This window comes from Streptococcus sp. F0442 (genome assembly GCF_000314795.2).
In the GTDB taxonomy this organism is placed as follows: Bacteria; Bacillota; Bacilli; order Lactobacillales; family Streptococcaceae; genus Streptococcus.
Map to the genome: position 1 here is coordinate 1 of NZ_KB373315.1, position 57,452 is coordinate 57,452.

Below are 57,452 nucleotides of genomic sequence, written 5' to 3' on the forward strand. Positions count from 1 at the left end.
AGCACCCTTAGCTCAACTGGATAGAGTACCTGACTACGAATCAGGCGGTTAGAGGTTCGACTCCTCTAGGGTGCATAAAGCGTAAGCTTTAGTTCGGGAAGTAGCTCAGCTTGGTAGAGTACTTGGTTTGGGACCAAGGTGTCGCAGGTTCGAATCCTGTCTTCCCGATATTATGGCGGTGTAGCTCAGCTGGCTAGAGCGTCCGGTTCATACCCGGGAGGTCGGGGGTTCGATCCCCTTCGCCGCTATATTGTTGATCTTGTTGGACCTTTAGCTCAGCTGGTTAGAGCTCTCGGCTCATAACCGAGTGGTCGTAGGTTCAAGTCCTACAAGGTCCATTATTATATTGGAGGATTACCCAAGTCCGGCTGAAGGGAACGGTCTTGAAAACCGTCAGGCGTGTAAAAGCGTGCGTGGGTTCGAATCCCACATCCTCCTTAATATTATCGCGGGATGGAGCAGCTCGGTAGCTCGTCGGGCTCATAACCCGAAGGTCGTAGGTTCAAATCCTGCTCCCGCAATTTGGCTCGGTAGCTCAGTTGGTAGAGCAATGGATTGAAGCTCCATGTGTCGGCGGTTCGATTCCGTCTCGCGCCATTTTCTTTTATCATAAGCGGGTGTAGTTTAGTGGTAAAACTACAGCCTTCCAAGCTGTTGTCGCGAGTTCGATTCTCGTCACCCGCTTTGAACATTTGTTCATTACCAAGTTTTTAACTTGGGCGCGTAGCTCAGGTGGTTAGAGCGCACGCCTGATAAGCGTGAGGTCGGTGGTTCGAGTCCACTCGTGCCCATTTTGGAGAATTACTCAAGAGGCTGAAGAGGACGGTTTGCTAAATCGTTAGGTCGGGTAACCGGCGCGGGGGTTCGAATCCCCCATTCTCCGTATATGTTTGAAGTTTGAGATGAAATCTCAAACTATTTTTTATATTTTTGAAGGTTAAATCTATGTTCTTGAGGCGTTTTTTAAAAATTTTTAGTTTTTGTTTTGTTGTATTAGTTTCAGGGATATTATTTCTTTTTCCATCTGTTCGAAATGTGATTGTGTTAAAATCTTCTGATATTCTAACAAGTATTGACAGAGTTGTCTCACTTCCATTTGTTTTTTTAGAATCAAAGTCAAATGATTTTAAGGATTTATCCAGACTGAACGATGAAAATAATTCTTTAAAATTTCTGCTTTATCAGCATGATGTAGATCGATCAAAATTCAAGCGTCTTGAAAAAGAAAATAAAGAGTTAAAGGATTTGTTAGATATTAAAGATTCTGTATCAGGATCTAAACAAGTAGTTGCTGAAATTGTTGATAGAAGTTATCGTTCATGGGATCAAGAATTTATTATTGATAAAGGAATTTCAGATGGAGTTTCAGATTCCATGTTTGTGCTTTCTTCTGGTGGGGTAATTGGCTTTGTGGAAAGTGTTGAAAAGAATTCCAGTAAAGTTAAATTATTGTTTGAAGATCACGTCTCTTCACAACATTTAACACTTAAAATTGAGGGACAAGGGCAATCTATTTTTGCCTTACTTAATGGTTATGATGAGAAATCTGGTGAGTTACGTTTACTCCAAATTGGGGATCCGATTGAAATAAAAACTGGTTCCCTTGTTTCAACAAGTGGGTTAGGAAAATACAAATCAGGTGATTTACCTGTTGGTACTGTCACTTCTGTACAAAAAGCATCCGATCAATTAGGGCAAGAAATTCGAGTGAAACCGAAGGCTAATTTGGATGTGAATCGCTTTGTAGTATTGATTGGAGACTAGTTTGAAAGTAATACGTAAGTACTATTTTTTCCCTTTAATCCTGTTCTTATCTTTATTCATTGATGGGCAAATCTCTTTTATTATTTCTCATTTGATACCAAATTTGTTACACCCTACTTCGTTTCTATTTCTATATGGGTTTGTGTTATTGAGTCTCTATTTCTCTGAGATAGCAAGTATATGGTTGGGGATTTTTTTTGGTTTTTGTTTTGATGTGTATTTCTTAAATACTATTGGAATTGCCTTTCTACTGTTGCCTTTATTACAGGTGATTATTTTTCGTTGCAATCAAATCGTTCTGGCCAATCGTTTTACTCGATTTTTTACTTTTTTACTAACAATTCTATTCTTTCAATTTTTTACAAGTCTTCTGTTGCTTCTTTTCAATGGTATGAATTTTGATATGCTAGCAGTGATTGTCTACCAAATTGCACCAAGTCTTATTTTGAATTTACTTCTATTAATAGTGTTGCAACCTTTACTTGAAAAGATTTATTTATAAAGACGAAATAAAAATGTAACAATAGCGTAACATAAAATTTGAAAAATTTTGTTATACTAGTTAGTGTCTTATTAGAAAGGGAAAAAATATCTAATGAAGAAAAAATTATTTGCCACAATCTTATTAAGTACAGTTGCTTTATCACAAGGAGCTATTGTAGCTGTAGTATCAGCTGATTCTACAGACGATAAGATTGCTGCTCAAGATAGCAAAATCAATAGTATTAATCAACAACAACAAAGTGCACAAGCTCAAGTTGATCAAATCCAAGGTCAAGTATCTGAAATTAAAAAACAACAGGAAGACCTTCAAGCTGAAAATGATCGTTTGAATGAAGAATCTGAAAGATTATCAGCTGAGATCGATGACTTGTCGAAAAATATTGTTGCTCGTCAAGAATCACTTGCAAATCAAGCACGTAGTGCTCAAACAACTGGAACTGCTACAAGCTATATTAATGCGATCGTAAGCTCTGGTTCTTTAACAGAAGCTATTTCACGTATTTCTGCTATGAATGAAATCGCAGATGCTAACAACAAAATGTTGCAAGAGCAAAAACGCGATAAAGAAGAAATTGCGCAGAAACAAAAAGAAAACAATGATGCAATCAATACTGTAATTGCGAATAAACAGCAATTAGAAGATGATGCACAAGCTTTATCTACAAAAGAAGCTGAGTTAAAAGTTGCACAATTAAACTTGGCAGCTGAAAAATCTTCTGCTGAGAACGAAAAGAATGCTTTGTTGCAACAAAAAGCTGAAGCTGAAAAAGCAGCAGCAGAAGCGGCAGCAGCTGAGGCAGCTTACCGTGCAAAACAAAAAGAACAGCAAGAAGCAGTGAAAGCTTCTGCCAATACGACTCTTCAAGCTCAGGTTCAAGCAGCAACTCAAACACCTGCTACAACTCAAGCGGCAGCAACAGCTCAAGCACCTGCTACAAGTCAACCAACAGCTCAACCAGCTGTTCAAACTCAGGCAGCAGCAGCTCCAGCAGCAACTACTTCTCGTCCTACTTATAGTTCATCTGCATCTTCTTATCCAGTTGGTGAATGTACTTGGGGTGCCAAGACATTGGCACCATGGGCTGGAGATTACTGGGGAAATGGTGGACAATGGGCAGCAAGCGCTGCAGCAGCAGGATTCCGTACAGGTTCTCAACCTCAAGTTGGAGCAATTGCATGTTGGAATGATGGTGGATATGGACACGTAGCGGTTGTTACAGCAGTTCAATCTACAACAAGCATCCAAGTATCTGAATCTAACTATTTAGGTGTTCGTAGCATTGGTAACTACCGTGGTTGGTTTAACCCTACAACAGCTCAAGGTACTGTTACTTATATCTATCCTAACTAAACTAAGAAATTTTTGAAGCGGGACAATGGTTCTGCTTCTTTTTTGTGAGAGTGGAGGTGGGATTCTTTTTCTATTTTCCATAAATTAATATTTGAATATTTGATTAAAAAGCGATAAAATGATGGTAGGAGAATTTTGTACTGAGTGTACAATATGGTTTTAGATTTTACTGGAGGAAATCATGTCATTTTCTGATTTAATGCTCTTTGCCTTGTCGTCAAATCAAGAATTGGCTCAACGTGTATCTCGTGAAATGGGATTGCCGCTTGGAAAGTCAACTGTTCGTCAATTTTCTGACGGAGAAATTCAGGTCAATATTGAAGAATCAATCCGTGGGAAAGATGTTTATATTTTACAATCTACTAGTTCACCCGTTAACGATAATCTTATGGAAATTTTGATTATGGTGGATGCGTTGAAGCGTGCAAGTGCACAATCGATTAATGTTGTGATGCCGTATTACGGTTATGCCCGTCAGGACCGGAAGGCTCGGGCCCGTGAGCCAATTACTTCTAAGTTAGTAGCTAATATGCTTGAAGTTGCAGGTGTTGATCGGTTGTTGACCATTGATTTGCATGCTGCTCAAATTCAAGGTTTCTTTGATATTCCTGTAGACCATTTGATGGGTGCTCCATTGATTGCTGATTATTTTGAACGTCGTGGAATGATTGGAAAAGACTATGTGGTTGTCAGTCCTGACCATGGTGGTGTGACTCGTGCTCGGAAGTTAGCTGAGTTTTTAAAGACTCCGATTGCAATTATTGATAAACGTCGTAGTGTTGATAAGATGAATACGAGTGAAGTCATGAACATCATTGGAAATGTTGAAGGCAAAACGTGTATCTTGATTGATGATATGATTGATACAGCTGGTACAATCTGTCATGCGGCGGATGCTCTTGCAGAAGCAGGCGCAGTTGAAGTCTATGCGAGCTGTACCCACCCTGTTCTATCTGGGCCAGCCTTAAATAATATCCAAAAATCAGCGATTAAGAAATTAGTCGTCTTGGATACGATTTACCTACCAGAAGAACGATTAATTGACAAGATTGAGCAAATTTCAATTGCTAAACTGCTTGCTGAAGCAATTGTGCGTATTCATGAAAATCGTCCTCTTTCCCCTCTATTTGAAACCGGAAATGCCAAAAAATGTTAACAATAAGGAGGCTGGGAAACTGGCCTCTTTTGTATAGGAGGAAGTACAAATGGGAATCAGACAATGGTGGCAAGAGCTAAAAAAAGAAAAGAAGCGAAAAGAATTGGTCAAGTCAGCTCACGAATTAGAAGCCAAGGTAGATCCTAATTTGCCTAAGAAAAAGTTGCCAGAAAATAAGGCAGTGAAATAGGGAATACGAAGTATTCTTGCTATTACTAACTAGACTATATAAGATGTGAGAAAAGAGATAGTCGTTCTAAATTGTGATTTTTTTCTAAGAAATCTCTGTTTATGAAAAAATAAAATGAGTATAATATATTTATAAATCGTAATTTTGGGTATCAAATATGAAGAAATTTTAAACTTTTTTTAAAAAAATCAAAAAAATGTCTTGACATAGGCAGAATATCCTAGTATACTAATCATAGTTACGAAGTAACGAATATTTTTAAACTATAAAAGGAGATAAAACAATGAAAAAAGTTTTATTATCATCAGTAGCAGCTCTTGCAGTATTTGCATCAGCAGCTCCAGCATTCGCAGATAAAGATGTAGTTAAAGTTGATAAATCTGAAACACCAGCTTTGAATTTTAACGATCTTGCTAAAACTGGTCAAGAAGCTCCAAAAGCACCTGCATCAGCAGCTACAGAAAAACACCCAGGTGCTACTCAAGTTGACCCAGCTATCGGCAAAGGTACTCCAGTTGATAAAAAAGGTGATGTTTCTACTGCAAACTACGATGGAAACAAATTTGCTGATACATCTAAAGAATTGACTGCTGTTCCAGCTCCAGAATACTTCACACAAGGTCTTGATCTTTGGAATGGTAGCCAACATGGTACTTTCCGTACTGAAGCTGGTATCCAAACAATCGAAGTTACAAACCCACATGATGGAACTAAATGGTTGGTAGACGTTAAGGTTGAAGCTGGAGCTAATACTCCTAGCGGATTCTACGCAACAGCAGTAAGTGGTTCATTGCGTCCTGCATCTGCAGATGCTAAAGCAGCAGCTAAAGCAGCTGAAGAAAAAGCAGAAGCAGCTAAAGCTGGTAAAGATGGTAAAGCTTCATCTGCTAAAGCTGGTGAAAAATCACTTCCAAAAACTAGCGCAGTTAAATAATTTCTAATTAATTAGCTCATAAAAATATCACTGAGTCCTTGGGCTCAGTGATATTTTTTAGAAAAAATCATTTTGAGGAGATCAATTGAATGAAAAGAGCTGGAGAAAAAACATCAAATAAATTTGCTCTTCTATTTGCTGCTATAGTAGCAATAGTTGTTATTGTAGCTGGATTTTTATTCTTTAATCCATTTGGTGGAAAAACATCTAACGTAACTAAGAAAGCAGCTTCTTCTGGTAGCAGTTCTTCTACCCAAGCTGTGAAATATGAACCTAGTCAAGAAGAAAAAGATTATCTAAAGAATCGCTTTGACCAACTAACGGCTGTTAACCCTGAAGCGATTGCTTATGTTTATGCTCCAGGTACAGAGTTGGATGAACCTGTCGTTCAAACAGGAGATAATGCAACATACTTGGATAAGACTTTTGATGGTGGGAATCAACCCTATTTGGGTACAGTCTTCATGGACACGGATAATAAGAAAGATTTTAGTGATCGTTTGACTTGGTTATTTGGTCATGCTCGTGGTAGTAAGGTTGGTGATCATCGTATGTTTAACGATGTCAACTACTATGACAAGCAAGAATACTTTGATCAACATCCGTATGTTGTCATTGAGACGCCTGAGCGCAAGTATTATTATGAAGCTATGTGCTTGGTGATTGTACCTGAAACAACTGCTTTCTATCGTACTAGCTTTGAAGACGACAAAGACTTTACGACTCAGTTGAAGAAGGTTTATGAAGATGGGCAAACTAAGAATCCAAATATCAAGATCAAGGCATCTGATAAATATTTAGTATTGTCAACTTGTCGTGAAGAGGATGAAACCATTCGTGCGAACCTCTATCTTCGTCAAATTCCTGATTCAGAAATGAAGGATTTTGTGGCGAAACATGCAGATCAATTGACATATGTGGCAACACGTGGTCAACAATAAGGATCTGAAAGACTTAGCATTGCTAAGTCTTTTTTTATTTATCAGGATGATTGAAATATGGTTGGCCAGTGTTCACTGTTTGAAAAATGGAGGGATCTGATTGTTTTTTTGCGATGGGGTTCTATTTATAGTATAATGAATATAACTGTTTTTGGAGGTGTTCTATGGATTTAACGAAACGTTTTAATAAAAATCTGAGTCGAATTGAAGTTTCTTTGATTCGTCAGTTTGACCAATCGATTTCTTCAATACCTGGAGTCTTGCGTTTGACGTTGGGGGAACCGGATTTTACAACTCCTGAACATGTGAAAGAAGCTGGAAAGGCTGCAATTGATGCAAATTTTAGTCATTACACGGGAATGAGTGGCTTGCTAGCTCTGCGCGAGGCTGCTAGTCAGTTTGTAGCTGATAAGTATCGAATTCACTACCGTCCTGAGGATGAGATTTTGGTCACGATTGGTGCGACTGAAGCCTTGTCTGCTACCTTGACAGCAATCTTGGAGCCTGGTGATGTAGTGCTATTACCTGCTCCGGCTTATCCTGGTTATGAACCGATTATAAATTTGGTGGGAGCAGATGTTGTCGAAATTGATACGACAGCAGATCGTTTTGTCTTGACGCCTGAAAAGTTGGAAAAAGCTATTGTGGAGCAAGGAGACAAGCTAAAGGCAGTTGTTCTCAATTATCCAGCTAATCCAACGGGTGTCACTTATTCGCGCGAACAGATGGCAGAATTGTCTGCTGTCCTAAAAAAATATGAAGTCTTTGTGATTTGTGATGAAGTCTATTCAGAGCTAACTTATACTGGAGAAGCGCATGTTTCTATGGCATCTTTCATTCCTGAGCAGACCATTGTCATTAATGGTTTGTCTAAATCTCATGCCATGACAGGCTGGCGACTCGGTTTTATCTTTGCCCCAGCTGCATTGACGGCCCAGCTCATCAAGAGTCATCAGTATTTGGTAACGGCTGCTGGCACCATGAACCAGTATGCTGCGATCGAAGCCTTGACAGAAGGTCGGGATGATGCAGAGCCAATGAAGCAGGAATATGTGAAACGTCGGGATTATATTATTGAAAAGATGTCCGCGCTTGGGTTTGAGATGATTAAGCCAGATGGGGCTTTCTATATTTTTGCTAAAATCCCAGCTGGTTATAATCAGGATTCCTTTGCTTTCTTGCAAGATTTTGCACGTGAAAAAGCAGTTGCGTTTATTCCTGGGGCTGCTTTTGGCCAATATGGCGAAGGCTATGTGCGCTTGTCATATGCAGCCAGCATGGAGGTTATTGAGGAAGCTATGAAACGCTTGAAGGAGTATATGGAAGAACATGCTGGAGTCAATTGAGACCCGGGGAATTGTACTGTATAATCGGGAATTTCGTGAGGAGGATAAGTTGGTCAAGATCTTCACGGAGAAGTCGGGCAAGCGGATGTTTTTTGTAAAACATGCTGGGAAATCCCGATTGAATCCCATGTTACAACCTTTGGTAACGGCAGATATGTTTCTGAAAATCAATGATGATGGGTTGAGTTATATTGATGATTTCCAAGATGTACAGGTCTATAAGAAAATCAATGCAGATCTTTTTGCTCTTTCTTATGCGACCTATGTTCTGGCACTTGCGGATGCATGTATCCAGGATAATCAAGTAGATCCGGCCTTGTTTGTGTTTTTAGAGAAGACCTTGTCTTTGATGGAAGATGGCTTGGATTACGAGGTGATAACCAATATTTTTGAGATTCAGATTCTTTCGAGGTTTGGGGTTGTCTTGAACCTGCATGAATGTTGTTTCTGTCATCGGGTTGGTCTTCCTTTTGACTATTCCTTTCGGTATAGTGGGGTCCTTTGTCCGGATCATTATGATCGGGATGAAAGGCGAGCTCACTGGCATCCGAATGTTGTTTATTTATTGGATCAGTTCCAAGCTGTTCGATTCAGTGAGTTAGAGACAATTTCCCTACAAGAGGAGATGAAACTAGCTCTGCGTCAGGCAATCGATCAGTTGTATGAGGAGTATGTAGGGATCCATTTAAAAGCTAAAAAGTTTATCGATTCTTTGAGTGATTGGGGAGCGATTATGAAAGATTCATCTGGAGGTGAAACATGAAAAAAATTGCAGTAGATGCAATGGGGGGCGATAATGCACCTCAAGCCTTGGTAGAAGGCGTGAATCAAGCCATTCGTGATTTTGATGATATTGAGGTTGTCTTGTATGGTGATGAGGCAAAAATCAAAAACTATTTAACAGCAACAGAGCGTGTATCGATTGTTCATACGGAAGAAAAAATCGATTCAGATGATGAGCCGACGCGTGCTATTCGTCGGAAGAAGCAAGCTTCTATGGTCTTGGCTGCCAAGGATGTGAAGGCTGGAGATGTAGATGCTATGTTGTCTGCGGGGAACACGGGCGCCTTGTTGGCGGCAGGTTTCTTTATTGTCGGTCGTATCAAAGGAGTGGAACGTCCAGGTTTGATGTCTACACTTCCAACGGTTGATGGGCGTGGTTATGATATGCTGGACTTAGGTGCCAATGCGGAAAATACACCGGAGCACTTGCATCAGTATGCTGTGATGGGATCTTACTATGCTGAAAATGTTCGTGGGATTCAAAAACCACGCGTGGGTCTATTGAACAATGGGACAGAAGCTAGTAAAGGGGATTCTTTACGAAAGGAAACCTATCAATTATTGTCTGAGGATGAGTCGATTCATTTTGTTGGAAACGTGGAAGCGCGTGATTTGATGGATGGCGTTGCAGATGTTGTTGTGGCAGATGGTTTCACGGGAAACGCTGTCTTGAAAACCATGGAAGGAACGGCTTTCGGAATCTTGAAGCAGTTGAAACAAGCGATTACGACTGGAAACTGGAAGGCGAAATTAGGAGCTTTTCTGCTTAAGGACAGTTTGAAATCATTGAAGCAGACCTTAGATTTCTCAGATGTTGGAGGTGCTGTCTTGTTTGGTCTTCAGGCACCTGTTGTTAAAACGCATGGTTCGAGTGATGCAAAGGCAGTCTATAGCACGATTCGCCAAGTTCGGACTATGTTAGAGACAGATGTTGTTGGAAAATCAGTGAAGGAATTATCGAAAGAAGGGTAATGTATGAGTAAACAAAATGAAATTTTAGCGACAATTGAGGAATTTCTCAAAGACCGCAAGGGGCCAGATTTTCAAGTCTCTTTAGAATTAGACTTGAAAAAGGATTTACAGGCAGATTCAGTTGAGTTGATGGAATTTATTATCAATCTTGAGGATGAATACCAAATTGAGATTCCAGACAAGGCTATTGATGAATTTAATACAATAGGGGATGTTGTCGACTACATCGACAAACGAATTGCTGCTCATTAATGAAAAAGGGATCGTTCAGATATTATTCTGAGTGATCTTTTTTTCTGTTCATTTCATTCGGATTTTGACTATATTGTACGGAAATTTATTGAAAATATAATTTTTATGTGATAGAATGTAGGTGATAAAATGCGAAAGGCGAACAAAATCATGACCAATCAACTGATTTATACTGGGAAAGCTAAGGATATCTATACTACAGAAGACGAACATGTGATTAAGTCGGTCTATAAGGACCAGGCCACTATGCTGAATGGGGCTCGTAAAGAAACCATTGAGGGGAAAGGTGTGCTGAATAATCAGATTTCGTCTCTTATTTTTGAAAAATTGAATGCAGCGGGGGTAGCGACGCACTTTATCGAACGTATTTCTGATACTGAACAATTGAATAAGAAGGTTAAAATTATTCCGTTGGAGGTTGTTCTTCGTAATGTGACTGCAGGTTCTTTTTCTAAACGTTTTGGCGTTGAAGAAGGTTTGGACTTGAAAACTCCAATCGTTGAATTTTACTACAAGAACGATGAGTTGGACGACCCATTCATCAATGACGAGCATGTAAAGTTTTTGGATATTGCTAACGACGAACAAATTGCCTATATCAAGGAAGAAACACGTCGCATCAATGGATTGCTGAAAGATTGGTTTGAGCAAATTGGTCTTCGGTTGATTGATTTCAAATTGGAATTTGGTTTTGATAAGGATGGCAAGATCATCTTGGCAGACGAATTCTCACCAGATAACTGCCGCCTTTGGGATGCGGAAGGGCACCATATGGACAAGGATGTTTTCCGTAGGGACTTGGGAAGTTTGACAGATGTGTACAAGGTTGTGTTGGAGAAATTGCAGGGCTTGAAGTAACCTGTTTGAAAGGGAAAAACTTCGTCTTTCAAGAGCATATTTGAATAGAAATAAATAAAGGAACTAAAATGGATAAACGTATTTTCGTTGAGAAAAAAGCTGATTTTCGTGTGAAATCTGACTCTTTAGTAAAAGAATTACAGCATAATCTTCAGTTGAAAACTTTGAAGGAACTTCGGATTGTTCAGGTCTACGATGTCTTTGGTTTGGCAGAGGATTTGTTTGCGCGTGCGGAAAAATATATCTTTTCTGAGCAAGTGACCGATACTGTTTTGGATGAAGCTACAATCAAGGCAGATCTTGAGAAACATGCTTTCTTTGCCATTGAAAGCTTGCCTGGTCAATTTGACCAACGTGCAGTATCTTCGCAAGAAGCTTTGCTGTTGCTTGGTAGCTCAAATGATGTAACAGTGAATACAGCACAACTTTACTTGGTCAATAAGGATATTGATGCGAATGAGTTGGAAGCTGTTAAAAACTATCTCTTGAACCCAGTGGATTCTCGTTTCAAAGATATCACTGTTAGCATTGCGAAACAGGATTTCTCTGAGTCTGACAAGACCATTCCAAGTTTGGATTTCTTTGAAACTTATACGGCAGAAGATTTTGCACAGTATAAGGCAGAGCAAGGATTGGCAATGGAAGTGGATGACCTTCTATTCATTCAAGATTACTTCAAGTCTAATGGTCGTGTGCCAACTGAGACTGAGCTTAAGGTGTTGGATACTTACTGGTCTGACCACTGCCGTCACACAACTTTCGAGACTGAGTTGAAGAATATCGACTTCTCAGCTTCTAAATTCCAAAAACAATTGCAAGCGACTTATGACAAGTATATTGCCATGCGTGATGAGTTGGGACGTACAGAAAAACCTCAAACCTTGATGGATATGGCGACTATTTTTGGTCGTTATGAGCGTGCCAATGGTCGTTTGGACGACATGGAAGTGTCTGATGAAATCAATGCCTGCTCAGTTGAAATTGAGGTGGATGTCAATGGTGTCAAAGAACCATGGCTTCTCATGTTCAAAAACGAAACTCATAACCACCCAACGGAGATTGAACCATTTGGTGGAGCGGCTACTTGTATCGGTGGTGCCATTCGTGACCCATTATCAGGGCGTTCATATGTTTACCAAGCTATGCGTATCTCAGGTGCTGGCGATATTACAGCTCCAATTTCAGAAACTCGCGCTGGTAAATTGCCACAACAAGTGATTTCTAAAACAGCGGCTCATGGTTATTCTTCATACGGTAACCAAATTGGTCTTGCAACAACCTATGTTCGTGAATACTTCCACCCAGGTTTCGTTGCTAAGCGTATGGAGCTAGGTGCCGTGGTCGGTGCGGCTCCTAAGGAAAATGTGGTCCGTGAAAAACCTGAAGCTGGTGATGTGATTATCTTGCTCGGTGGGAAGACTGGACGTGATGGTGTCGGTGGTGCGACAGGTTCTTCTAAAGTTCAAACGGTTGAATCTGTCGAAACAGCTGGTGCTGAGGTTCAAAAAGGGAACGCTATCGAAGAACGGAAGATTCAACGTCTTTTCCGTAATGGGGAAGTGACACGTCTGATCAAGAAATCAAATGACTTTGGTGCTGGCGGTGTCTGTGTAGCTATCGGTGAATTGGCAGATGGTCTTGAAATTGATCTAGACAAAGTGCCATTGAAATACCAAGGCTTGAACGGTACAGAAATTGCTATCTCAGAATCTCAAGAACGGATGGCTGTAGTGGTTCGTCCAGAAGATGTAGATGCCTTCGTTGCAGCATGTAACAAAGAAAACATTGATGCTGTTGTCGTTGCGACAGTGACGGAGAAACCAAATCTTGTCATGCACTGGAATGGTGAAACAATCGTTGATTTGGAACGTCGTTTCCTTGATACAAACGGTGTACGTGTGGTAGTAGATGCTAAGGTGGTTGACAAGGATGTCAAGCTTCCAGAAGAACGCCAAACATCTGCCGAAACTCTCGAAGTGGATACTCTTGAAGTCTTGGCTGACCTGAACCATGCTAGCCAAAAAGGGTTACAAACGATCTTTGATAGCTCAGTTGGTCGTTCAACAGTCAATCACCCACTTGGTGGTCGCTACCAAATTACACCAACGGAGGCTTCAATACAGAAATTGCCAGTCCAACATGGTGTGACAACAACTGCTTCTGTTATGGCGCAAGGGTTCAACCCTTATGTAGCAGAATGGTCTCCATATCATGGTGCGGCTTATGCAGTTATCGAAGCAACTGCTCGTTTGGTTGCTGCTGGTGCAAACTGGTCTAAGGCTCGCTTCTCTTACCAAGAATACTTCGAGCGGATGGATAAACAAGCAGAGCGTTTTGGTCAACCAGTAGCAGCTCTTCTTGGATCCATTGAAGCGCAGATTCAACTTGGGTTGCCATCTATCGGTGGGAAAGACTCTATGTCTGGTACCTTTGAAGAATTGACAGTACCACCAACCTTGGTTGCTTTTGGTGTCACAACTGCAGATAGTCGTAAGGTCCTTTCTCCAGAATTTAAAGCTGCTGGTGAAAATATCTATTACATCCCAGGTCAAGCTTTGGCCCAAGAAATTGATTTTGACCTTATCAAGTCTAACTTTGCTCAGTTTGAAGCTATTCAAGCAACCCACAAAGTGACAGCAGCATCAGCTGTCAAATATGGAGGTGTCCTTGAAGCTCTTGCACTTGCAACATTTGGGAACCATATCGGTGCCACTGTTCAATTAGCTGAGCTTGACAGCAGCTTGACAGCCCAATTGGGTGGATTCATCTTCACTTCACCTGAAGAGATTGCAGGTGCAGAGAAGATCGGTCAAACAGTTGGAGACTTTACAGTAGTTGTAAACGGTGTAAGGCTTGATGGACACAAACTTGACAGTGCCTTCCAAGGTAAATTGGAAGAGGTTTACCCAACAGAATTTGCACAGGCAACTGAGTTGGAAGAAGTACCTGCTGTAGCATCAGATGCTGTGATCAAAGCAAAAGAAACATTTGAAAAACCAGTGGTTTACATCCCAGTATTCCCAGGTACCAACTCAGAATATGACTCCGCTAAGGCCTTTGAAAAAGAAGGGGCCAAAGTCAACTTGGTACCATTTGTCACACTCAACGAAGAAGCGATTGTCAAGTCTGTTGACACCATGGTTGACAACATTGGAAAAGCCAACATTATCTTCTTTGCCGGTGGCTTCTCAGCTGCGGATGAACCAGATGGATCTGCTAAATTTATCGTCAATATCTTGCTTAACGAAAAAGTGCGTGCGGCTATTGATAGTTTCATCGAAGGTGGTGGTTTGATCATTGGTATCTGTAACGGATTCCAAGCTCTTGTCAAATCAGGTCTTCTTCCATATGGTAACTTTGAAGATGCAAACAGCACAAGTCCAACCCTCTTCTACAATGATGCCAACCAACACGTGGCTAAGATGGTGGAAACAAGGATTTCCAATACCAACTCACCATGGCTTGCCGGAGTAGAAGTTGGTGACATCCATGCCATCCCAGTATCACACGGTGAAGGGAAGTTTGTCGTGACAGCTGAAGAATTTGAGGAACTCCGTGATAATGGTCAAATCTTTAGCCAATACGTTGACTTCGAAGGCAAACCAAGCATGGATTCGAAATACAATCCTAATGGATCTGTTCATGCGATTGAAGGAATCACTAGCAAGAATGGTCAAATTATTGGGAAGATGGGACACTCAGAACGTTTCGAAGACGGTCTCTTCCAAAATATTCCAGGAAATAAAGACCAGCATCTCTTTGCATCAGCGGTTCAATATTTTACTGGAAAATAAAAGGTATACAACATGACATACGAAGTAAAATCTCTTAATGAAGAGTGTGGAGTCTTTGGGATTTGGGGACATCCAGATGCTGCGAAACTCACTTATTTTGGGCTTCACAGTCTCCAACACCGGGGACAAGAGGGTGCAGGAATCCTGGCTAATGACCAAGGGACCTTGAGACGCCATCGGGATACAGGCCTTCTTTCAGAAGTCTTTCGGAATCCTTTAAATCTAGAAAAATTGACAGGATCTTCTGCTATTGGACATGTTCGCTATGCGACAGCGGGGGAAGCGTCTGTGGATAACATCCAACCCTTCCTCTTCCGCTTTCACGATACGCAGTTTGGTCTGGCCCATAATGGGAATTTGACCAATGCCCAATCGCTCAAATCGGAATTAGAAAAAAATGGAGCCATCTTTAGCTCGACTTCTGACTCAGAAATTCTGGCTCACTTGATTCGTCGGAGCCACAACCCTTCCTTTATGGGGAAAATCAAGGAAGCGCTCAATACGGTCAAAGGTGGGTTTGCTTATCTGATGCTGTTTGAAGATAAGCTGATTGCAGCTCTAGACCCAAATGGCTTCCGTCCTCTTTCCATCGGGAAAATGGCAAATGGAGCCTTGGTTGTTTCTTCGGAAACCTGTGCCTTTGAGGTGATTGGGGCAGAATGGATCCGAGATGTGCATCCTGGTGAGCTCGTGATTTTTGATGAAAACGGTATTACCTATGATCGCTATACGGATGATACTCAACTAGCAATTTGTTCTATGGAGTATATCTATTTTGCTCGTCCTGATTCCAATATCCAAGGGGTCAACGTCCATACAGCTCGTAAGCGGATGGGAGCTCAGTTGGCTAGAGAATTTAAGAACCAGGCAGATATTGTAGTGGGGGTTCCCAACTCCTCTCTTAGTGCGGCCATGGGCTTTGCGGAAGAATCCGGTCTGCCAAATGAAATGGGCTTGATCAAGAATCAGTATGTTCAACGGACCTTTATCCAACCGACTCAGGAATTGCGGGAACAAGGAGTGCGGATGAAGCTCTCTGCCGTATCTGGGGTCGTGAAAGGCAAACGGGTTGTCATGATTGACGATTCCATTGTACGGGGAACGACCTCTCGTCGGATTGTGAAATTGTTGAAAGAAGCAGGGGCTACAGAAGTCCATGTGGCAATTGCCAGCCCAGCTCTGGCTTATCCATGTTTCTATGGAATTGATATTCAGAGTCGCGAAGAGTTGATCGCAGCCAACCATACAGTAGAGGAAACCTGTGAGATTATCGGTGCGGATAGTTTGACTTATTTATCTGTTGATGGCTTGATTGATTCTATTGGCATTGATACCGATGCACCAAACGGTGGTCTTTGTGTAGCCTACTTTGATGGGAAATACCCAACCCCATTGTATGACTACGAAGAACGCTACGTAGAAAGTTTGAAAGAACATACTTCTTTCTATTAAGAACGGTGCAAAAGAAAAGGAATGAATAAAATGACGAATAAAAATGCTTATGCGCCACGTCTCACTACTGACTAAAAGCTAAAGCATTTGTCAGTAGACGCTTTGCCCTATGGGACCAAAGCTAGAGACCTGACTAGTATTTTTAGATAAAAAGATGGTTTATCTAAAAATACGTCGCACTCTTTCTCAAAAAAAGAAAAGGAATAAACAAATGACAAATAAAAATGCTTACGCGCAGTCCGGTGTGGATGTTGAAGCGGGTTATGAAGTTGTTGAACGGATCAAAAAACACGTAGCACGTACAGAGCGTGCAGGTGTTATGGGAGCTCTTGGTGGTTTCGGTGGTATGTTTGAACTTTCAAAAACAGGTGTCAAAGAGCCTGTTTTGATCTCAGGGACGGACGGTGTTGGTACCAAACTCATGCTGGCTATCAAGTACGACAAGCACGATACCATTGGTCAAGACTGTGTAGCTATGTGTGTCAATGATATCATTGCTGCAGGTGCAGAGCCCCTCTACTTCCTAGACTATGTGGCGACTGGGAAAAATGAACCAGCTAAGCTAGAACAAGTGGTTGCTGGTGTTGCAGAAGGGTGTGTGCAAGCAGGCGCAGCCCTCATCGGTGGTGAAACGGCTGAAATGCCTGGTATGTATGGCGAAGACGACTATGACTTGGCTGGTTTCGCAGTCGGTGTGGCTGAAAAATCTCAAATCATCGACGGTTCAAAAGTAGCAGAGGGAGACGTCCTTCTCGGACTTGCTTCAAGCGGTATCCACTCAAATGGCTACTCCCTTGTTCGTCGTGTCTTTGCGGATTATACAGGTGAAGAAGTTCTCCCAGAGTTGGAAGGTAAAAAACTCAAGGAAGTCCTTTTGGAACCAACTCGTATCTACGTCAAAGCTGTTTTGCCTCTTATCAAAGAAGAATTGATCAACGGGATTGCCCACATCACAGGTGGTGGTTTCATCGAAAATGTCCCACGGATGTTCTCAGATGACTTGGCTGCTGAAATTGACGAAAGCAAGGTTCCAGTTCTTCCAATTTTCAAAGCCCTTGAAAAATATGGACAAATCAAACACGAAGAAATGTTTGAAATCTTCAACATGGGTGTAGGGCTTATGCTTGCAGTGAAACCAGAAAATGCGGAACGTGTCGAAGAACTTCTTGACGAACCTGTTTATGAAATCGGTCGTATTGTGAAGAAAGATGGCGCAAGTGTGGTGATTAAATAATGGCTAAAAAGATTGCTGTTTTTGCCTCTGGCAACGGCTCAAACTTTCAGGTGATTGCGGAACAATTTCCAGTAGAATTTGTCTTTTCAGATTACCGGAATGCCTATGTCTTAGAACGTGCCGAAAAGCTTGGTGTTTTAACCTATGCCTTTGAACTCAAGGAATTTGACAATAAAGCAGCTTACGAAGAAGCTATCGTCAAACTTTTGGGTGAGCACCAAATTGACCTAGTATGTTTGGCGGGTTATATGAAAATCGTTGGCCCAACCTTGCTAGCGGCCTATGAAGGCCGTATCATCAATATTCATCCGGCTTATCTTCCAGAATTTCCAGGTGCTCATGGCATTGAGGATGCTTGGAAAGCAGGTGTTGCTGAGAGCGGCGTGACCATTCACTGGGTGGATTCTGGTGTGGATACCGGTAAGGTTATCAAACAAGTCCGTGTGCCGCGCCTTGAGGGGGATACCCTTGAAACTTTCGAAACCCGCATCCACGAAACAGAGTACAAGCTGTATCCAGAAGTGTTGGAACTTTTGGAAGTGGAGAGAAGGTAAGAAGGAAATTAGAGATGATTTATGCCAGGTCTCAAAGCATCGGTTAAGGAGAAGTTTATGGGTTTATTTGATTTTTTTAAGAAGAAATCTTCTGATGAAGAGAAGCCGACTGAAGATGAAGACAAGATTGTTGTGAAATCCGAAGAAACAGATGATAGCGCTCCAGGATGGGATGCGATTGATGCAGAGTTTAATCGTTTATACCCTGATCAGCCCAATCCTCGTCATTATGGGACAGTCATCAAGTATATGTTAGGCGGACCAGATCCGCTAGATGGTATCAGTGTTTATGATGCAGGAGAGTTTTGGCATTTTGTTAGCTATGGCTTGTCAGAATTATATACAAAAGAATGTGAAGATCCTGAATATAGTGGTTATGGGATTGAATTGACTTTTAAGTTAAAGAAATCAATTAATGATGAAGAAGAGATTAAAAATGGCTGTGGTTTGTTGCAGTATGTAGCAAAATATATTTTTCAAACAGGTAAAGTGGTCTTACCCGAAGAATATATTTATACCAAGCAAACAGTAGGAATTGATGCCCAGCAGAAATCGAATCTGACAGGATTTTTGACTGCTGCTGATGATTTAGCTAATACCATAGATACTCCGCATGGGAAAGTGGAATTTTTAACCCTGATAGGTGCAACAGATGCCGAATTACGAAGTGTTTATGAAAGTGATACAAGTAAGCTTGAGGTCAGAAAATTGTTACAAGAACTTGGGGACCAGCTTACGGATTATCATCGTCAGTCTCTAGTTTAGCTGATACGAAAGTACCTCTTGATTCAAGGAAAGGAAGAAAAATGACTAAACGCGCACTAATTAGCGTCTCAGACAAAGCGGGCATTGTTGAATTTGCCCAAGAACTTAAAAGACTTGGTTGGGATATCATCTCAACAGGTGGTACCAAAGTTGCCCTTGACAATGCCGGGGTAGACACCATTGCTATCGATGATGTGACTGGTTTCCCAGAAATGATGGACGGTCGTGTCAAGACCCTCCATCCGAATATCCACGGTGGTCTTCTTGCTCGTCGTGACCTCGATAGTCACCTTGATGCTGCTAAGGACAATCAGATTGAGCTCATCGACCTTGTGGTGGTAAACCTTTACCCATTCAAGGAGACCATCCTTAAACCAGACGTGACTTACGCTGATGCGGTGGAGAATATCGATATCGGTGGCCCATCAATGCTTCGTTCAGCAGCTAAAAACCACGCTAGCGTAACAGTTGTTGTAGACCCTGCTGACTATGCTGTTGTTCTTAACGAATTGTCAGCAAACGGCGAAACGACTTACGAAACTCGCCAACGGTTAGCAGCGAAAGTCTTCCGTCACACAGCAGCGTATGATGCTTTGATCGCAGAATACTTCACTGCTCAAGTGGGTGAAACAAAACCTGAAAAACTCACTTTGACGTATGTTCTCAAGCAAGCCATGCGTTACGGTGAGAACCCTCAACAAGACGCGGATTTCTACCAAAAAGCCTTGCCTACGGATTATTCGATTGCATCCGCTAAACAGCTCAATGGGAAGGAATTGTCCTTTAACAATATTCGCGATGCGGATGCAGCTATCCGGATCATCCGTGATTTCAAAGACCGTCCAACCGTTGTGGCCTTGAAACACATGAATCCATGTGGCATTGGTCAAGCTGACGATATCGAAACTGCTTGGGACTATGCTTATGAGTCTGATCCAGTGTCTATCTTTGGTGGTATTGTCGTTCTCAACCGTGAAGTAGATGCTGCGACGGCTCAAAAAATGCACGGTGTCTTCCTTGAAATCATCATTGCACCGAGCTATACAGATGAAGCGCTTGAAATCTTGACAACCAAGAAGAAAAACTTACGGATTCTTGAATTGCCATTTGACGCTCAAGATGCTAGCGAAGTGGAAGCAGAATACACTGGTGTTGTTGGTGGACTCCTCGTTCAAAACCAAGACGTTGTCAAAGAAAGTCCAGCCGACTGGCAAGTGGTGACGAAACGCCAACCAACTGAGACAGAAGCGACAGCTCTTGAGTTTGCTTGGAAAGCGATCAAGTATGTCAAATCAAATGGTATCATCGTGACCAATGACCACATGACACTTGGTGTTGGCCCTGGTCAAACCAATCGTGTGGCTTCAGTCCGTATCGCTATTGACCAAGCTAAAGACCGTCTTGACGGCGCTGTTCTTGCTTCAGATGCCTTCTTCCCATTTGCGGATAACGTGGAAGAAATCGCCAAAGCAGGGATTAAAGCGATCATCCAACCAGGTGGCTCAGTCCGTGACCAAGAGTCTATCGAAGCGGCTGATAAATACGGCTTGACCATGATCTTCACAGGCGTGAGACATTTCAGACATTAATCAAAAAAGGCACTCATTCAACGATGAGTGTCTTTTCTGCTGATTAAGAAGACCTTAATCTGGGTAGATATAGGTGACGGTTCCCCAGATGGGGTTGGTTGGATCGAACCAACCGCGGAAGTTGTCGATATAGCGATGGCCGTTGTAGTTAGCCTCTTGGATCTGAATTTTTTGGTCATGTTCGACGTCTGTAACCAAGGCGACATGGCCATATCCCCCATTGTCCCAACAGGCGATGGCACCGACCTCTGGGATGTCTCCTGTACGGAATCCCGCAGCGCGTGCACTAGCTGCCCACATACCACCGTTTCCCCACCAATTGTGGGCCCAAGGGGCTAATTCTTTGGCTCCCCAGGTACACTCCCCAATGGGGTAGGTGTTTCCCGGATGTGTCGCTAGTGGAGTGAGCTTTGGCTTTGCCTTTTCCACTTGAAAGGTAGTGGGGAATAGCCCTTTAAGTTGTCCTTGGCTTTTCTGATAGACGTGTAGGTGAAATAGCCCATTTCCCTTGTGTTTTTGAGCCTGAAAGCGGAGTTGGAAATGTCCAGGTGCAATCTTCTTTGCGGGATACCAGACCAGATCATCCTGCCCATTTTCTTCAGACCAGATGGGGAATACAATCTCGTCAACGTCTTCGAACAACTTTAGGTCTACCTCAAATTCTTGTTGGGAGATGGGTGTGATCGTAATCTTTGGCTGGGAGGAAGCCAGGTCTTTTTGCTGGACGCTGGTCGTGAGAGGGTAAAGACCGGTTAGCTGTTCATTTGCCTCCACTCCATAGACATGGACATGATAAAGTCCGGCTTGATCAGAATGGTTGGTCAATGGCACTTGTAGGTCAAATCCCTTGTCACTGCGTTCCACAGGATACCAAATCAGGTCATCCTGGCCATTTTGGTCAGACCAGACGGGAACTTGGATCTTTTGATACTTATCCGGGACGTTTCCAAGATGAATCACCAGCTGCCCTTTTTCGGCATAGATGGCATTGGTTGCTTGATCTGCATGGGTAATAGAGGCTTGCATCCCCCATGTCGCACAAGTCAGTAATACAAATTTTTTGATCGTTTGCATAATACTCCTTTTCGTCAATTAGTAGGTCTCACCTATACTATTCGGAAAAAAATGAGAAATAGGAGAAAATAGCAAAAAATGTTTGGATTCTACTGGAAATAGGAGACTTTTGCTGAAATCATTAGAATAAAACGAACGATTATGATATAATTTAATAAAATAATTCGCAAAAGAGGTTCAAGATGAAACTTTTGGTTGTTGGATCTGGCGGTCGTGAGCATGCGATTGCCAAGAAATTGTTGGAGTCTACAAACGTTGAGCAGGTTTTTGTGGCTCCTGGTAATGATGGGATGCGATTAGACGGTCTTGATTTGATCAATATCGGAATTTCCGAACATTCTAAGCTGATTGATTTCGCAAAAGTCAACGATATTGCTTGGACCTTTATTGGTCCAGATGATGCCCTTGCAGCTGGAATTGTGGATGACTTCAATGCAGCTGGTCTCAAAGCCTTTGGTCCGACCAAGGCTGCGGCTGAGCTGGAGTGGTCCAAGGATTTTGCTAAGGAAATCATGGTCAAATACGACGTTCCGACAGCAGCCTATGGCACATTTTCAGATTTCGAAGAAGCCAAGGCCTACATCGAAGAAAAAGGAGCTCCAATCGTCGTCAAGGCAGACGGCTTGGCCCTAGGGAAAGGTGTCGTCGTTGCGGAGACAGTTGAGCAAGCAGTTGAAGCCGCTCACGAGATGCTTTTAGACAATAAATTCGGTGATTCAGGTGCGCGTGTGGTCATCGAGGAATTCCTTGACGGGGAAGAGTTCTCTCTCTTTGCTTTTGTCAATGGGGATAAGTTCTACATTATGCCGACGGCTCAGGACCACAAACGTGCCTACGATGGCGACAAGGGTCCGAACACTGGTGGGATGGGTGCCTATGCGCCAGTTCCTCACTTGCCACAGAGCGTGGTTGACACAGCAGTTGACACTATTGTCAAGCCAGTTCTTGAAGGCATGATCAAAGAAGGTCGTCCTTACACTGGTGTACTTTACGCGGGACTTATCTTGACAGCTGACGGCCCTAAAGTCATCGAGTTCAACTCTCGTTTTGGAGATCCTGAAACGCAAATCATCTTGCCTCGTTTGACATCTGACTTTGCACAAAACATCTCTGACATTTTGGAAGGCAAAGAGCCAGCCATCACTTGGACGAACAAGGGTGTGACACTGGGCGTGGTTGTAGCATCAAACGGTTACCCACTCGCTTATGAGAAGGGTGTCAAGCTTCCAGCCAAGACAAATGGTGACATCATCACTTACTATGCTGGTGCCAAATTCGCTGAAAATGGCCAAGACCTTCTTTCAAACGGAGGACGCGTCTACATGCTGGTTACCACAGCAGACACCGTCAAAGACGGCCAAAACATTATCTACAACGAACTCAACAAACAAAACACAGAAGGCCTCTTCTACCGAAACGACATTGGAAGCAAGGCAATAAAAGATTAACAGATACTAACTTTGTCATGGCGAGCGAAAGCGAGCCAAACTAAGATAATGGTCGTTTGATTTGCGAGCGTTAGCGAGCTAGTATAGGATAATCGTCGCAGTAGTGGAACACCTAGTAGCAGAAAACTGGAGACTCGGGCTCCAGTTTTAGTAATGGAACGCTACAGGCGGTCGCTTACATCCGCACTACAATAGACGATTATTAAAAAAGGAGAAAAAATGAAACCAGTAATTTCCATCATCATGGGCTCAAAATCTGACTGGGCAACCATGCAAAAAGCTGCTGAAGTCCTCGACAACTTCGGCGTCGCTTACGAAAAGAAGGTTGTTTCCGCCCATCGAACGCCTGACCTCATGTTCAAACATGCCGAAGAAGCACGTAGCCGTGGCATCAAGGTCATCATCGCGGGTGCAGGTGGCGCTGCTCACTTGCCAGGTATGGTTGCTGCTAAAACAACCCTTCCAGTCATTGGGGTACCCGTCAAGTCTCGCGCCCTTAGCGGTGTGGATTCTCTTTATTCTATCGTTCAGATGCCAGGTGGGGTACCTGTCGCAACCATGGCGATCGGTGAAGCAGGTGCGACTAACGCTGCCCTCTTTGCCCTCCGTCTTCTTTCGGTAGAGGACCAGGCTATCGCGACAGCTTTGGCGGATTTCGCTGAAGAACAAGGAAAAATTGCAGAGGAGTCTACAAATGAGCTCAACTAAAACCATTGGGATCATCGGTGGTGGCCAGCTCGGTCAGATGATGGCGATCTCAGCTATCTACATGGGACACAAGGTTATCGCCTTGGATCCAGCAGCTGATTGCCCAGCCTCCCGTGTGGCGGAAATCATCGTGGCCCCTTACGACGACGTGGATGCCCTTCGTCAGTTGGCAGATCGCTGTGATGTTCTCACTTATGAATTTGAAAATGTGGATGCTGATGGTTTGGATGCCGTTATCAAAGAAGGCCAGCTTCCTCAAGGGACCGACCTGCTTCGCATCTCCCAAAACCGGATCTTTGAGAAGGACTTTCTTTCTAACAAGGCCCAAGTCACTGTAGCACCATATAAGGTCGTAACTTCTAGCAAAGACTTGGCAGATATCGACTTGTCTAAAAACTATGTCCTCAAGACGGCGACCGGTGGCTACGATGGCCATGGTCAAAAGGTTATTCGTTCAGAAGCAGACTTGGAAGAAGCATATACTTTAGCGGATTCAGCAGACTGCGTTTTAGAAGAGTTTGTCAACTTTGACCTTGAAATTTCTGTCATCGTATCTGGTAATGGCAAGGACGTGATAGTCTTCCCCGTTCAGGAAAATATCCACCGTAACAACATTCTTTCAAAAACCATTGTGCCTGCTCGCATTTCAGAAAGTCTAGCTGAAAAAGCCAAAGCTATGGCAGTGCGAATCGCTGAACAACTGAACCTCTCTGGAACTCTTTGCGTGGAAATGTTTGCGACAGCTGATGATATCATCGTCAACGAAATCGCACCACGTCCACACAATTCAGGCCATTACTCAATCGAAGCCTGCGACTTCTCCCAGTTTGACACGCACATCTTGGGCGTTCTCGGAGCACCACTCCCAACAATTCACCTTCATGCACCAGCTGTCATGCTCAATGTCCTCGGCCAACACGTCGAGGCTGCTGAAACATATGTGACAAAAAATCCAAGCGCTCACCTCCACTTATATGGTAAACTAGAAGCAAAGAACAACCGCAAAATGGGACATGTGACTTTGTTTAGTGATGTGGCAGACGAGGTTGAAGAGTTTGGGGAGTAAGACAGGACCCCAGCAATAAGGTCCGTCGTCTTACCCCTGCAAGGTTGACTAGGCTTGTCGCAGGCGAAAAATCGACAAGAGAAGCCAGACAACTACTGCTGGAAAGGGATTGATTTTTAAGTGAAAATAGCGATTCTAGGACTTGGAGTCATCGGGACCACTTATGCCTACGCCTTTCAAAAAGCAGGCCATCAAGTGGAACACGTACTGAAATATAGTAAGAAAAGCACTATTCCGAAGGAGTTGTCGGTTGATCTGCTAGATGGTCGCTATCATTCCAAGGGTGAAAACAAGCATGATACCTATGAGGTTCATGTGGCGGAAGCTGATTCGGAATACGATTTTATTTTTCTCAGTGTACGTCATGGGTTTGTCAAAGAAGCTGTGGAAACCTTGCGAAAAAATAATATCAAAGGCACTCTCGTTTTCTTCTGTAATTTTTGGGATACTCGAAAAGATGTCCAAGAGTGGGCAGGAAATTACGACTATATTCTAGCCTTTCCGACAGCGGGTGGTTGCATGCAGGAAGATCATTTGGATGGTGTCTTGTTTGACCATTTAATGCTAGAAGGTGAGCAAAAAGCACACATTTCTAACTATTCTGATTTGACGACTTTGCTGACTTCTGCAGATTTGAAGTGGGAAGTTCCTCATGATATGGTTGAGTGGATTTGGATTCACATGGCGATTAATGCGGGTGTTACTTCGACAGCTGCTCGTTCAGGGAATCTGGAAAATCCAGAAGAATTGGCTTTGAACTTGATGAATAGTTCTTCAGAATTGTCATTGGCCATCAAGGCCATTCGAGAAGCTTTGAAAGTCGTAGAAGCGCGTGGGGTGAATTTGAAGCTTTACAAAGCCGAACTCTTGCCATACAAAATTCCCGCTTGGATAGCCGGCAAAGCCATGAAAGTCATGTTTGCTAAAAATGAGCTGACCCGAAAAATCATGACCTTACACAATGACAAACAGGACATCTTCTATTGTTGTCAAAGTGTTTATCAGACTGGTCAGGAGTTAGGTGTCAAGATGCCTATTCTGGAAGCAAATATGAAGGGCATTTCGATTTAGGAGGTTTTATGATTCAACTCATTGTCAACGCATTTGTTGAAAAAGAAAAGACGGGAGCAGTCGTCGAAGTCTTGTATGCTAGTAGCGATCACGAAAAAGTGAAAGCTAAGTATGAAGAGCTGACTGCTCAATATCCTGAAAACTATTTAGCCATCTATGATCTGCCGCTGGATACGGATTTGAATACACTGGATCATTATCCGTCAGTGTGGATTGGGAAAGAAGAATTTGAATAAAGTGATTGCCAGTTGCTAACTGATGTGAAACATCAAAAGAAAGGAAAATAAAAACATGATCGAACGTTACTCTCGCCCAGAAATGGCGAACATTTGGACTGAAGAAAATAAATACCGTGCCTGGCTTGAGGTGGAAATCTTGGCAGACGAAGCCTGGGCTGAATTGGGAGAAATTCCTAAGGAAGATGTGGCTTTGATTCGTGAAAAAGCGGACTTTGACATCGACCGTATTTTGGAAATCGAGCAGCAAACTCGCCACGATGTGGTGGCCTTCACACGTGCGGTTTCTGAGACGCTTGGTGAAGAACGTAAGTGGGTTCACTATGGTTTGACTTCTACTGACGTGGTGGATACTGCCTATGGTTACCTCTACAAACAAGCCAACGACATCATCCGCAAGGACCTTGAAAACTTCCTTAACATCATCTCTGACAAAGCGAAAGAACACAAGTTCACCATCATGATGGGTCGTACCCACGGTGTGCACGCTGAACCGACAACTTTTGGTTTGAAATTGGCCACTTGGTACAGCGAAATGAAACGGAACATCGAGCGTTTTGAGCATGCAGCTGCTGGCGTGGAAGCTGGTAAGATTTCTGGGGCGGTTGGTAACTTTGCTAACATCCCACCATTTGTTGAAAAATACGTCTGCGATAAATTGGGTATCCGTGCCCAAGAAATCTCTACACAGGTGCTTCCTCGTGACCTTCACGCTGAGTACTTTGCAGTTCTTGCTAGCATCGCAACTTCTATCGAGCGGATGGCGACTGAAATCCGTGGTCTTCAAAAATCTGAACAACGTGAAGTGGAAGAATTCTTTGCCAAAGGTCAAAAAGGATCTTCAGCAATGCCGCACAAACGTAACCCAATCGGTTCTGAAAACATGACAGGTCTTGCGCGTGTGATCCGTGGTCACATGGTCACAGCTTATGAAAATGTGTCACTCTGGCATGAACGTGATATCTCTCACTCATCAGCTGAGCGCATCATCGCACCGGACACAACCATCTTGATTGACTACATGCTCAACCGTTTCGGAAACATCGTTAAGAACTTGACAGTCTTCCCAGAAAACATGATTCGCAACATGAACTCTACATTTGGTTTGATCTTCAGCCAACGTGCCATGTTGACTTTGATTGAAAAAGGGATGACACGTGAGCAAGCTTACGACCTTGTTCAACCAAAGACTGCCCAATCATGGGATAACCAAGTAGACTTTAAACCACTTCTTGAAGCAGATCCAGAAGTAACTTCACGTCTCACTCAAGAAGAAATCGACGAAATCTTCAACCCAACTTACTACACCAAACGGGTGGATGAAATCTTCGAACGCATCGGTTTGGGTGACTAATCGCAACAAAAAGGGAATTTGAAAAATAGACGAAAGAGGCTGGGCAAAAACTGTCCAGCCTTTGATGTTTGATAAGACTAACTGCAAGACGCAGTGGTTGAGTGGGCTCTACTACGCTGATTTCATCAGCTTTTACAGTCCTACTCAACTGTGCGGAGGTGGGACGACGAAATCGAATTCTAACGAATTACCGATTTCTGTCCCACACTCTTTTTAAACTTTTTATAGCTAAACTATCACTAATTATATATATTTTTAAAGAGGTCTTTAGAAATCGTTCTCAACATGCTATACTGGAGCTATAAAAAAGACCGAGATGTCTCAGTCTTTTTGGTTCTTAGTGATCGCGGTCACAGGAGATGAACTTGATCTTGTAGTAGTCACCGCGTTTATAGGTTTCCGTGTATTCAAGGATTTGGCCAGTCGCTTCTAATTTGGTCGTCTTCACTTGTTTAACAGTTGGGAAATTTTCATCGATCTCCAAAACTTTAGCCACCTTGCTCGGTGTAGGAAAGACGATTTCATTGATTTCTTCGAAGTGTTCATCATTCATATGAATGTGGTAATCCTCTTTGAAGCGATCATAGATAGAACTATAGTATTCCAAATTTGGATAGTTTGGATTGATATATTGTTCAGGAATATAGGTTTGGTGGAAGATATACGTATCATCCCCTGTCTGGCGGGTCCGTTCGATCTTATAGTAGAATTGCGTTGGGTTGAGGCCTAGTTTGTCTAGGATGCTCAAGGTGTTTCCACGTTTAATAGAGAGAACTTTGACTTTGGCCTTTTGGATGGGGAAGGTTTCAACATCTGAAAATTCAACTAGTTTGTGTTTTCGAGCACGAGAAACAAAGGTCCCCTTTCCTTGCTGACGGACAATGTAGCCATCGGCAGCGAGGTCGTTCAAAGCACGGACAACGGTGATAGAGCTAACATCATAAATTTTGATGAGTTCAGCTTCAGTATAAAATTTATCTCCATTTTCAAATTTTCCTGAGATAATTTGCTGTTTCAATTCATCTTTGATGTGTTGGTACTTTGGAATTGCCATAGTGCTACCTCTCTTTAGATTTCTCTTATTTAACCCTATTTTAACATATTTTTTTTAAAAGTGTTGACATTTTTTAAAAAATTTATTATATTAATAAATGAAAAGGGTTACATATAAGAAAGGGGGGCGTTTATGGGGGTTTTTGAGATTCGCGATGATTTCTATTTAAAAGGTCAACCCTTCAAGATTTTGTCCGGTGCGATCCATTATTTCCGAATTGACCCAACAGACTGGTACCATTCCTTGTATAATCTTAAGGCTTTGGGTTTTAACACGGTTGAGACCTATGTCCCATGGAATGCGCATGAACCCAAGAAGGGGCAGTTTGACTTTAGTGGTCGATTGGATCTGGAACGTTTTATCCAAACAGCCCAGTCCCTAGGACTTTACATGATTGTAAGGCCATCGCCCTTTATCTGTGCAGAGTGGGAATTTGGTGGATTGCCAGCCTGGCTTTTAGAAGAAGACCTGCGAATCCGCTCATCAGACCCAGCCTTTATCGAAGCGATAGATCGTTATTATGATCGCTTGCTTGGATTGTTGACACCCTACCAAGTGGATCGGGGTGGTCCAATCCTTATGATGCAGGTGGAAAATGAGTACGGCTCTTATGGAGAGGATAAGGATTATCTTCGTGCCATTCGGGATTTGATGAAGGAAAAAGGCGTGACCTGCCCCCTCTTTACATCAGATGGGCCATGGCGAGCAACGTTAAGAACAGGAACCTTGATCGAAGAAGACCTCTTTGTGACGGGAAACTTCGGTTCTAAAGCAGCCTATAACTTTGGTCAAATGAAAGAATTCTTTAACGAATACGGCAAGAAATGGCCTTTGATGTGTATGGAATTCTGGGATGGCTGGTTTACCCGCTGGAAGGAACCCGTGATTCAAAGGGACCCAGAGGAGTTGGCAGAAGCTGTCCATGAGGTCTTGGAGCTCGGCTCCATCAATCTCTACATGTTTCATGGTGGAACCAATTTCGGCTTTATGAATGGTTGCTCAGCTCGGGGGACGCTGGATTTGCCACAGGTGACGTCCTATGACTACGGGGCTTTGCTCAATGAGCAAGGCAATCCGACGGAGAAGTATGATGCTATTCAAAAAATGATGGCGACCTATTATCCGGAATACCCACAGCAAGAACCGCTCATCAAAGAATGTTTGCCGGAACAAAGCTTGCAATTGGCAGCCAAGACCAGTCTCTTCGCTAATCTGGACAACTTGGCTCAGCTTAAGACTAGTCTCTATCCAGAAAAGATGGAAGAGTTGGGGCAAACCACAGGTTATCTCTTGTATGAGACAGACCTTGAATTGGATGCGGAGGAAGAAAAACTGCGCATCATTGATGGTCGGGATCGGGTACAGATTTACCTGGATGATCAACATGTAGCAACGCAATACCAAACAGAGATCGGTGAAGATCTTTTTATCAAAGGAAAAAAGAAAGCGGTTACGAATTTAAAAATCTTGCTTGAAAATATGGGACGTGTCAACTACGGGCACAAGCTCTTAGCGGATAGCCAGCACAAGGGCATTCGCACAGGTGTCTGTGTGGATTTGCATTTCCACCTTCATTGGAAGCAGTACCCGCTGGATTTACAAGATCTCAGCCAGCTCGATTTTTCAAAGGAATGGCAGGCAGGTGCTCCAGCATTTTACCGATATGATTTTCAGCTGGACCACACCCTTGACACCTATCTGGATATGACAGGATTTGGGAAAGGGGTCGTCTTTGTCAACGGCCACAACCTTGGTCGCTTCTGGGAGGTCGGACCCACCACTTCACTTTATGTGCCTCATGGTTTCCTCAAAGAAGGAGCCAATAGCCTGATCGTCTTTGAGACAGAAGGGCGTTACCAAGAGACACTTCAACTTGTTCAACAACCTACATTCAAAGAAGTAAAGGGGGAAAACTTATGACAATTGTAGGATGCCGTATCGATGGACGTTTGATCCACGGGCAGGTAGCCAACCTTTGGACTACCAAACTAAATATTTCACGTATCATGGTGATCGATGATGAAGTCGCTCAAAATGATATCGAAAAAAGCGGCTTGAAACTAGCGACACCACCTGGTGTCAAGCTCAGTATCTTGCCAGTAGCAAAGGCTGCAGAAAATATCTTAGCTGGAAAATATGACAGCCAACGTCTCTTCATCGTAGCTCGCAAACCAGACCGCTTCCTAGGCTTGGTAGAAGCAGGTGTGCCACTTGAAACCTTAAACGTAGGGAACATGTCTCAGTCAGACGAGACTCGCCCCGTTACTCGTTCGATAAACGTAGTGGATGCCGATGTGGAAGCTTTCCACAAGCTAGCTGAAAAAGGAGTTAAGCTAACTGCTCAAATGGTTCCCAATGATCCAGTTGAAGACTTCTTGAAGTTGCTCAAATAGTTTATAAATAAAAAAGAAAAATTTTAGGAGGAAATTGTCATGATACAATGGTGGCAAATTTTACTACTTACTTTGTACTCAGCTTATCAAATCTGTGATGAGTTGACGATTGTTTCATCAGCAGGATCACCAGTCTTTGCTGGTTTCATTACAGGACTTGTCATGGGAGATTTAGGAACAGGTCTTTATATTGGAGCAGCTCTTCAATTGACAGTACTCGGTGTTGGTACTTTTGGTGGAGCTTCTCGTATCGACGCGACTTCTGGTGCCGTTCTTGCAACTGCCTTCTCAGTAGCAGGAGGAATCAAACCAGAAATTGCGATTGCAACGATTGCCGTTCCGGTAGCAGGTCTCTTGACTTATGCAGATATCCTTGGTCGGATGAGTACAACTGCCTTTGCACACCGTATTGATGCGGCGATTGAACGCTTTGACTACAAAGGAATTGAACGCAACTACCTTCTCGGTGCTCTTCCTTGGGCTCTTTCTCGTGCCCTTCCAGTCTTCTTAGCTCTTAGGTTCGGTGGGGCTTATGTTCAATCTATTGTAGACTTTGTTGAACAATATAAATGGATTGCGAATGGTTTGACACTTGCAGGACGTATGCTTCCAGGTCTTGGTTTTGCGATCTTGCTTCACTACTTACCTGTGAAACGTCACCTTCACTATCTTGCTCTTGGTTTTGGCTTGACAGCAATGTTGACAGTACTTTATGGAAATGTCCAAAGTGTTGGTAATGCCGTTTCAGCAATGCTTGGAACAGATGCTTTTGCAAAACTTCCAAAAGAACAAATGGTTGCCTTCACAAACAACTTCAAATCTGTATCTATGATCGGGGTTGCCATCATTGGTATCTTCCTTGCAGTGCAACACTTTAAAAACAGCCAACGTACGGTTGTAGCTGCTCCAGCAAGCAATGTAGAAAGCGGGGAAATTGAAGATGACGAATTCTAAGAACTACAAACTCACTAAAGAGGATTTCAAACAAATCAACAAACGTAGCCTCTTCACCTTCCAATTGGGTTGGAACTACGAACGGATGCAGGCTTCTGGTTACCTTTACATGCTTCTTCCACAATTGCGGAAAATGTATGGAGACGGCACACCTGAATTGAAAGAAATGATGAAATTGCATACGCAATTCTTCAATACTTCACCATTCTTCCACACCATTATCACTGGTTTTGACCTTGCTTTGGAAGAAAAAGATGGTGTGAAATCGAAAGATGCGGTTAACGGGATCAAGACAGGTCTCATGGGACCATTTGCTCCTCTTGGAGACTCTATCTTTGGATCTTTGGTTCCAGCCATTATGGGATCTATTGCAGCAACAATCGCGTCACAAGGTCAACCATGGGGTATTTTCCTTTGGATCGCAGTGGCAGTAGCCTATGATATCTTCCGTTGGAAACAGTTGGAGTTTGCTTATAAAGAAGGTACCAACTTAATCAACAACATGCAAAGCACCTTGACAGCTTTGATCGAAGCAGCTTCTGTTCTGGGTATCTTCATGGTCGGTGCCTTGATCGCGTCTATGATCAATGTAGATGTCTCATGGATGCCACACATCGGGGATAAGGCCATCGATATCCAAGACATGCTTAATTTGATCTTCCCACGCTTGGTACCAGCTATCATTACAGGTGTGATCTACTGGTTGCTTGGACGTAAAGGTATGAACTCAACCAAGGCTATCTTGTTGATTATCGTCGCAGCTATTTCCTTCTCTGCCTTTGGACATTTCTTCTTTGGAATGGAATAATGGAGTAAGGTATGGCAAAACACCTAGTATTGGTCAGTCATGGTCGATTCTGTGAAGAGCTCAAAGCCAGCACAGAAATGATTATGGGACCACAAGACAACATTCATACCGTGGCCCTCTTGCCAGAGGAAGGTCCTGAGGAGTTTACAGCCAAGTTTGAAGCTTGTGTTGCAGACTTTGATGACTACATCGTCTTTGCAGATCTTTTGGGAGGCACTCCTTGTAATACAGTTAGCCGCCTGATTCTTGAAGGACGTGCGATTGACCTCTATGCAGGGATGAACTTGCCAATGGTAATTGAATTTATTAATAACAGCCTGGTCGGAGGAGAAGAAGCTTATCCAGCGCGTGCACAAGAAAGCATCGTGAAGGTTAATGATCTTTTATCCAACTTTGATGACGACGAGGATGAGTAAGATACGATAGCGAAAACCGCTTGAACATTCGGAATGGGGCTGGGACAATTGTCTCGGCCTCTTACCGCTTATAAGGCGGGTAGAAAAGAGGAGAAGCATGCTAGATTATACAAAAGAAGAACTGCTTGAACTGGGGGCTGAAATTACGACACGCGAAATTTACCAGCAACCTGAAGTTTGGAAAGAAACCTATCGTCTCTATCAAGAGAAAGCAAAAGAAATTCAAGAGTTTTTAGAGATCATTGGGAATCGTCATGGATACATCAAAGTGATCCTGACAGGGGCAGGGACCTCAGCCTATGTGGGGGACACCTTGGTTCCGTATTTGCAGGAAGTGCACGATGAACGCCATTGGAATTTCCAATCTATTGCGACGACTGATATCGTGGCGCATCCACAAACCTATCTCAAAAAAGAAGTGCCGACGGTCTTGGTTTCCTTTGCACGAAGTGGCAACTCGCCTGAAAGTGTTGCGACAGTTGAGTTAGCTCAACAATTGGTGGAGGATCTTTATCAAATTACCATTACCTGTGCAGCCGAAGGAAAACTAGCCCAGCAAGCTCACGGGGATGAGCGCAATCTCTTGCTCTTACAACCAAAAGAAACCAATGATGCTGGATTTGCCATGACTTCGAGCTTTACCTCTATGCTCCTGACAGCCCTCTTGGTCTTTGATCCAAGTGAAGAAGAAACCAAGGAAAAACGAGTAAATGAACTGATTCATCTGTCAGAGCAGATCTTGGAGAAAGATGGTGATGTTAAGGAAGTTGTCGATTTAGATTTCGAGCGCGTCATCTATCTGGGAGCAGGACCTTTCTTTGGGCTAGCTCATGAAGCCCAGCTCAAGATTTTAGAGTTAACTGCCGGTAAAATCGCGACCATGTACGAGAGTCCTGTTGGATTCCGTCATGGACCGAAATCCCTCATCAATGATCAGACTCTGGTCTTGGTCTTTGGCTCGATTGACCCTTACACACGCCAGTACGATTTGGATTTGGTTGGAGAGGTGGCTGCAGATCAGATTGCCCGTCAGGTCGTCCTTTTGACCGACCAAGCTGCAGGCATAGAGCATGTGCGAGAAGTTTTGGTAGCATCTTCAGCCGATTCACTAGATATCTACCGTGCCTTCCCGTATATTATCTACGGTCAGTTGATTTCCCTCTTGACTTCGCTCAAGGTTCAAAACCGCCCAGATACGCCATCACCGACTGGTACTGTCAATCGTGTTGTACAAGGGGTGATCATTCATCCATTTGATAAAGAATAGCCACTAATTTTCTATAAAAAGTGGAGTGTTTCTTCTTGTGAAACTGATACAATGGAGAAAAACAGTGAGAGGAGAAGGTTTGTGAAACAGTATCAAGAAAGCGTGTTTGGAGAATGGCAGAATCAAGAGGTTCGGGTTTATCGCCTCGAAAATGACCTGGGCTACCAATTGTCTGTCATGACCTATGGTGCGACGATTTTAGAATATGTGACACCTGATAAAGAAGATCGGTTTGCTAATATTATCCTAGGCTTTGATCGCTTTGAGGACTATGTGGGCAATAGCCCTAAATACGGTGCTAGTATTGGCCCAGTCGCTGGCCGGATTGCAGGGGCCAGCTTTGAGCTCAATGGTCAAAGCTACAATTTGGAAGCTAATAACGGTGCCAACTGCAACCACAGTGGATCGACTGGTTGGGACAGCGCCTTGTTTAGCGTGGAGTCGGTAACGGACCAAGAAATCACTCTGTACACTGAGCGTGCGGATGGCACCGGTGGTTTCCCTGGAAATCTCAAGATCTGGGTGACCTATGGTTTAACGGAAGATGGTGAACTCGAGATTGCTTATCGGGTAGAAACGGATCAAGACACCTTGGTCAACCCGACCAACCACAGCTATTTCAATCTATCAGGTAACTTCGCTCAGCCGATTCATGACCATGTCTTTCAGATCAATCATAAAGGGCTTTACCCTATCCACCCAGATGGCGTTCCTCTTCAGACGGTGGATAGAGAAAGTCCAATCGTTCAGCATCTCTACCAAGCCATGCTGTTAGAGGATCTCTTTAAGGATTCAGATCCGCAAATCCGCCTGGTAGAAGGATTGGACCATCCTTTCGCTCTACCAGATGGACATGAAAATGCAGGCTTCTTCTACCATCAACCATCTGGACGCTTCTTGACCTTCAAGTCAGAGGCACCCGCCTTGGTGGTGTATTCAGCCAATTTTGTAGACGAGACTGTTAATCTGCAAGGCCAACCAATGGTTCAGCACAATGGCTTGGCGCTAGAATTCCAAACAGTGCCAGATGCTATTCACAGTGACCAGGCTGAAAAGGTCATCCTGAGAGCAGGTCAAGTCTTTACCAGTAAGACTAGCTACCATGCCATCGCTAAGAAATAAAGAGGAAAGGGGAGTGGCCAGATAAAGATGTGAAATCTTTGCCTGAGACCTCCTCTTTTTCTCGAAAAAATTTTAGAAAAACTATAAGGAAAGTTTAAGCTTCCTATCGTATACTAATACCATCATCAAAGACCTCCTAACTTTGAATGATAAAACTCCTAAAACTTTTTCATAATAATCTCCCTATAAGAGCTACCAAAACCGGTGGCTTTTTCTACGTACCTTAGCAAACGTTAGTGAGCTTAGATACGTTGACGCAGTTCGAACGGTAGTGAGAACTATGATCTTTATTTTTCACGAACATCAGCGAGCTTAGGTACATTGACGCAGTTCCAACGCTAGTGAGTACTACGTTTCTTACTATTTTGGTCAAGGCAGTCTAGTAGGGACGCAGAGGATCTTTAAAAAACACATTCTATTTATGGTACCGAAGGTATCATTTTTTGCTATAATAGACTGTATGAGTAGAATTTTAGACAATGAAATCATGGGCGATGAAGAGGCCGTTGAACGGACGCTACGCCCGCAATATTTACATGAATATATCGGTCAGGATAAGGTCAAGGACCAGCTGAAAATCTTTATTGAAGCGGCTAAACTTCGGGATGAGGCGCTGGATCATGTCCTTCTTTTTGGCCCTCCGGGGCTTGGGAAAACCACCATGGCCTTTGTCATCGCTAATGAACTGGGCGTCAATCTCAAGCAGACTTCTGGTCCTGTCATTGAAAAGGCCGGTGACTTGGTAGCTATCCTCAATGATCTAGAACCGGGGGATGTCCTCTTTATCGATGAGATCCACCGTCTTCCTATGTCAGTCGAAGAAGTGCTTTACAGCGCCATGGAAGATTTTTACATCGACATTATGATTGGCGCTGGGGAGAGCAGCCGGAGTGTCCATCTGGACCTTCCTCCTTTCACTTTGATTGGGGCCACGACTCGAGCTGGTATGCTGTCCAATCCCTTGCGCGCTCGCTTTGGGATTACCGGACACATGGAATACTATGAGCAAGATGATTTGACAGAGATTGTCGAGCGGACCGCCGAGATCTTTGAGATGGAGATCACCCACGAAGCTGCTGAAGAGCTTTCTCTTCGTAGTCGGGGGACTCCTCGGATTGCCAACCGTTTGCTGAAACGGGTACGCGATTTTGCCCAGATTATGGGCGACGGCTTGATTGACGATACCATTACCGACAAGGCTCTCTCTATGCTAGATGTGGACCGTGAAGGGCTGGACTATGTCGATCAAAAGATCCTGCGCACCATGATTGAGATGTACGGCGGTGGCCCGGTCGGGCTTGGGACTCTATCGGTCAATATTGCTGAAGAGCGAGAGACTGTAGAAGATATGTATGAACCTTACCTGATTCAAAAAGGCTTTATCATGCGGACCCGGACAGGGCGCGTGGCGACTCGCAAGGCTTACGAACACCTCGGTTATCCCTACAATGGAGACTAGAAGAAGATGCTGACGGAAGAAGCAATAGTAGAACAAATTCAAGCGGATCCGGAGATGATGACTGTCTTGGCTATCATTCGAGATCTCAACCTAACAGATGCCTGGTTAGCAGCAGGTGCGGTGCGCAATTTCATCTGGAACCAGCTCTCTGGAAAACCAGGGTTTGATGCGACGACAGATCTGGATCTGGTCTTTTATGACCCTGAGATCAGCTATGAGGAGACTCAGCAGATCGAGCAGGAGTTAAAGAAGACCTATCCCCAGTACGCTTGGGAAGTGAAAAATCAAGTCTATATGCACCAGCATAGTCCGGGGACGGCTCCTTATCGCAGTGCTTGTGATGCGGTTTCTAAATACCCCGAGCAGTGTACGGCACTTGCAGTTCGCTTGAGGAAAGATGGTCAGCTAGAGCTCTTTCTCCCTTATGGGACAAGGGATATCGAAGACTTTATCGTTGAGCCGACTCCACATTTTTTAGCCAGTCCAGAGCGCTTGGCGGTTTATACAGAGCGAATGAAAAAGAAGAATTGGCAGACCAAATGGCCTCAATTGGAGGTTCGTTTTCCAAAATAGAGAAAAAAATCAGATTTGAAAAGGGAATCTGATTTTTCTTTAAAATGATGGAGCCACTTTGTCATCTTTCTGTCACATTTTTGTTATAATAGTAATAGTATGCTGGTTTTCCATAGTGGAAAGCCAAGAGCTCAGCTAGGTTGGGCAGTCCGAACAAGGAGTTAGGTGGAATCATGAAAAAAATTGTCTTTGTCTGCTTAGGAAATATTTGTCGGAGCCCCATGGCGGAGTTTGTCATGAAGGATTTGACCGATCAGTATGAGATTGAAAGTCGGGCTACTTCTAGCTGGGAACATGGAAATCCTATCCATCGGGGAACCCAGAAAATCTTTCAACAACACCAGGTCCCGTATGATCCAGCTAAGACGTCCTTACAGATCAAGGAAGAGGATTTTTACAACTTTGATTTGATCCTAGGGATGGACGAAAACAATGTAGTGGATCTGAAGCGAATGGCTCCTGCAGGGACAGAGCACAAGATTCATCTTTTTGCTGCTGAAAGTGTGCCAGATCCGTGGTATACCGGTGATTTTGAGGAGACCTATTCCAGAGTCCTGACTGGCTGTAAGGCCTGGTTAGATCAGTTAGCAACTTCTTAAGAGTTTGATATGTGAGAGAATACAGAATATGAAAGAATTTTATGAGACCTATAAGGTCTATCTGACGCGAAAAAATTTAGAAATAGCAGCATTAGTAGTGATTGTCTTATCTGCTTTGATGGTTTTCTTTTCGGCCATTCCAGGTAAGGGCGTCTTGACCTTGGACAAGGGGGCGATCCGTTACGACGGAAGTCTAGTCCGTGGCAAGATGAATGGCAAGGGAACCGTCACCTTCAAAAATGGGGATACCTATACAGGTAACCTCGTCAACGGCTCTTTTAGTGGCTATGGCAAGTTCAAGTCTAAGGATGGATGGACCTATGAGGGACAGTTTGTCAATGGTCAGCCGGAGGGCAAAGGCACCTTAACCACAGAAGCCAACGTCGTATACAAAGGAACATTCAAGCAGGGGATTTATCAAAATGCGCATTAAATGGTTTTCACTGGTCCGTGTTACAGGACTCTTATTGGTATTGCTTTACCATTACTTCCAAAAAGCCTTTCCTGGAGGCTTCATTGGGGTAGATATTTTCTTCACCTTCTCAGGATTTTTGATTACAGCGCTCTTGATTGATGAATTTGCGCGTAATCAAGGTATCGACTACCTGGCTTTCTTGAAGCGACGCTTTTACCGGATTGTACCGCCTCTTGTCTTTATGGTCTTGATCGTGATGCCTTTTACCTTTATGGTCCAACGGGACTACGTGGCTGGTATTGGGACTCAGATTGCGGCGGTCTTCGGTTTTGTGACCAATTTCTTTGAGATGGCAACGGGTGGTAGTTACGAAAGTAACTTCATTCCGCATCTCTTCCTTCATACCTGGAGTTTGGCACTAGAAGTGCATTACTATGTGCTGTGGGCACTTTTGGCATGGTTCTTGGCCAAGCGGGCTAAGACGGTTGGAAAATACCGAGGCATGCTCTTCTTAGCATCCAGCGGGCTCTTTCTCTTTACCTTCTTATCCATGTTCATCCGCGCCTTTCTGACAGCTAATTTCTCTACCATCTATTTTTCTAGCTTCACTCACATCTTCCCCTTCTTTGCGGGATCATGCCTAGCAACGGTGACAGGGATTGCTAATGTCAGCCCGAACTTTACAAAGCTGGTGCAGTCTTGGAGTATGAAAAAGACTTTATCGGTCTTGGGTGGAAGCTTTGCCTTCTTGTTTGTGCTCAGTCTTTTCTTGCCATTTGATAGCTTGTGGACCTATCTATTTGGCTTTTTAGCAGCGACAATCGCAGCTTGTGCTATGATTCTGTCGGCCCGCATTCTTCATGAGAAGACGCCAAATAAAAAAGAGCCGGCTATCCTTAATTTTCTTGCGGATACCAGTTATGGCGTTTATCTTTTCCACTGGCCTTTCTTTATTATCTTTTCTCAACACTTGGGAAATATGATGGGAGCCCTTGTGACGACGATCGTTTCCTTGATTCTAACAGCTCTTTCCTTCTATATTTTGGAGCCAACCATTGCAGGCAAGGAACCTCGTGTCTTTGGCATGAAGATGGATCTCAGTTTTTTGACCAAGCCGATCTTTTACCTCATGATTCCACTGGCTTTCTTGATGCTTGGAATCTCCGCCTTTGCACCAACCGTCGGAGCTTTTGATGAGAGTTTGGTAGTGAGTGGGCTCAATCAAGCAGACAGCAAAATGCAGGTCACACGGACGCAGGTGGATAATGCGACTGCAACAGACTATAACGTCTCAAATGGTGTGACCATGATCGGTGACTCCGTTAACTTGCGGGCGCAGGACTATCTAACCAAAGCGATTCCGGGTATCCAGATCGATGCAGTGGTAAGCCGTCAGTTGGAAAATGGAATGAAGGTCTTTGAGACCGATATCTCCAATAAAGTTCTCCTAAAAAATGTGGTCATTGCCCTAGGAACCAATACTGTAAGCAACTACAAAGAATTACTGGATCAGTATGTTGAAAAACTTCCAAAAGGCCGTCGTTTGATCCTTGTGACACCATATGATGGTCGATATGCCAACGATCAGTCCAGTGAATCGGTTCAAACGCGTCTTTATGAATTGGAACTAGCCAAGAAACACGACTTTATCACTATTGCGGACTGGTACCAAGTAGCAATTGAAAATCCAAACATTTGGGTGGGAACAGACTCTGTTCACTTCAATATGGAAACCAATGGCGGGGAACTCTATGCTCAAACAGTTAAAGAAGCCCTAGATAAGGCTGAAAAAGGACCAGTCAAGAAGTAAAAATACTTCTCTGAAACTGAAACAAAACATATCCTAACAAAATAAAACAAAAAGCAACTTTATACTTGTAAAAAGTTGCTTTTTTTAGTAAGATTAAGAAAACGCTTACAAAAATCAATTGAAAACATCACTTTGTGAAGAAAAAGTTTTTTAAATTATTTTTTCACAATTTTGCTAAAGAATTGCTTTTACAGCAATCAAATTGATAAAACTTTCACAAGCTTCAAAAAAATCTTTGTGAAAGTTGCTTGGAAGTGTTTACAAAAATCTCAAAATAGAGTACAATTATATTGTGAAATAATTAACAAATCGAAATTTCTTACACTATTCTTGAAAATTTCCGAAAACATGAAAAAGTTCTAGAAAAGGATAAGGGTTTCAAACATTGGAGGAAAGCATCAAATGGCTGATAAAAAAACTCTCTCACCTGAAGAAAAGAAACTCGCTGCTGAAAAACACGTAGACGAGTTGGTGCAAAAAGCGCTAGTGGCGCTTGAAGAAATGCGCAAATTGAACCAGGAGCAAGTAGACTACATCGTTGCAAAAGCATCTGTAGCTGCTCTTGACGCACACGGTGAGCTCGCTCTTCATGCTTATGAAGAAACTGGTCGTGGAGTCTTTGAAGACAAAGCAACCAAGAACTTGTTCGCTTGTGAACACGTTGTAAACAACATGCGTCACACCAAGACGGTTGGTGTCATTTCAGAAGATGACGTCACTGGTTTGACCCTGATTGCTGAGCCAGTCGGAGTTGTCTGCGGGATCACTCCTACAACCAACCCTACTTCAACAGCAATCTTTAAAGCCTTGATTTCCTTGAAGACACGGAACCCTATCGTCTTTGCCTTCCACCCATCTGCTCAAGAATCATCTGCTCATGCGGCACGAATCGTACGCGATGCAGCAATTGCAGCTGGAGCACCTGAGAACTGTGTGCAATGGATTACCCAACCTTCTATGGAAGCAACCAGTGCCCTTATGAACCATGAAGGAGTTGCGACGATCCTTGCGACCGGTGGTAACGCCATGGTGAAAGCTGCTTATTCTTGTGGAAAACCAGCTCTTGGGGTTGGTGCCGGAAACGTTCCTGCCTATGTTGAAAAATCAGCCAACATCCGCCAAGCAGCACACGATATCGTCATGTCTAAATCATTTGACAACGGTATGGTCTGTGCGTCTGAACAAGCGGTCATCATCGATAAAGAAATCTACGATGAGTTTGTTGAAGAATTCAAATCTTACCACACTTACTTTGTCAACAAAAAAGAAAAAGCCCTTCTTGAAGAGTTCTGCTTCGGTGTGAAAGCCAACAGCAAGAACTGTGCGGGTGCGAAATTGAATGCGGACATCGTTGGGAAACCAGCAGCATGGATCGCAGAACAAGCTGGCTTCTCAGTTCCAGAAGGAACCAATATCCTTGCGGCAGAATGTAAAGAAGTTGGTGAAAAAGAGCCTTTGACTCGTGAAAAATTGTCACCAGTCATCGCTGTCTTGAAATCTGAAAGCCGTGAAGACGGAATTAACAAAGCTCGCCAAATGGTTGAATTCAACGGTCTTGGTCACTCAGCTGCTATCCATACAGCAGACGAAGAATTGACCAAAGAATTTGGTAAAGCAGTTAAAGCCATTCGTGTGATCTGCAACTCTCCTTCGACTTTCGGTGGTATCGGGGATGTTTACAATGCCTTCTTGCCATCATTGACACTTGGATGTGGTTCTTACGGACGCAACTCTGTTGGGGACAACGTTAGTGCCATCAACCTCTTGAATATCAAAAAAGTCGGACGCCGGAGAAATAACATGCAATGGATGAAACTTCCTTCAAAAACATACTTTGAACGTGATTCAATTGAATACCTACAAAAATGTCGTGACGTTGAACGTGTCATGATCGTTACAGACCACGCTATGGTAGAGCTTGGTTTCCTTGATCGTATCATCGAACAGCTTGACCTTCGTCGCAACAAGGTAGTTTACCAAATCTTTGCAGACGTTGAACCAGATCCAGATATCACAACTGTTGAACGTGGTACAGAGATCATGCGTGCCTTCAAACCAGATACTATCGTCGCTCTCGGCGGTGGATCTCCAATGGATGCGGCTAAAGTAATGTGGCTCTTCTATGAACAACCAGAAGTGGACTTCCGTGACCTTGTACAAAAATTCATGGATATCCGTAAACGTGCCTTCAAATTCCCATTGCTTGGTAAGAAAACTAAATTCATCGCGATCCCAACTACATCTGGTACAGGATCTGAAGTAACTCCATTTGCCGTTATCTCTGATAAAGCAAACAACCGTAAATACCCAATCGCTGACTACTCATTGACACCAACTGTGGCAATCGTAGACCCTGCCTTGGTATTGACAGTTCCTGGATTTGTTGCGGCTGATACTGGTATGGACGTCTTGACGCACGCGACTGAAGCTTACGTATCACAAATGGCTAGCGACTACACTGATGGTCTTGCTCTTCAAGCCATCAAACTTGTCTTTGAAAACTTGGAAAGCTCAGTGAAGAATGCAGACTTCCACTCACGTGAGAAAATGCATAACGCTTCAACTATTGCTGGTATGGCCTTCGCCAATGCCTTCCTAGGTATTTCTCACTCAATGGCTCACAAGATTGGTGCGCAATTCCACACCATTCACGGACGGACCAATGCCATCTTGCTTCCATACGTTATCCGCTACAACGGTACACGCCCAGCTAAGACAGCAACATGGCCTAAGTACAACTACTACCGTGCAGATGAAAAATACCAAGATATCGCTCGTATGCTAGGACTTCCATGCTCTACTCCAGAAGAAGCCGTTGAAGCTTACGCAAAAGCTGTATACGAACTCGGTGAACGCTGTGGTATCGAAATGAACTTCAAAGCACAAGGAATCGATGAAAAAGAATGGAAGAAACATTCTCGTGAATTGGCCTTCCTTGCTTATGAAGATCAATGTTCACCAGCTAACCCACGTCTTCCAATGGTAGACCATATGCAAGAAATCATCGAAGATGCTTACTATGGTTACAAGGAACGTCCAGGACGTCGTAAATAAGACGTCAAGGAACAACTGATGTTTATCAGCTACCCCCACTCGAAAGAGCGGGGGATTTTTGCTATTTGGGTCCAAAACTCGTTTTTTCATAAAAAATTAGACTTTTTTTCAGAAATTGTGTTATTTTTATAGCATTCCGAGCTATTTTATGTTACCCTATAGTGTGTGAATCTGCCTGTAGCTGAAGGGTTATGATCCTTTTTCAATTATAGGAAACGAAAAAACAAATCCAAGAAAGGAGGCCGTCTCAAATGGAGTTAGAAGGTGACGTGCAAGGAAGACAAGATCAGGCACAGAAAATTATTGAAATGCCTCAACGAGATCGGGAAACTTCCACTTCAGAAAATCAGCCATCATCTGCTTCGGTGGTCTCCATGTATGGGCAGGAAAGGCCAAGCGTTTCTAGCCTCCATCGGCAACTAGCGAGCGCGTCTGGGACCCAGACCATTCAATTGCGGGAGGAATTGGTGCTGGCAGTAGCGCAGAATGCTTCAGCGCAAGCAACTGTCTTTGAGGCAGAAGTCAAGGATAAGCTTGAAGAGGCTAAGGAGACAGTTTCTCATAAGGTCGCTGAGGTGTCTCAAATGGCCCACAGCATGGCCCAATTTTTAACAGACGCAGAAGTGGAGCAACTATTAGGAGAGTTCTCCATGGATACTTGTTGGGACCAAGCAGTAGAGGCGGAAAACCTCGCCCAAGCAAAGGCCTACTCCACTCGCTTGTCAGATTTGGCAGGTCAGCTGGAGGCTGCATCAGCTCAATTGGTGGACTTGGACAAGGGACAAGCGACGGCCTTTGATTTTTCATAAGTAGGAGAAAAAGATGTTAGAGATCCTGGGAGAGGACAGAGAACGAATTGAGGAGCTCCATCGAGAGATTAAAAAGGAGCAAGAGCGGATTGCGATCAGAAGTTTGATTGCAACGCAGAAAGCCTTGATGATGTTGGAAGGGATGAGTTTGCAGGTGACTTTGAGCGGTCAATCCGAAAAGATGCGCTCTTTTGCCACAACAACTCTAGTTAGTGATTTGAAAGATGGATTTACAGGAGGAGCAGCGGACGCGGCAGAAGCAGCACTGAAATCAGTGAAAAAGCCGATTTTATTGAGTCCGATTAAAGGAGGTATGTGATGTACCATTCAGGAAATAGTGAATTAGAACAACTAGAAGATCGACATTACCGCTTCAACCAGAAACTTAGCGAGTTGGAGTGGGATTATGCGGATATGCGTATGGATGTCCGCCAACATACAGAAAATTTAGTAGACTGGCTGAGTGCTCTGCATTTTCAAGCCCCAAGTGCGGAGGCTCAAAGTGGCTTGGAGCGTTTATTTGCCTTGCAAGAAGAGTTTGAGGCAGAACTCAAGCGCTATGAAGAGCGTTTAGAAGAAGAACGTGAACGAGAGCAGCAAGAGTACTATAAGCAGCGCCAACAATTAGAACAAGGTGATTGAAACATTCCTCTGGTAGAGATAAGAGGAATGTTTTTGTTTGCTCAAAAAACTTTTAAAAATGTGCTCATAAAATCTTGTAAGCGTTTACTTAATATGTTATAATATTCACAAAGAAACGAAAATAAAATGGTTTTGTCAAACCAACAAAGAAAAGGAGTCGCTTATGAAAGCTGCAACTTATGTATCTGCAGGCAATCTGCAACTGCTTGATCAACCAAAACCAGTGATCAAAAATCCAACGGATGCCATTGTGCGTGTCTTGAAGACAACCATCTGTGGGACAGACCTTCACATCCTAGGAGGAGATGTTCCGGCTTGTAAAGAAGGCACGATTTTAGGTCACGAAGGAATCGGGATCGTCGAAGAAGTCGGTGATGCGGTGAATAACTTCAAGGTGGGCGACAAGGTCATTATCTCTTGTGTCACAGCTTGTAACACCTGCTATTACTGTAAACGTAGCCTGCCTTCTCACTGTGAAGATGGTGGTTGGATTTTGGGTCACTTGATCAACGGAACCCAAGCAGAGTATGTGCATATTCCACATGCGGATGGCAGTCTTTATCATGCGCCTGAAACTGTGGATGACGAAGCCTTGGTCATGCTCTCAGACATTCTCCCAACATCTTATGAAATCGGGGTGCTTCCATCTCATGTAAAACCTGGGGACAATGTCTGTATCGTTGGAGCTGGTCCGATTGGCCTTGCGGCTCTTTTGACCGTTCAATTCTTCTCGCCAGCTACGATTATCATGGTAGACTTGTCTGAATCTCGTCTTGAAGCGGCTAAGAAATTTGGAGCTACTCATACCATCTGCTCCAGAGATATCGCTGAAATCAAGGCCTTTATCAATGAAGTGACTGAAGGCCGCGGTGTCGATATCTCCATGGAATGTGTGGGCTATCCTGCTACTTTTGATGTCTGCCAAAACGTCATCTCTGTCGGTGGTCATATTGCCAATGTCGGTGTTCACGGAAAACCAGTTAGCTTTAATTTGGATGAATTGTGGATCAAGAACATTACCCTCAACACCGGTCTTGTCAATGCTAATACCACTGAAATGTTGCTCAATGTCTTGAAATCAGGCAAGATCGATGCAACCAAGCTCATTACTCACCACTTCAAACTCTCAGAAGTTGAAAAAGCCTATGATGTCTTTAAACACGCGGGTGAAAACCATGCACTCAAGGTCATTATCGAAAATGATATCAGTGAATGAAGTGGCAACTAATATTTGTTCATAGTTTTTTTAGACGGACCAGAGATATTCTGGTCCTATTTTCAGTCCCAAATAGCCGATAATTCCTTGCAAAAAAAATTCCTTGTCTTATAATATAAGTGTAGAAAACGAATACATTAAGAGAAAGGTGTAATCTTATGAAACGGTTTTGTTATCATCGTGAATTCTGGATGGACTTCCATTTCTGGATCTTGGTCTTGCTTATAGTAGCTGTGGTTATGACGATGCAGGCTCCGCTTTCGGTAGTTAGCCTAGCTTATCTTGCTTTTGTTGGGATTCTGATTCTTCTGCAGGTCTTTCAACCGTCTGTATTGACACGGCAGTACCCAGAAGGTAGCTACCATTTCAATTGGACCTTCTATCGCGATACTAGACTGTATATCGATCTCTTTTTATTAGCAGGTCTCTTGGCAGGCCCAATTACTTCATCGGATATGGTCTATTGGATCTTGCTTGGAGCCGTCGTAGGCTCTATCGGTTTTGTATTTGTCGTAAAGGAAAAAGCAACTCAAAAGATGGCCTAGGGAATCATCATGTCCTAGATCTCTGAAACTAGTTTCAGAGATCTTTTTATTTTCCCCTAAAATGTGAAACTATAATCCAATTGCACGATTAACGTTGTAAGCGCTTCAAAAATAGATTATAATCATTTTACAAGTACTCGAGTTGCCTTATTATCAAAGGAGAAGGAGTTATGTCAAAGATTACAAAAGATGAACTGATTGAACAAATCAAAGACGGCATCATTGTTTCTTGTCAAGCTCTCCCTCATGAACCGCTCTATACAGAAGCAGGAGGAGTCATTCCTCTCTTGGTCAAAGCGGCTGAACAGGGTGGAGCTGTCGGAATCCGAGCCAATAGTGTCCGGGATATCAAGGAAATCAAGGAAGTGACCAAGTTACCAATTATTGGGATTATCAAACGTGATTACCCACCTGAAGAACCCTTTATCACGGCTACTATGAAAGAAGTCGATGAGCTGGCAGCTTTGGATATCGCAGTCATTGCACTTGATTGTACCAAACGTCCCCGTCATGATGGTCTTTCGATTAGTGATTTTATCCATCAAGTTAAAGAGAAATATCCAGACCAACTCTTGATGGCTGATACCTCTACTCTGGAAGAAGGATTGACAGCAGTCGAAGCGGGAGTAGACTTTGTCGGAACGACCCTTTCGGGCTATACGGACTACAGTCCGAAGGTTGATGGGCCAGATTTTGAACTGATCCATAGCCTCTGTCAAGCAGGAGTGGATGTCATCGCAGAAGGCAAGATCCACTATCCTGATCAGGCCAAGAAAATCCATGATCTTGGGGTTCGTGGGATCGTTGTAGGCGGCGCCATTACCCGACCAAAAGAGATCACCGAGCGCTTTGTCGCAGCCTTAAAATGAGAAAACAAAACAGTAGATTGAAGGAGGAGGAGACCCAATAGAGAGTAGTCGAATCTGAAACATGAACAAGAATAGGCGTCCTCATTGAGGATAACCCCCTGTAAGAGTAATCTTACCGTAAATTGTGAGGAGAAATCACATGAAAATGAAAAAAGTATTGTGCTCGTTGGTAGCTGGTGCAGCTCTTCTAGCACTCGCAGCTTGTGGCTCTGGCGGAGGATCAAAATCAGAATCTTCTGGTGGAAATTCTGGTAAAACAGAAATTACCTGGTGGGCTTTCCCAGTCTTTACTCAAGAAAAAGCAGAAGATGGTGTCGGAACCTACGAAAAATCAATTATTGCAGCTTTTGAAAAAGCGAATCCAGATATCCACGTGAATTTGGAAACGATTGACTTCAAGTCAGGTCCTGAAAAGATCACAACGGCTATTGAAGCAGGAACTGCTCCAGATGTGCTCTTTGATGCACCTGGACGGATCATTCAGTATGGTAAAAATGGAAAATTGGCTGATTTGAACGATCTCTTTACAGAAGATTTTGTCAAAGATGTCAATAATGAAAATATCATCCAAGCCAGCAAGGCAGGTGACACAGCTTACATGTATCCAATTAGTTCAGCACCATTCTACATGGCGATGAATAAGAAGATGCTCAAAGATGCAGGCGTGTTGGATCTTGTCAAAGAAGGCTGGACAACAGACGACTTTGAAAAAGTCTTGAAAGCCTTGAAAGACAAAGGCTACACACCAGGATCACTCTTCAGTAATGGTCAAGGTGGAGACCAAGGAACTCGTGCCTTCATTGCCAACCTTTATGGCGGTTCTGTTACTGATGAAAAAGTAACCAAGTATACAACTGATGATGCGAAATTCGTCAAAGGTTTGGAAAAAGCTTCTAAATGGATCGATGACGGCTTGATGATGAATGGTTCTCAATTCGATGGTGGGGCAGATATCCAAAACTTTGCAAATGGTCAAACTTCTTACACCATCTTGTGGGCGCCTTCACAAAACGGTATCCAAGCTAAATTGTTGGATGCAAGTAAGGTTGAAGTAGTAGAAGTGCCATTCCCATCTGACTCAGGCAAGCCAAAATTGGAATACCTTGTCAATGGATTTGCAGTTTTCAATAATAAAGATGAAAAGAAAATTGCTGCTGCTAAGAAATTTGTACAGTTCATCGCAGACGACAAAGAATGGGGTCCAAAAGATGTTGTGCGTACAGGAGCTTTCCCAGTTCGTAGTTCATTTGGTAAGTTGTACGATGACAAACGGATGGAAACCATCAGCACTTGGACAAAATACTACTCACCATACTACAACACGATCAACGGTTTTGCAGAAATGCGGACCCTATGGTTCCCAATGTTGCAATCTGTTTCAAACGGGGATGAAAAAGCAGAACCAGCTTTGAAGACCTTTACTGAAAAAGCAAACGAAACCATTACGAAAAAATAATCAGTCTATGAAGCAGACCTAAGTCTTTCATAGAAACGAGAATTTGCAGGCCCCTTCGAATCCGTATTTCTCTTTTTGGAATGGAACGAAGGGGTCTTCATTCTTTCTGGATCTTCTTTTCTTAAGTCGTAAGATATGTTTAGAAAAGAAAATAGAAAAAGAACACTAGGAGGTGCCTTACTGTGAAGGTAAACAAAATCCGAATGAGGGAGACACTCGTTTCCTACGCATTCCTAGCACCCATTTTAATCTTCTTTACGGTCTTTGTCCTAGCACCCATGATCATGGGCTTTGTGACAAGTTTCTTCAACTATTCTATGACATCCTTTAAGTTTGTCGGTTTAGAAAATTATTCCCGCATGTTTGCGGATAAGGTCTTTGTGAAGTCCTTGATCAATACTGTCATCATCGTTATCGGATCAGTTCCGATCGTAGTATTGTTCTCCTTGTTTGTGGCTTCTCAGACCTACCATCAAAATGCCATTGCGCGTTCCTTCTATCGTTTCGTCTTCTTCCTTCCAGTTGTTACAGGGAGTGTAGCGGTAACGGTTGTATGGAAATGGATCTATGATCCACTATCAGGGATTTTGAACTTTGTATTGAAATCTGGACATGTCATCAACCAAAACATTTCTTGGTTGGGGGACAAACACTGGGCTTTGATGGCCATCATCATTATTTTGTTGACCACTTCAGTTGGTCAACCGATCATCCTCTACATCGCTGCTATGGGAAATATTGATAATTCCCTCGTAGAAGCCGCGCGTGTGGATGGTGCGACAGAATTTCAAGTTTTCTGGAAGATCAAATGGCCAAGCTTATTGCCAACAACCCTTTATATTGCGATCATTACGACCATTAACTCTTTCCAATGTTTCGCCTTGATCCAATTGTTGACATCCGGTGGTCCGAACTACTCAACGAGTACCCTTATGTACTACCTCTATGAAAAAGCCTTTAAACTCTCTGAATATGGTTATGCCAACACCATGGGTGTCTTCCTTGCGGTGATGATTGCTATCATCAGTTTTGCGCAATTCAAGATCCTCGGAAATGACGTAGAATACTAAAGAAAGGAGCCTCAGATGAAACCAACACAAAAGAAACCCATCACTGCCTTTACAGTGATTTCAACGATCATTTTGCTCCTTTTAACAATTTTGTTCATTTTCCCATTTTATTGGATCTTGACAGGGGCCTTTAAGTCTCAACCAGATACGATTATGATCCCACCTCAATGGTGGCCAAAGACACCAACCATGGAAAACTTCCAACAGTTGATGGTGCAAAACCCAGCCCTACAATGGTTGTGGAATAGTGTCTTCATCTCCCTTGCAACCATGCTTTTGGTATGTATGACCTCGTCCTTAGCTGGCTATGTCTTGGCGAAGAAACGCTTCTATGGGCAACGAATTCTCTTTGCCATCTTCATTGCAGCTATGGCCCTTCCAAAACAGGTTGTCTTGGTTCCATTGGTACGCATTATCAACTTTATGGGAATCCACGACACCTTAGCAGCGGTTATCTTGCCACTGGTCGGATGGCCATTCGGGGTCTTCTTGATGAAACAATTTAGTGAAAACATCCCAACAGAACTCTTAGAATCTGCTAAGATCGATGGTTGTGGAGAGTTGCGGACTTTCTGGAGCGTTGCCTTCCCAATTGTCAAGCCGGGATTTGCAGCCCTTGCCATCTTTACCTTTATCAACACCTGGAACGACTACTTTATGCAATTGGTAATGCTGACCTCTCGGCAAAACTTGACCATTTCTTTAGGGGTAGCAACCATGCAGGCCGAAATGGCCACCAACTATGGCTTGATCATGGCTGGGGCAGCCCTAGCTGCAGTGCCAATCGTTACGGTCTTCCTCGTCTTCCAAAAATCCTTTACACAAGGGATTACCATGGGTGCGGTCAAAGGATAAGTCGTCTGTTTGGACAAACGATAGTTGTGTACAGATCGGTTTTCTAGGCTGAGAAGTATCGAAAGGATGAGAATATGATATTTGATGATTTAAAAAACATCACCTTTTACAAAGGAATCCACCCAAATCTGGATCAGGCCATTGACTTTCTCTATGAGCATCGGAAGGATTCTTTTGAATTGGGGAGATACGATATTGATGGGGATAAGGTCTTTCTCGTCGTTCAAGAAAATACCCTCAACAAAGCAGAAAATGATCGCTTTGAACACCACAAAAGATATGCCGATTTGCATTTATTGGTAGAAGGGCATGAGTTTTCGAGTTATGGATCTCGTGTGACAGGTGAGGCGCTCGCATTTGATGAAGCATCGGACATCGGTTTTGTCCATTGCCAGGAGTCTTATCCGCTTCATCTAGGCTATCATAATTTTGCGATTTTCTTTCCAGGGGAGCCTCACCAGCCCAATGGCTATGCAGGGCAAGAAGATATCGTGAAAAAATATCTATTTAAAATTGCGATCGATTGATCACGTTAGAAAGGAGTGCCTATGTCATCTAAGGGGGCAGGATTGATCAAAACCGTTTTTAACACGGACAATGTAGTGATGCGTATCAGTGAGAAGGTCCTCGACTTGGTAACTGTTAATCTTTTATTTGTGCTAAGTTGTTTACCAGTTCTCACGATTGGAATTGCGAAAATTAGTTTGTATCAGACCTTATTTGCCATTAAGCACCAGCGTCGTGTTCCGGTGATTCGTAGTTATGCGAAGGCTTTTCGGGACAATTGGAAAATAGGCTTACAACTAGGAAGTTTAGAACTGATTGTTGCAGGTATTTGTCTCTTTGATTTATTCTTATTTTGGGGGCAAACTTCCCTAGCTTTCCAAGCTTTGAAAACCATTTGTTTAGGCCTCTTTCTCTTTCTTGTGTTGATCTTATTGGCTGCTTATCCGATTGCGGCCCGCTACCAATTGGATTGGAAAGAGTGTTTGCAAAAAGCCATGATTGTGACAGGCTTGCATTTTCCTTGGTTCTTTGTCATGGGAAGTGCTCTCTTGCTTCTATGTATGGCTCTTGCAAGCTCGGTTTTAGCTTTCCTATTGGGGCTTATGATCTTTTTCTTGTTTGGCTTTTCAAGCTTGGCTTTTGCACAAGTTGGATTAATGGAAAAGATTTTCGCCCAGTACCAAGAATAAAATGAATTCATTAGTGACAAAAGGAGAAAAAATGTCAGATTTAAAAAAATATGAAGGAGTCATCCCCGCTTTTTACGCCTGCTATGATGACCAAGGAGAAATTAGCCCGGAGCGGGTACGTGCGCTGGTAGAATATTTTATCGCGAAAGGTGTGCAGGGCTTGTATGTCAACGGATCCTCCGGCGAATGTATCTACCAGAGCGTAGCCGATAGCAAGTTGGTCTTGGAAGAAGTCATGGCAGTGGCTAAAGGAAAATTGACCATCATCGCTCATGTAGCCTGCAACAATACCAAGGATAGTGTGGAATTGGCACGACATGCAGAAGAGCTGGGAGTGGATGCCATTGCGGCCATTCCGCCAATTTATTTCCGCTTGCCAGAATACAGTGTTGCCCACTACTGGAATGAAATCAGCGCAGCAGCACCTAACACGGACTTTGTCATCTACAATATTCCGCAATTGGCAGGGGTAGCTTTGACACCGAGTCTGTATAAAGAAATGTTGAAAAACCCACGGGTCATTGGAGTGAAAAACTCTTCGATGCCAGTGCAGGATATTCAGATCTTTGCTTCTTTAGGAGGTGATGACCATATCGTCTTTAATGGTCCAGACGAACAATTCTTGGGTGGCCGTCTTATGGGAGCAGGAGCTGGTATTGGAGGCACCTATGGTGCTATGCCAGAGCTCTTCTTGAAACTCAATCAGCTGATTGCTGAGAAAGACTTGGAGACTGCGCGTGACTTGCAGTTTGCCATCAATGACATTATCGGAGTCTTGACGTCTGCTCATGGAAACATGTATGGAGTCATAAAGGAAGTATTGCGCATCAATGAAGGTTTGGACTTGGGATCTGTTCGCTCCCCTTTGACGCCAGTAGTAGAAGCGGATCAAGAAGTGATCCAACGTGCTGCTCAACTCATTAAGGACACAAAAGACAGATTCCTTTGATCAAAGGAGGTCTAGATGAATCCATATGTTGTAATTGATATCGGCGGAACGAGTATCAAATATGGTCTAGCCGATGCAGAAGGGCAACTCATAGAGACCCATGAAATGCCAACAGAGGCCCAAAAAGGAGGACCTCACATTCTTAAGACAACGAAGGAAATTGTAGCCCGTTATTTAAAGAAGCATGCCTTGGCAGGAGTTGCGATTTCCTCAGCTGGGATGGTCGATCCGGATAAGGGAGAAATCTTTTATGCTGGACCACAAATTCCCAACTATGCTGGCACTCAATTCAAAAAGGAAATTGAGGAGGCCTTTCAGCTCCCTTGTGAGATTGAAAATGATGTCAATTGTGCTGGTCTTGCAGAGGTTACCACAGGGCATGCTAAAGGATCGAACAATGCTGTTTGCCTGACAATTGGAACAGGAATTGGCGGTTGCCTCCTGTTGGATGGTCAAGTCTTTCATGGCTTTAGCAATTCAGCTTGTGAAGTTGGCTATCTTCATTTGCCAGATGGCGCCTTTCAAGATTTAGCTTCTACAACTGCCTTGGTCGAGTATGTGGCGGCGTGCCATGGCGATCCTTCAGACCAGTGGAATGGTCGCCGTATTTTCAAGCAGGCGACAGAAGGAGATAAGATCTGTATGGCAGGGATTGATCGGATGGTGGCCTACCTTGGAAAAGGATTAGCGAATATCGCCTACATGGTCAATCCAGAGGTCATCGTTCTTGGAGGGGGGATTATGGCCCAGGAAGCCATCCTCAAGCCAAAAATCTATCAAGCTCTGTGTGCCGAACTTGTACCTAGCCTAGCAGATAAAATCCGTTTGGAATTTGCCCATCATCAAAATGCTGCGGGTATGTTGGGAGCTTACTATCACTTTAGACAAAAACATGCAACATAAAACAAGTCGCACAGGCGACTTGTTTTTGCTTCATCATAAAAACCATGAAGGATGAGAGAAGCCCCAACCTTCATGGTTTTTTAAATAGGGAGACCATATTAAGATTTTCGAGAACGTTGACTAGAGAGTTTTTTGTTTTCCCAGTAGCTATTAAAGACGACTTCTTTTTGTTCTCGGTTTTTATTGAGGAAATGGGCATAGACTAAATCCACTACAATGAGGAGAGGGAAAATGGCAGAGATTCGATCGATGTAGGTGCTACTAGGAAGGGGTGCAGCAGGCAATACCTCTGTATATCCTTGGTGGATAGCCGCAGGGTTAGAAGTTATAAGAATCGTCTTGGCCCCTTTTTCCTTGGCTTTTAGAAGACTGTCTGTAATAGAGCTCGTACTTCCTGATAGTGAGAAACCGATGACCAGACAAGAGGAATCGAGAATGCTCGTCGTCCAAGCAAAGCCATCTTGATCTGTCAGAGCCTCACAAACGACGCCCAGTCGCATCAAGCGCAATTTCATTTCTCGAGCTACTAAACCAGAACTACCGATCCCAAAGAAGTAGACCCGGTCCGCTTGGTCGATCAGTTCAGCCACCCGATCCAATTGTGAATCGTTTACTAGGCTTTCAGTGACGTTACTGATATGGTGGTAGCGTTGCAAAACACTGAGAGTAAGTTCGTCATGATCTTGCACTTGTTTTTGATTCTTGGTTTCTTCATTAAAATGATAAACAAACTCCCGATAGCCGGTGAAACCACATTTTTGAGAGAAACGCGTCAAAGCTGCTTTTGAAACATGAAGCAACTCAGTGACACGAGAAGAAGACAGGGAATGCTGTCGCGCTTCTGACGATAAAAAGTATTGGGCAATGTCACGTTCCATATCTGTCAGCTCTGATTCATGACTGGCAATAATCGAGCGTAAATCTTGATCTTGTTTCACAGCAATCCTCCTTCCTCGCAAAATGAAATAACAGGATTCTCCTATAATATATTACACATTATAACATGGCTAACCGCTTTATTCAAGTAAAAGAAATCAAGAAATACTGAAACTAGGAACAGGATATACAAATAAAGAGAACGTTACCAATGTTGAAAAGACGGCCTTAGTGCGTATCCATAATTTTCTGAACATTCTAGATTTAGCCTGAACAAACGATATGAATTGTGGTATAATTTAAGATAATTGTACTGTTGTTGGAAGAACAATGGTTGAATAAGGAGGTGTGACGATGTCGAATGCAACACTCGAGATGATGCAAGAGATCGAACAGGCTGCTCAAGGAGTGATTGTAGGCTATGAAGCTCAAGTCGAACAAATCCGAACGGATTCACGCGATCGCCTTGCAACAGTGGCGCAGCATTACGATGAGGAAACGGAGCAATTGGTCGCAGAGGCAGAAAATAACGCCCAGGAAAAACTTGTCCGTTTAACGAAAGATCTGGCAGAAACGGTTGCGCGTAATGATGCCAAAGTACAGCAAGCGATGACCGATAAACGAGCTGGGTTAGTTGAAGCCATTGTAGAAAAGGTGGTAGCAAGCTATGGCCGTTAGTCAGATGCAAAAACTGTCTCTCATCTTGCCCAAAGATGACTTGGACAGTCTCCTACTAGCGCTGCAGTCTGAGGCGAAAATCCAGATTTATGACCTAAGTGAACAGGAAGAGTGGCAGGCTGCTTTTGAGGCAAATACCTTGTCTCAACCCTTGACAGAGGACAATCGTCAAGTCTTGGTAGAGCTACAAAAACGTCAAGAACAAGTTGAAAAAATGATTCAGACTCTGGAGCCCTATATGCCTGAGAAGAAGGCCCTGCAAGCTCTGAAGGAAGAACCCTTAAGCTTGTCTTTTGATGATCTGCAGGCCCACGGGATGATTCGAGATGAGGATCTTCTATTGACCAAGTTGAAACGCCAATTGCGCGTGTTAGACAAGGCTCGACAGAAGATTGCAGATGCAAAGGGAGAGATCGAGCACTTAGAAAAATGGCGACCGTTAGAGGTGACACCAACAGCCCTTGCTACCTTTCACTATGTGCATGGTTTGATTGGGACCATCCCGAATAGCGATACAGACGCTGTTCGTTCTTCCTTAAAAGCTCATCCTGAGCTGGAGTTAGAAGAAGTCTTTACGTCTGAGACGGAACACGGCTATGTCATCTTGTATCGTTCGGGAGACCGTGTAGCTGTTCAGGAGCTTCTGGAAGAACATGGGTTCAAAGAATTGGACTATGAAGAAGAGCAAGTCCCAGCCGTTTACTTGGATCGCCTAGAAAGGGAAATCAAAGAGCAGGAAGCTGTCGTTGCAGCAACCCTAGCAGAGTTACAAGACTCCCAGAAGGAGTTGGACCAACTCAAGTATCAGATGGATTACTTGTTGAGCTTGGGGGCTCGTGAGGAAGCCAAGTCACTGCTAGCCAGCACGCAAAGTTTGGTAGCCTTAGAGGGTTGGATTGAAACATCGCAAGTGGCCTCGTTACGAGACTTCTTGCAACAAGGCTTTGGTTCTCGGGTCTTACTTGAGACGCGCGATGTGACAGAAAAAGATTGGGATGACGTGCCGATCCAGTTGCGAAATAGCGCCTTGGTAGAGCCTTTTGAATTAGTCACAGAGATGTACGCCCTGCCTAAGTATTACGAGAAAGATCCGACACCGATCGTTTCGCTCTTCTACTTTGTTTTCTTTGGCATGATGGTCGCAGATATCGGTTATGGATTGTTGCTAACGGTAGCGACAGGCTTTGCCCTCAAAGCTTTCAAACTCAATCCTGGTACGGCAAAGAATCTTCGATTCTTCAGTCTCCTCGGGATTTCAGTTGCCCTTTGGGGTGTGGTTTATGGCTCTTTCTTTGGATTTGAGATGCCTTTTGCCCTGATCAGTACGACCAGTAACGCCATGACCATCCTGATCCTCTCAGTAGTCTTTGGTTTTGTTACTGTCTTAGTGGGCTTGTTCCTAGGGGGGATGAAAAATGTCCGCCTCAAAGACTACACGGAAGCCTATAATGCGGGCTTTGCTTGGGTTTTGATCCTACTTGGCTTAATGCTTCTAGCAGTAGGCAATATCTTACCAGGGATGAGCGTCCTAGTTCCGATTGGCAAGTGGCTAGCTATTTTGAATGCCATTGGGATCTTGATTGTTTCCATTGTCAGTGCCAAGAAGCTGTCCGGTTTAGCGTCTGGTCTCTTTAACCTTTACAATGTCAGTGGCTATATCGGAGACCTGGTCAGTTTCACCCGTTTGATGGCCTTGGGCTTGTCTGGAGCTAGTATCGGTTCAGCCTTTAACCTCATTGTCAATCTCTTTCCACCGCTTGGACGGTTTACGGTAGGACTTCTGCTCTTTATTGTCCTTCATGCTATTAATATGTTCCTGTCCTTCTTGTCAGGATATGTGCATGGAGCCCGTTTGATCTTTGTGGAGTTCTTCGGCAAGTTCTACGAAGGAGGAGGCAAGCCATTTCGTCCTCTCAAACCTTCTGAACGCTATATTAAAACAAAAAAATAAGTATTATCTTTAATAAATAGGAGTATATTCATGGAATCTTTAGCATCATATTTTTCAGCCCATGGGGGCGCCTTCTTTGCAGCATTTGGTGTAGCGATCGCCGTCGCACTTAGTGGG

At 43.5% G+C, this 57,452-nt stretch carries 56 protein-coding genes and 10 tRNA genes (1 of these 66 running past the window's edge); 63 read left to right on the forward strand and 3 right to left on the reverse strand.

Going from position 1 to position 57,452, the window contains the following annotated elements:
• Position 1 precedes the first annotated feature (1 nt).
• From HMPREF9186_RS06310 to purH, 28 genes are all read left to right on the forward strand, one after another.
• Positions 2 to 75 (forward strand) — tRNA-Arg (locus HMPREF9186_RS06310).
• 19 nt (positions 76 to 94) lie between these two features.
• A tRNA-Pro gene (locus HMPREF9186_RS06315) sits at positions 95 to 168 on the forward strand.
• A gap of 6 nt (positions 169 to 174) precedes the next feature.
• A tRNA-Met gene (locus HMPREF9186_RS06320) sits at positions 175 to 248 on the forward strand.
• A gap of 16 nt (positions 249 to 264) precedes the next feature.
• Positions 265 to 338: transfer RNA gene (locus tag HMPREF9186_RS06325), tRNA-Ile, on the forward strand.
• 10 nt (positions 339 to 348) lie between these two features.
• Positions 349 to 438, forward strand: a tRNA-Ser gene (locus HMPREF9186_RS06330).
• Between the two features lie 9 nt (positions 439 to 447).
• Positions 448 to 521: transfer RNA gene (locus HMPREF9186_RS06335), tRNA-Met, on the forward strand.
• Positions 522 to 524: 3 nt separating this feature from the next.
• Positions 525 to 597: transfer RNA gene (locus HMPREF9186_RS06340), tRNA-Phe, on the forward strand.
• Positions 598 to 613: 16 nt separating this feature from the next.
• A tRNA-Gly gene (locus tag HMPREF9186_RS06345) sits at positions 614 to 684 on the forward strand.
• A 33-nt stretch (positions 685 to 717) separates the two neighbouring features.
• Positions 718 to 791 (forward strand) — tRNA-Ile (locus HMPREF9186_RS06350).
• A gap of 4 nt (positions 792 to 795) precedes the next feature.
• Positions 796 to 883 (forward strand) — tRNA-Ser (locus HMPREF9186_RS06355).
• 62 nt (positions 884 to 945) lie between these two features.
• Entirely contained in the window at positions 946 to 1,764 is an 819-nt protein-coding gene (gene mreC, locus HMPREF9186_RS06360) for a rod shape-determining protein MreC (protein WP_009731946.1), read from the forward strand.
• A gap of 1 nt (position 1,765) precedes the next feature.
• The gene (gene mreD, locus HMPREF9186_RS06365; protein WP_009731947.1) at positions 1,766 to 2,266 is read left to right on the forward strand and encodes a rod shape-determining protein MreD; all 501 of its coding nucleotides are present in this window, start codon (positions 1,766 to 1,768) and stop codon (positions 2,264 to 2,266) included.
• A 93-nt stretch (positions 2,267 to 2,359) separates the two neighbouring features.
• A complete protein-coding gene (gene pcsB, locus HMPREF9186_RS06370; RefSeq protein WP_009731948.1) occupies positions 2,360 to 3,619 on the forward strand; it encodes a peptidoglycan hydrolase PcsB in 1,260 nt (419 codons plus the stop codon).
• Positions 3,620 to 3,800: 181 nt separating this feature from the next.
• Entirely contained in the window at positions 3,801 to 4,775 is a 975-nt protein-coding gene (locus HMPREF9186_RS06375; RefSeq protein ID WP_009731949.1) for a ribose-phosphate diphosphokinase, read from the forward strand.
• 49 nt (positions 4,776 to 4,824) lie between these two features.
• Positions 4,825 to 4,965, forward strand: coding sequence for a hypothetical protein (locus HMPREF9186_RS11555; protein WP_009731950.1), 141 nt, complete (start codon positions 4,825 to 4,827; stop codon positions 4,963 to 4,965).
• Between the two features lie 283 nt (positions 4,966 to 5,248).
• Entirely contained in the window at positions 5,249 to 5,899 is a 651-nt protein-coding gene (locus HMPREF9186_RS06380) for an LPKTxAVK-anchored surface protein (RefSeq protein WP_009731951.1), read from the forward strand.
• Positions 5,900 to 5,988: 89 nt separating this feature from the next.
• Positions 5,989 to 6,840: a class B sortase, LPKTxAVK-specific gene (gene srtB / locus HMPREF9186_RS06385; RefSeq protein ID WP_009731952.1), complete on the forward strand. Its 852-nt coding sequence runs from the start codon at positions 5,989 to 5,991 to the stop codon at positions 6,838 to 6,840.
• A 164-nt stretch (positions 6,841 to 7,004) separates the two neighbouring features.
• Positions 7,005 to 8,186 (forward strand): pyridoxal phosphate-dependent aminotransferase, encoded by a 1,182-nt coding sequence (locus HMPREF9186_RS06390; protein ID WP_009731953.1) that lies wholly within the window; start codon positions 7,005 to 7,007, stop codon positions 8,184 to 8,186.
• A complete protein-coding gene (gene recO, locus HMPREF9186_RS06395; protein ID WP_009731954.1) occupies positions 8,170 to 8,949 on the forward strand; it encodes a DNA repair protein RecO in 780 nt (259 codons plus the stop codon). Before HMPREF9186_RS06390 ends, recO begins: the two co-directional genes overlap by 17 nt.
• Positions 8,946 to 9,941, forward strand: coding sequence for a phosphate acyltransferase PlsX (plsX, locus tag HMPREF9186_RS06400; RefSeq protein ID WP_009731955.1), 996 nt, complete (start codon positions 8,946 to 8,948; stop codon positions 9,939 to 9,941). Before recO ends, plsX begins: the two co-directional genes overlap by 4 nt.
• 3 nt (positions 9,942 to 9,944) lie before the next feature.
• Complete coding sequence (locus HMPREF9186_RS06405; RefSeq protein WP_009731956.1) at positions 9,945 to 10,193, forward strand: phosphopantetheine-binding protein; 249 nt, start codon at positions 9,945 to 9,947, stop codon at positions 10,191 to 10,193.
• A 150-nt stretch (positions 10,194 to 10,343) separates the two neighbouring features.
• The gene (purC, locus tag HMPREF9186_RS06410) at positions 10,344 to 11,051 is read left to right on the forward strand and encodes a phosphoribosylaminoimidazolesuccinocarboxamide synthase (RefSeq protein ID WP_037614167.1); all 708 of its coding nucleotides are present in this window, start codon (positions 10,344 to 10,346) and stop codon (positions 11,049 to 11,051) included.
• A gap of 68 nt (positions 11,052 to 11,119) precedes the next feature.
• Complete coding sequence (locus HMPREF9186_RS06415; RefSeq protein ID WP_009731958.1) at positions 11,120 to 14,845, forward strand: phosphoribosylformylglycinamidine synthase; 3,726 nt, start codon at positions 11,120 to 11,122, stop codon at positions 14,843 to 14,845.
• 12 nt (positions 14,846 to 14,857) lie between these two features.
• Positions 14,858 to 16,297 carry an amidophosphoribosyltransferase gene (gene purF / locus HMPREF9186_RS06420; protein WP_009731959.1) on the forward strand — a complete coding sequence of 480 codons (1,440 nt, stop codon included), beginning with the start codon at positions 14,858 to 14,860 and terminating at the stop codon, positions 16,295 to 16,297.
• Positions 16,298 to 16,508: 211 nt separating this feature from the next.
• Positions 16,509 to 17,531 carry a phosphoribosylformylglycinamidine cyclo-ligase gene (purM, locus tag HMPREF9186_RS06425; RefSeq protein WP_009731960.1) on the forward strand — a complete coding sequence of 341 codons (1,023 nt, stop codon included), beginning with the start codon at positions 16,509 to 16,511 and terminating at the stop codon, positions 17,529 to 17,531.
• Positions 17,531 to 18,085, forward strand: coding sequence for a phosphoribosylglycinamide formyltransferase (gene purN / locus HMPREF9186_RS06430; protein WP_009731961.1), 555 nt, complete (start codon positions 17,531 to 17,533; stop codon positions 18,083 to 18,085). Before purM ends, purN begins: the two co-directional genes overlap by 1 nt.
• Before the next feature lie 57 nt (positions 18,086 to 18,142).
• Positions 18,143 to 18,850, forward strand: a complete 708-nt coding sequence (locus HMPREF9186_RS06435) for a suppressor of fused domain protein (protein ID WP_009731962.1) — start codon at positions 18,143 to 18,145, stop codon at positions 18,848 to 18,850.
• A gap of 41 nt (positions 18,851 to 18,891) precedes the next feature.
• Entirely contained in the window at positions 18,892 to 20,439 is a 1,548-nt protein-coding gene (gene purH, locus HMPREF9186_RS06440) for a bifunctional phosphoribosylaminoimidazolecarboxamide formyltransferase/IMP cyclohydrolase (protein WP_009731963.1), read from the forward strand.
• A 54-nt stretch (positions 20,440 to 20,493) separates the two neighbouring features.
• Here purH and HMPREF9186_RS06445 read toward each other — a convergent pair whose 3' ends face one another.
• A complete protein-coding gene (locus HMPREF9186_RS06445) occupies positions 20,494 to 21,513 on the reverse strand; it encodes a GBS Bsp-like repeat-containing protein (RefSeq protein WP_009731964.1) in 1,020 nt (339 codons plus the stop codon).
• Between the two features lie 182 nt (positions 21,514 to 21,695).
• On the opposite strand from HMPREF9186_RS06445, the gene purD reads away from it, so the two are divergent.
• The 6 genes from purD (at position 21,696) to purB (ending at position 27,396) form a co-directional block, all read left to right on the forward strand.
• Positions 21,696 to 22,961, forward strand: a complete 1,266-nt coding sequence (purD, locus tag HMPREF9186_RS06450) for a phosphoribosylamine--glycine ligase (RefSeq protein ID WP_009731965.1) — start codon at positions 21,696 to 21,698, stop codon at positions 22,959 to 22,961.
• 219 nt (positions 22,962 to 23,180) lie between these two features.
• Entirely contained in the window at positions 23,181 to 23,669 is a 489-nt protein-coding gene (gene purE / locus HMPREF9186_RS06455) for a 5-(carboxyamino)imidazole ribonucleotide mutase (protein ID WP_003015335.1), read from the forward strand.
• Complete coding sequence (purK, locus tag HMPREF9186_RS06460) at positions 23,656 to 24,735, forward strand: 5-(carboxyamino)imidazole ribonucleotide synthase (RefSeq protein ID WP_009731966.1); 1,080 nt, start codon at positions 23,656 to 23,658, stop codon at positions 24,733 to 24,735. Before purE ends, purK begins: the two co-directional genes overlap by 14 nt.
• Positions 24,736 to 24,855: 120 nt before the next feature.
• A complete protein-coding gene (locus tag HMPREF9186_RS06465) occupies positions 24,856 to 25,806 on the forward strand; it encodes a ketopantoate reductase family protein (protein ID WP_009731967.1) in 951 nt (316 codons plus the stop codon).
• A gap of 8 nt (positions 25,807 to 25,814) precedes the next feature.
• On the forward strand, positions 25,815 to 26,042 hold the full coding sequence (locus HMPREF9186_RS06470) for a hypothetical protein (RefSeq protein ID WP_009731968.1): 228 nt from the start codon (positions 25,815 to 25,817) through the stop codon (positions 26,040 to 26,042).
• Positions 26,043 to 26,097: 55 nt separating this feature from the next.
• Positions 26,098 to 27,396, forward strand: a complete 1,299-nt coding sequence (gene purB / locus HMPREF9186_RS06475) for an adenylosuccinate lyase (RefSeq protein ID WP_009731969.1) — start codon at positions 26,098 to 26,100, stop codon at positions 27,394 to 27,396.
• A 337-nt stretch (positions 27,397 to 27,733) separates the two neighbouring features.
• On the opposite strand, the gene HMPREF9186_RS06480 is transcribed toward purB, so the two are convergent.
• Positions 27,734 to 28,450: a GntR family transcriptional regulator gene (locus tag HMPREF9186_RS06480; RefSeq protein WP_009731970.1), complete on the reverse strand. Its 717-nt coding sequence runs from the start codon at positions 28,448 to 28,450 to the stop codon at positions 27,734 to 27,736.
• Positions 28,451 to 28,582: 132 nt separating this feature from the next.
• On the opposite strand from HMPREF9186_RS06480, the gene HMPREF9186_RS06485 reads away from it, so the two are divergent.
• The 26 genes from HMPREF9186_RS06485 to HMPREF9186_RS06610 all read left to right on the forward strand — a co-directional run bounded on the left by HMPREF9186_RS06485 (position 28,583) and on the right by HMPREF9186_RS06610 (position 53,830).
• Positions 28,583 to 30,370, forward strand: a complete 1,788-nt coding sequence (locus tag HMPREF9186_RS06485; RefSeq protein ID WP_009731971.1) for a glycoside hydrolase family 35 protein — start codon at positions 28,583 to 28,585, stop codon at positions 30,368 to 30,370.
• On the forward strand, positions 30,367 to 30,843 hold the full coding sequence (locus HMPREF9186_RS06490; RefSeq protein WP_006595287.1) for a PTS system mannose/fructose/N-acetylgalactosamine-transporter subunit IIB: 477 nt from the start codon (positions 30,367 to 30,369) through the stop codon (positions 30,841 to 30,843). Before HMPREF9186_RS06485 ends, HMPREF9186_RS06490 begins: the two co-directional genes overlap by 4 nt.
• Positions 30,844 to 30,882: 39 nt before the next feature.
• Complete coding sequence (locus HMPREF9186_RS06495) at positions 30,883 to 31,797, forward strand: PTS mannose/fructose/sorbose/N-acetylgalactosamine transporter subunit IIC (RefSeq protein WP_009731972.1); 915 nt, start codon at positions 30,883 to 30,885, stop codon at positions 31,795 to 31,797.
• The gene (locus HMPREF9186_RS06500) at positions 31,784 to 32,605 is read left to right on the forward strand and encodes a PTS system mannose/fructose/sorbose family transporter subunit IID (protein WP_009731973.1); all 822 of its coding nucleotides are present in this window, start codon (positions 31,784 to 31,786) and stop codon (positions 32,603 to 32,605) included. Before HMPREF9186_RS06495 ends, HMPREF9186_RS06500 begins: the two co-directional genes overlap by 14 nt.
• 11 nt (positions 32,606 to 32,616) lie before the next feature.
• Complete coding sequence (locus tag HMPREF9186_RS06505; RefSeq protein WP_009731974.1) at positions 32,617 to 33,021, forward strand: PTS sugar transporter subunit IIA; 405 nt, start codon at positions 32,617 to 32,619, stop codon at positions 33,019 to 33,021.
• A 97-nt stretch (positions 33,022 to 33,118) separates the two neighbouring features.
• Positions 33,119 to 34,288 (forward strand): SIS domain-containing protein, encoded by a 1,170-nt coding sequence (locus HMPREF9186_RS06510; RefSeq protein ID WP_009731975.1) that lies wholly within the window; start codon positions 33,119 to 33,121, stop codon positions 34,286 to 34,288.
• An 81-nt stretch (positions 34,289 to 34,369) separates the two neighbouring features.
• Entirely contained in the window at positions 34,370 to 35,410 is a 1,041-nt protein-coding gene (locus HMPREF9186_RS06515) for an aldose epimerase family protein (RefSeq protein ID WP_009731976.1), read from the forward strand.
• Positions 35,411 to 35,870: 460 nt separating this feature from the next.
• Positions 35,871 to 36,869, forward strand: a complete 999-nt coding sequence (gene ruvB / locus HMPREF9186_RS06520) for a Holliday junction branch migration DNA helicase RuvB (RefSeq protein WP_037614116.1) — start codon at positions 35,871 to 35,873, stop codon at positions 36,867 to 36,869.
• Between the two features lie 6 nt (positions 36,870 to 36,875).
• A complete protein-coding gene (locus HMPREF9186_RS06525; RefSeq protein ID WP_009731978.1) occupies positions 36,876 to 37,442 on the forward strand; it encodes a nucleotidyltransferase family protein in 567 nt (188 codons plus the stop codon).
• Between the two features lie 173 nt (positions 37,443 to 37,615).
• Entirely contained in the window at positions 37,616 to 38,041 is a 426-nt protein-coding gene (locus tag HMPREF9186_RS06530; RefSeq protein WP_009731979.1) for a low molecular weight protein-tyrosine-phosphatase, read from the forward strand.
• A gap of 28 nt (positions 38,042 to 38,069) precedes the next feature.
• Positions 38,070 to 38,474, forward strand: coding sequence for a hypothetical protein (locus tag HMPREF9186_RS06535; protein WP_009731980.1), 405 nt, complete (start codon positions 38,070 to 38,072; stop codon positions 38,472 to 38,474).
• A complete protein-coding gene (locus HMPREF9186_RS06540) occupies positions 38,464 to 40,266 on the forward strand; it encodes an acyltransferase family protein (RefSeq protein WP_009731981.1) in 1,803 nt (600 codons plus the stop codon). Before HMPREF9186_RS06535 ends, HMPREF9186_RS06540 begins: the two co-directional genes overlap by 11 nt.
• 402 nt (positions 40,267 to 40,668) lie before the next feature.
• On the forward strand, positions 40,669 to 43,320 hold the full coding sequence (adhE, locus tag HMPREF9186_RS06545) for a bifunctional acetaldehyde-CoA/alcohol dehydrogenase (protein WP_009731982.1): 2,652 nt from the start codon (positions 40,669 to 40,671) through the stop codon (positions 43,318 to 43,320).
• Between the two features lie 251 nt (positions 43,321 to 43,571).
• Positions 43,572 to 44,129: a hypothetical protein gene (locus tag HMPREF9186_RS06550; RefSeq protein WP_009731983.1), complete on the forward strand. Its 558-nt coding sequence runs from the start codon at positions 43,572 to 43,574 to the stop codon at positions 44,127 to 44,129.
• Between the two features lie 13 nt (positions 44,130 to 44,142).
• Positions 44,143 to 44,448, forward strand: a complete 306-nt coding sequence (locus tag HMPREF9186_RS06555) for a hypothetical protein (protein ID WP_009731984.1) — start codon at positions 44,143 to 44,145, stop codon at positions 44,446 to 44,448.
• A complete protein-coding gene (locus HMPREF9186_RS06560) occupies positions 44,448 to 44,771 on the forward strand; it encodes a hypothetical protein (RefSeq protein WP_003009394.1) in 324 nt (107 codons plus the stop codon). Before HMPREF9186_RS06555 ends, HMPREF9186_RS06560 begins: the two co-directional genes overlap by 1 nt.
• Before the next feature lie 163 nt (positions 44,772 to 44,934).
• Positions 44,935 to 45,987: a zinc-dependent alcohol dehydrogenase family protein gene (locus HMPREF9186_RS06565; RefSeq protein ID WP_009731985.1), complete on the forward strand. Its 1,053-nt coding sequence runs from the start codon at positions 44,935 to 44,937 to the stop codon at positions 45,985 to 45,987.
• Positions 45,988 to 46,145: 158 nt separating this feature from the next.
• Positions 46,146 to 46,532 carry a hypothetical protein gene (locus HMPREF9186_RS06570; protein ID WP_009731986.1) on the forward strand — a complete coding sequence of 129 codons (387 nt, stop codon included), beginning with the start codon at positions 46,146 to 46,148 and terminating at the stop codon, positions 46,530 to 46,532.
• 170 nt (positions 46,533 to 46,702) lie between these two features.
• A complete protein-coding gene (locus HMPREF9186_RS06575; RefSeq protein ID WP_009731987.1) occupies positions 46,703 to 47,401 on the forward strand; it encodes an N-acetylmannosamine-6-phosphate 2-epimerase in 699 nt (232 codons plus the stop codon).
• 139 nt (positions 47,402 to 47,540) lie between these two features.
• Positions 47,541 to 48,857 (forward strand): extracellular solute-binding protein, encoded by a 1,317-nt coding sequence (locus HMPREF9186_RS06580; protein WP_009731988.1) that lies wholly within the window; start codon positions 47,541 to 47,543, stop codon positions 48,855 to 48,857.
• 182 nt (positions 48,858 to 49,039) lie between these two features.
• A complete protein-coding gene (locus HMPREF9186_RS06585) occupies positions 49,040 to 49,927 on the forward strand; it encodes a carbohydrate ABC transporter permease (RefSeq protein ID WP_003009412.1) in 888 nt (295 codons plus the stop codon).
• Between the two features lie 15 nt (positions 49,928 to 49,942).
• The gene (locus HMPREF9186_RS06590; protein ID WP_009731989.1) at positions 49,943 to 50,782 is read left to right on the forward strand and encodes a carbohydrate ABC transporter permease; all 840 of its coding nucleotides are present in this window, start codon (positions 49,943 to 49,945) and stop codon (positions 50,780 to 50,782) included.
• Between the two features lie 74 nt (positions 50,783 to 50,856).
• On the forward strand, positions 50,857 to 51,309 hold the full coding sequence (locus HMPREF9186_RS06595) for a YhcH/YjgK/YiaL family protein (protein ID WP_003009416.1): 453 nt from the start codon (positions 50,857 to 50,859) through the stop codon (positions 51,307 to 51,309).
• A gap of 21 nt (positions 51,310 to 51,330) precedes the next feature.
• A complete protein-coding gene (locus HMPREF9186_RS06600) occupies positions 51,331 to 51,978 on the forward strand; it encodes a YesL family protein (RefSeq protein WP_003009419.1) in 648 nt (215 codons plus the stop codon).
• A gap of 31 nt (positions 51,979 to 52,009) precedes the next feature.
• Entirely contained in the window at positions 52,010 to 52,927 is a 918-nt protein-coding gene (locus HMPREF9186_RS06605; protein ID WP_009731990.1) for a dihydrodipicolinate synthase family protein, read from the forward strand.
• Between the two features lie 15 nt (positions 52,928 to 52,942).
• Positions 52,943 to 53,830, forward strand: a complete 888-nt coding sequence (locus HMPREF9186_RS06610) for an ROK family protein (RefSeq protein WP_009731991.1) — start codon at positions 52,943 to 52,945, stop codon at positions 53,828 to 53,830.
• A 98-nt stretch (positions 53,831 to 53,928) separates the two neighbouring features.
• Here the strand turns inward: HMPREF9186_RS06610 and HMPREF9186_RS06615 are convergent, their stop codons facing one another.
• The gene (locus tag HMPREF9186_RS06615) at positions 53,929 to 54,768 is read right to left on the reverse strand and encodes a MurR/RpiR family transcriptional regulator (RefSeq protein WP_009731992.1); all 840 of its coding nucleotides are present in this window, start codon (positions 54,766 to 54,768) and stop codon (positions 53,929 to 53,931) included.
• A gap of 292 nt (positions 54,769 to 55,060) precedes the next feature.
• Here HMPREF9186_RS06615 and HMPREF9186_RS06620 point away from each other — a divergent pair, with 292 nt between their 5' ends.
• The 3 genes in view from HMPREF9186_RS06620 to HMPREF9186_RS06630 are tightly spaced (at most 30 nt apart) and all read left to right on the forward strand, a layout consistent with a single transcriptional unit that may run on beyond the window.
• On the forward strand, positions 55,061 to 55,384 hold the full coding sequence (locus HMPREF9186_RS06620; RefSeq protein WP_009731993.1) for a hypothetical protein: 324 nt from the start codon (positions 55,061 to 55,063) through the stop codon (positions 55,382 to 55,384).
• The gene (locus HMPREF9186_RS06625; protein ID WP_009731994.1) at positions 55,374 to 57,335 is read left to right on the forward strand and encodes a V-type ATP synthase subunit I; all 1,962 of its coding nucleotides are present in this window, start codon (positions 55,374 to 55,376) and stop codon (positions 57,333 to 57,335) included. The genes HMPREF9186_RS06620 and HMPREF9186_RS06625 overlap by 11 nt, the downstream gene beginning before the upstream one ends.
• A gap of 30 nt (positions 57,336 to 57,365) precedes the next feature.
• Positions 57,366 to 57,452, forward strand: the 5' portion of a protein-coding gene (locus HMPREF9186_RS06630) for a V-type ATP synthase subunit K (RefSeq protein WP_003009435.1). Its footprint extends 393 nt past the window's final position; the window shows 87 of its 480 coding nt (coding positions 1–87); the start codon lies at positions 57,366 to 57,368; its stop codon lies beyond the right edge, outside the window.

Bases quoted from the DNA above. Each gene is read 5' to 3' on its own strand.
- purK (WP_009731966.1), top strand. From the start codon at position 23,656: ATGAGCTCAACTAAAACCATTGGGATCATCGGTGGTGGCCAGCTCGGT.
- HMPREF9186_RS06525 (WP_009731978.1), top strand. From the start codon at position 36,876: ATGCTGACGGAAGAAGCAATAGTAGAACAAATTCAAGCGGATCCGGAG.
- HMPREF9186_RS06625 (WP_009731994.1), top strand. From the start codon at position 55,374: ATGGCCGTTAGTCAGATGCAAAAACTGTCTCTCATCTTGCCCAAAGAT.
- HMPREF9186_RS06510 (WP_009731975.1), top strand. From the start codon at position 33,119: ATGCTAGATTATACAAAAGAAGAACTGCTTGAACTGGGGGCTGAAATT.
- HMPREF9186_RS06540 (WP_009731981.1), top strand. From the start codon at position 38,464: ATGCGCATTAAATGGTTTTCACTGGTCCGTGTTACAGGACTCTTATTG.
- HMPREF9186_RS06580 (WP_009731988.1), top strand. From the start codon at position 47,541: ATGAAAATGAAAAAAGTATTGTGCTCGTTGGTAGCTGGTGCAGCTCTT.
- purN (WP_009731961.1), top strand. From the start codon at position 17,531: ATGGCTAAAAAGATTGCTGTTTTTGCCTCTGGCAACGGCTCAAACTTT.
- HMPREF9186_RS06595 (WP_003009416.1), top strand. From the start codon at position 50,857: ATGATATTTGATGATTTAAAAAACATCACCTTTTACAAAGGAATCCAC.
- HMPREF9186_RS06560 (WP_003009394.1), top strand. From the start codon at position 44,448: ATGTACCATTCAGGAAATAGTGAATTAGAACAACTAGAAGATCGACAT.
- HMPREF9186_RS06575 (WP_009731987.1), top strand. From the start codon at position 46,703: ATGTCAAAGATTACAAAAGATGAACTGATTGAACAAATCAAAGACGGC.
- pcsB (WP_009731948.1), top strand. From the start codon at position 2,360: ATGAAGAAAAAATTATTTGCCACAATCTTATTAAGTACAGTTGCTTTA.
- ruvB (WP_037614116.1), top strand. From the start codon at position 35,871: ATGAGTAGAATTTTAGACAATGAAATCATGGGCGATGAAGAGGCCGTT.
- HMPREF9186_RS06500 (WP_009731973.1), top strand. From the start codon at position 31,784: ATGACGAATTCTAAGAACTACAAACTCACTAAAGAGGATTTCAAACAA.
- HMPREF9186_RS06550 (WP_009731983.1), top strand. From the start codon at position 43,572: ATGGAGTTAGAAGGTGACGTGCAAGGAAGACAAGATCAGGCACAGAAA.
- HMPREF9186_RS06535 (WP_009731980.1), top strand. From the start codon at position 38,070: ATGAAAGAATTTTATGAGACCTATAAGGTCTATCTGACGCGAAAAAAT.
- recO (WP_009731954.1), top strand. From the start codon at position 8,170: ATGCTGGAGTCAATTGAGACCCGGGGAATTGTACTGTATAATCGGGAA.
- mreC (WP_009731946.1), top strand. From the start codon at position 946: ATGTTCTTGAGGCGTTTTTTAAAAATTTTTAGTTTTTGTTTTGTTGTA.
- plsX (WP_009731955.1), top strand. From the start codon at position 8,946: ATGAAAAAAATTGCAGTAGATGCAATGGGGGGCGATAATGCACCTCAA.
- purE (WP_003015335.1), top strand. From the start codon at position 23,181: ATGAAACCAGTAATTTCCATCATCATGGGCTCAAAATCTGACTGGGCA.
- purD (WP_009731965.1), top strand. From the start codon at position 21,696: ATGAAACTTTTGGTTGTTGGATCTGGCGGTCGTGAGCATGCGATTGCC.
- HMPREF9186_RS06390 (WP_009731953.1), top strand. From the start codon at position 7,005: ATGGATTTAACGAAACGTTTTAATAAAAATCTGAGTCGAATTGAAGTT.
- purB (WP_009731969.1), top strand. From the start codon at position 26,098: ATGATCGAACGTTACTCTCGCCCAGAAATGGCGAACATTTGGACTGAA.
- HMPREF9186_RS06495 (WP_009731972.1), top strand. From the start codon at position 30,883: ATGATACAATGGTGGCAAATTTTACTACTTACTTTGTACTCAGCTTAT.
- purC (WP_037614167.1), top strand. From the start codon at position 10,344: ATGACCAATCAACTGATTTATACTGGGAAAGCTAAGGATATCTATACT.
- HMPREF9186_RS06530 (WP_009731979.1), top strand. From the start codon at position 37,616: ATGAAAAAAATTGTCTTTGTCTGCTTAGGAAATATTTGTCGGAGCCCC.
- HMPREF9186_RS06485 (WP_009731971.1), top strand. From the start codon at position 28,583: ATGGGGGTTTTTGAGATTCGCGATGATTTCTATTTAAAAGGTCAACCC.
- HMPREF9186_RS06555 (WP_009731984.1), top strand. From the start codon at position 44,143: ATGTTAGAGATCCTGGGAGAGGACAGAGAACGAATTGAGGAGCTCCAT.
- purH (WP_009731963.1), top strand. From the start codon at position 18,892: ATGACTAAACGCGCACTAATTAGCGTCTCAGACAAAGCGGGCATTGTT.
- HMPREF9186_RS06380 (WP_009731951.1), top strand. From the start codon at position 5,249: ATGAAAAAAGTTTTATTATCATCAGTAGCAGCTCTTGCAGTATTTGCA.
- HMPREF9186_RS06415 (WP_009731958.1), top strand. From the start codon at position 11,120: ATGGATAAACGTATTTTCGTTGAGAAAAAAGCTGATTTTCGTGTGAAA.
- adhE (WP_009731982.1), top strand. From the start codon at position 40,669: ATGGCTGATAAAAAAACTCTCTCACCTGAAGAAAAGAAACTCGCTGCT.
- HMPREF9186_RS06620 (WP_009731993.1), top strand. From the start codon at position 55,061: ATGTCGAATGCAACACTCGAGATGATGCAAGAGATCGAACAGGCTGCT.
- HMPREF9186_RS06470 (WP_009731968.1), top strand. From the start codon at position 25,815: ATGATTCAACTCATTGTCAACGCATTTGTTGAAAAAGAAAAGACGGGA.
- HMPREF9186_RS06405 (WP_009731956.1), top strand. From the start codon at position 9,945: ATGAGTAAACAAAATGAAATTTTAGCGACAATTGAGGAATTTCTCAAA.
- srtB (WP_009731952.1), top strand. From the start codon at position 5,989: ATGAAAAGAGCTGGAGAAAAAACATCAAATAAATTTGCTCTTCTATTT.
- HMPREF9186_RS06605 (WP_009731990.1), top strand. From the start codon at position 52,010: ATGTCAGATTTAAAAAAATATGAAGGAGTCATCCCCGCTTTTTACGCC.
- HMPREF9186_RS06565 (WP_009731985.1), top strand. From the start codon at position 44,935: ATGAAAGCTGCAACTTATGTATCTGCAGGCAATCTGCAACTGCTTGAT.
- HMPREF9186_RS06445 (WP_009731964.1), bottom strand. From the start codon at position 21,513: ATGCAAACGATCAAAAAATTTGTATTACTGACTTGTGCGACATGGGGG.
- HMPREF9186_RS06505 (WP_009731974.1), top strand. From the start codon at position 32,617: ATGGCAAAACACCTAGTATTGGTCAGTCATGGTCGATTCTGTGAAGAG.
- HMPREF9186_RS06490 (WP_006595287.1), top strand. From the start codon at position 30,367: ATGACAATTGTAGGATGCCGTATCGATGGACGTTTGATCCACGGGCAG.
- purM (WP_009731960.1), top strand. From the start codon at position 16,509: ATGACAAATAAAAATGCTTACGCGCAGTCCGGTGTGGATGTTGAAGCG.
- HMPREF9186_RS06610 (WP_009731991.1), top strand. From the start codon at position 52,943: ATGAATCCATATGTTGTAATTGATATCGGCGGAACGAGTATCAAATAT.
- HMPREF9186_RS06375 (WP_009731949.1), top strand. From the start codon at position 3,801: ATGTCATTTTCTGATTTAATGCTCTTTGCCTTGTCGTCAAATCAAGAA.
- HMPREF9186_RS06480 (WP_009731970.1), bottom strand. From the start codon at position 28,450: ATGGCAATTCCAAAGTACCAACACATCAAAGATGAATTGAAACAGCAA.
- HMPREF9186_RS11555 (WP_009731950.1), top strand. From the start codon at position 4,825: ATGGGAATCAGACAATGGTGGCAAGAGCTAAAAAAAGAAAAGAAGCGA.
- purF (WP_009731959.1), top strand. From the start codon at position 14,858: ATGACATACGAAGTAAAATCTCTTAATGAAGAGTGTGGAGTCTTTGGG.
- HMPREF9186_RS06435 (WP_009731962.1), top strand. From the start codon at position 18,143: ATGGGTTTATTTGATTTTTTTAAGAAGAAATCTTCTGATGAAGAGAAG.
- HMPREF9186_RS06600 (WP_003009419.1), top strand. From the start codon at position 51,331: ATGTCATCTAAGGGGGCAGGATTGATCAAAACCGTTTTTAACACGGAC.
- HMPREF9186_RS06570 (WP_009731986.1), top strand. From the start codon at position 46,146: ATGAAACGGTTTTGTTATCATCGTGAATTCTGGATGGACTTCCATTTC.
- HMPREF9186_RS06590 (WP_009731989.1), top strand. From the start codon at position 49,943: ATGAAACCAACACAAAAGAAACCCATCACTGCCTTTACAGTGATTTCA.